Source organism: Streptomyces sp. NPDC048111 (assembly GCF_043202815.1).
Classification (GTDB): Bacteria; Actinomycetota; Actinomycetes; order Streptomycetales; family Streptomycetaceae; genus Streptomyces.
In genome coordinates, this window is sequence record NZ_JBIDBD010000021.1 from 1 (window position 1) to 55404 (window position 55404).

Here is a 55404-nt window from a genome sequence, read left to right on the forward strand (position 1 = left end):
TAACTGCTCGGTGCTGGGCAGCACCAGGCCACCTCAGCCCGTCCGGCGATTGAGGACGAGCGCCCTTAAGGCGCGAAAGGGGGGTGCAGGGGGCGAAGCCCCCGCCGGGGGCCGGGGCGGAGCCCCTCAGGGGGTCTGGGGCGCAGCCCCAGGGGCCGAACCATTCAACCCGCTGCACGGGCGGGTGGGTGGGCAAGCGCCCTGGGGGTCTGGGGCGGAGCCCCAGGGGCTCAGCCGGTACAACCCGCTGCACGGGCGGGCGGGTGGGCAAACCCGCAGGGGTCTGGGGCGGAGCCCCAGGGAGCCGGGGCCAGCCAGCACCCCGCACGGGCGGGTGGGCAAGCGACCCCAGGGGGTCACCCCTCACCCCGCTCGGGCTCGACCGCAGGCCCGGGGAGGCCGGACTGCATACGGCACTCCGGCACCGCCCCCCGCACCCCCCGCGCCCCCCGCACCCCCACCACCGCAACCACAGCCCCCACCACCAACGCCCCCGCACACAGCGGCACAGCCCGCCGAAACGTCCCCCCGAACTCCGCCGCGGAGCGGTACGCCTCCGGCCCCATCCCCGCCGCCAGCGGCAGCGCCGCCACCGCGAGCAGCCCCGCCGCCCGCGCCGCCGCGTTGTTGATGCCGCTGGCCAGCCCCGCCCGCCCCTCGTCCACCGAGCCCAGGACCGTCGCGGTGAGCGGCGCCACCAGGGTGACCATGCCGAGGCCCAGCACGACGAGCGCGGGCAGCACGTCCCGTACGTACGACGCGTGCTCACCGACGCGCAGCATCAGCAGCATCCCCGCCGCGCACAGCAGCGGCCCCACCGTGAGAGGGATCCGCGGCCCGATCCGCCGGCCGAGTTCGCCGGAGCGGGCCGAGAGCAGCAGCATCAGGACGGTGGTGGGCAGCAGGGCCGCGCCCGCGCCGAGCGCCGAGTACCCGGCGACGACCTGGAGCTGGAGCGCGGCCAGGAAGAAGAACCCGCCGAACGCGGCGTACACGCACACCGTCACCACGTTCACCACGGTGAAGACCCGGGACCGGAAGATGTCCGGCGGCAGCATGGGCTCGGGCAGCCGCCGCTCCCGCCGTACGAACGCGGCGCCCAGCGCGAGCCCGATCACCCCCGCCCCGACCACCAGACGCGAGGACCCCTGACCCGGCGCCTCGATCAGCGCGTACGTCACCATCGCCAGGGTCAGGGCGCCGAGCGCCGCGCCCATCACGTCGAAGCGTCCGGTGTGGGTGCGGGGATCGCGCGTCTCCGGTACGTGGCGCAGCGCGACGGCCACGCACAGCGCGGCCAGCGGCACGTTGATCAGGAACACCCAGCGCCAGCCGGGGCCGTCCACCAGCCAGCCGCCCAGGAACGGTCCGACGGCCGCCCCGACCCCGCCGAGCCCCGACCACACGCCCACCGCGCGGGCCCGGTCGTCGGGGTGGAAGCCGGACTGGATGATGGCGAGCGAGCCGGGGGTGAGCAGGGCGCCGCCGATGCCCTGGAGGGCGCGGGCGGCGATGAGGACACCGGCGCTCGGGGCGAGCCCGCACAGCAGCGACCCGGCGGCGAACCACACCACCCCGATCACGAACACCTTCCGCCGCCCGTACCGGTCGCCCAGGGCGCCGCCCAGCAGGATCAGCCCGGCCAGGGTGAGCATGTAGGCGTTGACGGTCCACTGCAGGACGGCCATGTCGGTGTCGAGGTCCGCGCCGATGTGGGGCAGGGCGACGTTGACGACCGTGGAGTCGAGGAGGGCCATGCCCGAGCCGAGCACGGTGGTGAGCAGCACCCAGCGGGCCGGGCGGGTGCCCATGCGTACGTTGTCCGCCACAGCACGACTGTCCCCCGCCCCGCCCCTCCCCGAAACCCGCCCGGGCACGTTCAGCCCCTGCCACCTCAGTCAGACCAGCCGGGTCAGGGCGCGCACCAGGGCCGACACCCCCGCCTCCGCCTTGCTCCGCGCACACCCCACGTTCAGACGGACGAACCCCCGCGCCCCGTAGACCCCGCCCGGCATGATCGCCACCCCCTCCCCCTCCACCAGCTCCCGCTGCAACGCGTCCTCGTCGACCCCAAGGCCCCGCAGGTCGATCCAGGCCAGGTACCCGGCCTGCGGCGGACTCCAACTCAGCTCGGGAAAGGCCGAGTTGAGGCGGTCGGCCACCAGGGACAGGTTGTCGGCGACATACGCCCGCACCGCGTCCAGCCACGGCGCCCCCTCCCGGTACGCAGCGATGTGCGCGGTCAGGGACAGGACCGCGGGCGAGGCGAGACCCTCGCCGGTCTCCATGCGGCGGACGAACTCCGCGTGGTCGTCCGCGTTGCCGACGATCCCGTACGACCCGGTCAGGGAAGGGAAGTTGAACGACTTCGTGCCGGAGGTGATCAGCGCCCAGCGGCCCCGCCCGAACCGCGTCCAGGGCAGATGGCGGCGGCCCTCGTGGACGAAGTCCGCGTGGATCTCGTCGCTGATCACCGCCACCCCGTACCGCTCGGCGAGCGTGGCGAACGACGTCAGCTCGGCCTCCGTCCACACCCGTCCCGTCGGGTTGTGCGGCGAGCACAGCAGCAGCACCCGGCAGCCGGGACCGGCCAGCGCCTCCTCCAGGGCGGCCGGGTCCCCGACGGGTACGCCGCGCAGCTCGCGGCCGAGCCCGGTGACGGCCTTGCGGAAGCCGTCGTACAGGGGGGTGTGGACCACGACCGCGTCCCCGGGCCCGGTCCACATCCGCAGGAGCTGGGAGAGCTGGTTGAGGACCGAGGGCGCGTAGACGAGCCGCGTGGTGTCGATGTCGGTGGCGTGCCGCGTCCGGTACCAGTGGCGCACCGCCGAGCGGAACTCCTCGTTCTGCCAGTCGGTGTAGCCGAACACCCCGTGCGCGACCCGCTCCTGGAGCGCCGCGATGACCGGCGGCGCCGAGGGGAAGTCCATGTCGGAGATGGTGAACGGGAGCAGGCCGTCCGCCCCGAACCGTCTGGCCGCCCCGTCCCACTGGATGCTCCAGGTGCCGCGCCGGTCCACGGGTATGTCGAAGTCGTACGGGGTCATGAAGCCTCCCTGGCTCGGAAAACGGCCGGGCCCGGCGCCCCCGCGAGGGGACACCGGGCCCGGACGGACATGGGCGCGCGAACGCGCGGCGCCTACTTCAGCTTCGTACCGGTCGAGCGCAGGTTCGCGCACGCCTCGGTCACACGCTTGGCCATGCCGGCCTCGGCCAGCTTGCCCCAGGTGCGCGGGTCGTAGGTCGACTTCTTGCCGACCTCGCCGTCGACCTTCAGAACACCGTCGTAGTTGCGGAACATGTGGTCCGCGACCGGGCGGGTGAAGGCGTACTGGGTGTCGGTGTCGAGGTTCATCTTGACGACGCCGTTCTCCAGCGCGGTCGCGATCTCCTCGGCCGTGGAGCCCGAGCCGCCGTGGAAGACGAAGTCGAACGGCGAGGCCTTGCCGTACTTCTCGCCGACGCCGGCCTGGAGGTCCTTGAGCAGCTCGGGACGGAGCACGACGTTGCCCGGCTTGTAGACGCCGTGGACGTTGCCGAAGGAGGCGGCCAGCAGGTAGCGGCCCTTCTCGCCCAGGCCCAGGGCCTCGGCGGTGCGCAGCGCGTCATCGACGGTGGTGTAGAGCTCGTCGTTGATCTCGTGGCTGACGCCGTCCTCCTCGCCACCGGTCGGGGTGATCTCGACCTCAAGGATGATCTTCGCGGCGGCGGCCTTGGCGAGCAGCTCCTGGCCGATGGCCAGGTTGTCCGCGAGGGTCTCGGCGGAGCCGTCCCACATGTGGGACTGGAACAGCGGGTCGAGGCCCTTGGCCACGCGCGCGGCGGACACCTCGATCAGCGGGCGGACGTAGCCGTCCAGCTTGTCCTTGGGGCAGTGGTCGGTGTGCAGCGCGACCGTGATGTCGTACTTGGCGGCGACGACGTGCGCGAACTCGGCCAGGGCGACCGCGCCGGTGACCATGTCCTTGTTGTACTGGCCACCCAGGAACTCCGCACCACCGGTGGAGATCTGGATGATGCCGTCGCTCTCGGCCTCCGCGAAGCCGCGCAGCGCAGCGTGCAGGGTCTGGGTCGAGGTCACATTGATGGCCGGGTAGGCGAACTTGCCTGCCTTCGCCCGGTCGAGCATCTCGTTGTAGACCTCGGGGGTTGCGATGGGCATCTGTCCGCTCCTTGTGATGTGCGGGGTGTGCGATATGTGCTGGCCCTGACCTGGGGGCGACGTCATCGTCGCGGCCCATCTTTCCAGACTCTGGCCCCGGCTCCACCCGGTGGACGCACCAGGGGCGGGCTGTTTCACGTGAAACAGCCCGCCCCTGGGAGAACGCGCAGGTCAGAAGAGCCGGCCGGGCCGGCCAGGACCTAGGTCACGAGTTTGCCGCGTTACGCGAGGCCCAGCTCCGTCGAGGAGAAGCCGCACTACGCGAGGCCCAGCTCCGTCGAGGAGAAGGCGAAGACGTACGGCACACCCGCGCCCTCGGTGATCTTCTCGGCGGCGCCGGTCGCCCGGTCCACGATGGTGGCGACGGCCACGACCTCGGCGCCGGCCGCGCGCACCGCCTCCACGGCGGTCAGCGGCGAGCCGCCGGTGGTCGAGGTGTCCTCGACGACCAGGACGCGGCGGCCCTTGATGTCCGGGCCCTCGACCTGGCGCTGCATGCCGTGCGCCTTGGCGGCCTTGCGGACGACGAAGGCGTCCAGGGTGCGTCCGCGCGCGGCGGCGGCGTGCAGCATCGCGCCGGCCACCGGGTCGGCGCCCATGGTCAGGCCGCCGACCGCGTCGAACTCGAAGTCGGCCGTGACGTCGAGCATCACCTGTCCGACCAGCGGCGCGGCGACGCCGTCGAGGGTGACCCGGCGCAGATCGACGTAGTAGTCGGCCTCGATACCCGAGGAGAGGGTCACCTTGCCGTGCACCACGGCCTTGTCCTTGATCTGCTGGAGCAGGTCAGCACGCACATCAGTCATACCCATGAGCTTAAGGGCCGCGCTCACGGGCGACGCCAGCTCCAGGTCGTCGCGAGCTCCAGCGGCTCGATGGGGGTGACCAGGCGGGGCAGGGTGTTGAGCCCGTTGGGCGGCCCCGACTGGGGCTCCACGCACACGGCCTCCTCCTGCTCGTCGTAGACGACGACCCACTCGGTGGGGCTGGTCACCTTCAGTACGAGGCGGCCGGGCCAGGTGAGGGTGACGTCCACGCCGTCCGGCATCCCGAAGCAGTCGTCCCAGGGGCCGGGCAGCGGGTCGATCCGCCGGCCGGTGGGCAGGTGGTCCTCGCCGCGCTCCTCCTGCCAGGCCGCGTCGAAGGCGAGCCCGACCCGGCTCCCCTCGATCTCGCGGACGAACCAGGGGTGCCAGCCGACCTGCGCCGGGAAGGAGTTCTCGTACGTCTCGACGCCCATGCGCACGGTCAGCGCGTCCGGCGTGAGCTCGAAGATCTGGGTCACCTTGCCGGAGAACGGCCAGGGCTCGGCCAGCTCGTAGGTGAACACGGCCTCGGTGTCCGACACCCGCGCGGTGCGCCACGCATGGTCGCGGGCGGTGCCGTGGATGGCGTGCGGCGGGGAGTTGAGCGGCAGCTGGTACTTCACCCCGCCGTCGCGGAACTGCCCGTTCTCGACCCGGCCGCACCACGGCACCATCGGGAAGCAGCCGTAGTGGTCGCCCTGGCGCAGTACCTCGGTGCCGTCGATCCGCAGGCTGCTGATCCGGCAGCCGTTGCCCGCGTCGACGGTCAATTCGGCTGCGCCGACGCTCAATTTGATCTCGTCACTGCTCACGTCCCCGACCCTAACCGGTGGGCCGCGGTTTCACCGGCCCTCAGCGGCGGCGGCGCAGCGCGCGGCCGACCACCACGGCGGAGGCGAGCGCGAGGGCCGCGGCGGGCGCGACCCAGCGCAGCGTGGCGCTCGCGGTGCTGCCCGAGGGCGCGGGCACCGGGGCGTACCGGCCGCGCGGCGGCGCGTGGTCGACCTCCTCGGCGCTGCGGCCGATCATCGTGCGGCGGGCGTGCGCGGCCTCGACGGGCACGGACTCGCCGATCTCGATGGCGAACTCGTCGTCGGCGAGCGGGTCGAGCGAGGGCGGCGGCACCTCGGCGTCGAAGACGGAGGCCAGTTCGTCACGGAGCGCGGGGTCGATGGCCGCGTCGAGGTCGGGGTCGAGACCGGGCACCCGGTCGGCGTCCGGTCCGAGCTCGCGCCCGGCCGGCGCAGCGGCGTCCCGCTCGGCGCTCCCCCGGTCCGCGTCCGCGTCCGCTTCCCGGTCCGCGTCGGTGTCCGCGCGGTCCGGGGCCGAAGGCCGGTCCCCGGAGCGGGCCGCGCCCGGGTCGGTGTCGAGGTCGGTGTTGAGGTCCGTGTCGGCGACCCGGGCGGCGGGGGCCTGCCCGTCGTCGGCCGCCTGGGCGAGGCCCGCCGCGGCCGACTGCTCCGTACGGGCGGGACGGGCCAGTTCCGCGGCGAACCGGTCGAGCAGCCGCACCGCCGAGGCGGTGGCCGCGTCGTGCGGGACGTCGGCCGCGCGGCCCTCGGCCAGCGCCGTGCCCGCGAAGGCGAGCGTGGTGCCGCCGTCGGCCGGTGCCAGCCGTACGGTCAGGGTGAGCTGGGCCGCGCCCGCGCCGCGCACCTCCACGCCCTCGCCCTCGAACGCGAACACGTCCGGCTCGGGCTCGGTGACGCGCAGCGCCCCGCGATAGGTGATGGTGTGCCCGCCGAGGCGGACCTTGAGCCGGCCCGCGATGGGCGGCTCGCCCGCGTCCTGCTGGAGCCCCGGCACGCAGCGCGCGACCCGCCCGGGATCGCGCAGCGTCTGCCGGAGTGTCTTGGCGGCAACCGGAACGAACACCTCATGCTCCATGTCCCCGAGCCTACTCAGCACCGGCCGTCCCGTCTGCGCCAACGCGGCCCCGATCCCGCGGGCCCCGCGCGCGCCACCCGTGCCGCCCCGCCCCGCGCGGCCCGTCTCAGTCCGCGTACCTCGGGTGCACCAGGGTGGAGGGCGGCACCGCGGCGGCGTCCGCGGGCGGGACCAGCGCCTGGCTCCCGGCGGGCAGCCGCGCCCCCAGCCGCACCGCGCCGGGGCCCACCCCGCTCGCGCCGCCGGGGCCCGGTCCGGGGCCAGGTCCGCCCGGGCTCCGGGCGAGGGGGCGCGGTCCTGGCCTCGCGGCCAGGACGAAGCCCCAGTCGTGCGGGGAGCGGATCGAGCCCGAGGCGCGGTCGGGGCCGGTGGTGAACCCGGTGCTGCGCCCGGTCGCGCGGTAGGCGAGGGTGCTGAGCCCGGCGGCGCGGACCGTCGAGGCCACCGTCCAGAACGTGCGGGGCCGGCCCGCCTCGGTCCCGGCGTGCACCACGAGCCGGCCCCCCGGCGCCAGGACGCGGGAGGCGAGCCCGTAGAACTCCTGCGAGTACAGCTTGGTGCTCGCGGTGATGCCGGGGTCGGGCAGATCGGACACGATGACGTCGTACGTCCCCGAGGCACGGCCGTCGCCGCGCAGCCAGCCGAAGGCGTCGCCGATCACCGTACGCACCCGGGGGTCGCTCAGCGCGTGCGCGTTCAGCGCCGCCAACTGCCGGTCGGCGCGCGCCAGTTGAACCAGTTCCGGGTCGAGCTCGACGACGGTCACCGAGCGGACGCCGGGTCTGCGCAGCACCTCGCGGGCGGCCAGGCCGTCACCGCCGCCCAGGATCAGGACGCGGCCGTGCGGGCCCGCGTCGAGCGCGGGCCCCACCAGGGCCGCGTGATAGCGGGACTCGTCCCGGCCGTTGATGCGCAGCCGCCCGTCGAGGAACAGGTCGAGCGGGGCGCCCTCGCGGCCGGTCAGGACGATCTCCTGGACGCGGGTCTGCACGGCGACCCGCACCTGACCGCCGTAGACGGCCCGGCGCGCGGCCTGTTCGAAGTCGCCGACCATCGCCGTGGTCAGGGCGAGCACGGCGAGGACGGCGGCGTTGGCACCGAGCAGCGTCCAACGGGCGCGCGGGGAGAGGTCGCGGCCGAAGAGCAGCAGGACGAGGGCGCCGCCGGCCACGGCGTTGACCGCGCCGGTGAGCAACGCGCTGGTGAGCTGGCCGAGTTGGGGGAGCAGCAGGAAGGGGAAGGCGAGTCCGCCGACGAGGGCGCCCACGTAGTCCGCGGCGAACAGGTCGGCCACCGTGCCGCTCACGTCGCCCGCGGCGCGCCGCGAGACGCGCTGGATGAGCGTCATCAAGAGAGGGATCTCGGCGCCGATCAGCATGCCGATCGCCAGCGAGAAGGCGACGAGCGCGTAGCGCGAGCCGCCGAACCAGGCGAACGTGGCGTACAGGGCGATCGCCGAGCAGCCGCCGACCAGGGCGAGCGCCGCCTCGATGAGGCCGAAGCCGACGGCGGCCCGGCAGCGCAGCCGTTTGGCGAGCAGCGATCCGACCCCCATGGCGAACACCATCACCGACAGGACCACGGAGGCCTGGGTGACCGAATCGCCGATCAAGTACGAGGCGAGGGCGACCAGTTCGAGCTCGTACACGAGGCCGCAGGCGGCGCAGACGAACACGACGGCCAGGACGAGGAACCGGCCCGACCGCGGCCTCCTCACGGGAGCGGGGAGCGGCTCGATCATGACGCGAACGCTACGTGACACTCCGTTCGCATCATGTCACCCACACGGGTTCAACTGGAGCCGGCCGCCCGCACATCGGCCGTCTCCCGCCCGCGCACCGGCCGTCCCCCACCCGCCCATCGGCCCTCTCAGAGCCCGGCGGGAGCCGCCACCCGTACGCCGACGCGGGTGCGGGTCACCACCAACTGGCCCTCCTGCGGATAGGCGTGCCAGGTCCGCCACCACACCTGCCCCTCGCCGCGCTGGGCGAGCATGGCGGTGAAGGCGTGCGGGGAGCCGGGAAACGTGCCCGCCAGTCCGTTGGGGTGGTCGGCGACGAGGGCGAGGAGTTCCTGGGCGCGGCCCGCGAACGAGCCGTCCGAGAGCGTCTCGACGCGGGCGGCGAACTCGTAGTCCCACTCCCCCAGACGTTTCGCCACCCCGAGCGGCAGCGGGGTGCTGCTGCCGGGCATGCAGGCGACGGTCTCCGAGCAGGTGCCGCGCTCCTCGTCGAGGAGCACCTGGTGCGAGGCGCCGAGGAGTCTCAACTGGAGTCTCGCGCCCGAGAGTTCGAGATCGAGTACGGCGAGGGCGGGCAGCGGCTCGCGGCCCAGCGCCCAGGCGAGGTCGGCGGCACGCGTGTCGGTGTAGGCGGTCTTCAGGGTCGTGAGCATGGGTGGGCTCCGCAAAACACACATGTGGCGGGTGGATGACCGAGGTCGCCTCGGGCGCACCGTAGGACGGGGGACCGCTTCCTGATCCCGGGGCCGAGGGGGCTGCGTCGTTTCTCATCTGCGAGGGAATCATGAAGTGCGCGGCGCTCAAAGCTTTTTTACCCAACTTGATGGGGTTTCCATCCCCTCGGGGGCCACTCGGTTCAAACGTTCAACTACAGGCGTGAAACAAGGCGCCCGGCCGGTGGCGCGCACCCGGGCGCACAACGGGCGGTGGGGGGGGGGGGGGGGGGGGGGGGGCGGGGGCCGCGCGCGCCCCCCCCCCCCCCCCCCCCCCCCCCCCCCCCCCCCCCGCCGCCGCCCGGCCGTCCACCGGGCCGGCCGGCCGCCGGTTCCGCACCCGATGGCCGTCGGCCGAACGGGTCCTCAGCTCGAACCGCAGCCTCCGCCGCCCCCGCACGACGAACCGCCGCCGCAGGACGAGCCGCCGCCGCACGAGGAGTGGCCGCCGCCGCAGGAGTGACCGTGGTGGCCGCCCCCGTGGTGCCCGCCGCCGTCCGACGAGCTTCCACCGTCCGACGAGCTTCCGCCGTCCGAACCGCCGCCCACCCACCAGCCGGCGCCGGCCGACGACGAGGCGGCGCCGGCCGATGCGCGTCCGCGCCGCCGCGTGGCCCCGCGCCGCCTGCGCGCTCCCGAACCCAGGACCAGGGCCAGCACCAACGCCAGGGCCAGAATTCCCATCCCGATCACGATCACCATCGGACACCGTCCTTCTCCGGCGCGGTCCCCCGTCGTCCCGCGTGGGGAGGGGATGCCCGGGGCCGTCCGGCGCCAAAGCACACTTGAGCAACTCCAGAGGTTGCCCGCAGGATGGCCGTCATGACCTCCAGCGCGCGCCCTCTCCTCAACCGCCGCCTCGCCGAGTTCGGGACGACGGTCTTCGCCGAGATGTCCGCCCTCGCCCAGCGGACCGGGTCCATCAACCTCGGCCAGGGCTTCCCCGACACCGACGGACCCGAGGCCGTGCGGGAGGCCGCGGTCCGCGCCCTGCGGGCGGGCCACGGCAACCAGTACCCGCCGGGCCCCGGCGTCCCCGAGCTGCGCTCCGCCATCACGGACCATCAGGAGCGCAGGTACGGCCTGGCGTACGACCCGGACAGCGAGGTACTGGTCACCGCCGGCGCCACCGAGGCGATCGCCGCGTCCCTGCTCGCGCTGGTCGAACCGGGCGACGAGGTCATCGCCCTGGAGCCGTACTACGACTCGTACGCCGCGTGCATCGCGATGGCGGGCGGCGTCCGGGTGCCCGTCACCCTGCGCCCCGACGGGGACCGCTTCGTCCTCGACCTGGACGAGCTGCGGGCCGCGGTCACCCCGCGCACCCGCCTCATCCTGCTCAACACCCCGCACAACCCCACCGGCACCGTGCTGACCCGCGCCGAACTGACCGCCGTCGCGGAGCTCGCCCGCGAGCGCGACCTCCTGGTGATCACCGACGAGGTGTACGAGCACCTGGTCTACGACGACGCCGAGCACATCCCGCTGGCATCCTTTCCCGGCATGCGCGAGCGCACGGTCACCATCGGCTCGGCGGGCAAGACGTTCTCGTTCACGGGGTGGAAGGTCGGCTGGATCACGGCGTCCCCCGGCCTGGTGGCGGCGGTCCGCTCGGCCAAGCAGTTCCTGACGTACGTGACGTCCGGCCCCTTCCAGTACGCGGTGGCCGAGGCGCTGCGGCTGCCGGAGAGCTACTTCGACGACTTCCGCGCCGACCACCGGGCCAAGCGGGACCTGCTGAGCTCGGGCCTGGCCGCGGCCGGGTTCGGGGTGTTCCGGCCGGCCGGTACGTACTTCGTGACCACCGACATCCGTCCGCTCGGCGAGAGCGACGCCGTCGCGTTCTGCCGCGCGCTGCCCGAGCGCTGCGGGGTCGTGGCGATCCCCAACGCGGTCTTCTACGATCACCGCGGGGAAGGTGCCCCGTTTGTCCGGTTCGCCTTCTGCAAGCGGATGGCGGTCCTCGAAGAGGCGGTCGCCCGCCTCAAGGCACTGGCCGGCTGACCGGCTCGTCCGCGGTCGCCGCGACACGTCCGCGCACCGCCGGGTGGGGCAAGGTGCACCCGGTCGGTGGCGTTGCGGTCGCGGGAATCGGGATACGCGCCGATGGTCGGTCTGACCGACCACGCGCGCCCGGAGGTGCCCCCTGTCCGCCGAGATCACCGCTCATGCCCGCGGCCACCGGGACGGCGGCATCACGAGCGCCCCGCCGTGGGCGGACGCCCTGCGCCGGGCGGCTCCCGCGCTCGGCCTGTTCGCCGCGGCGCGCCTGACCGGGCTCCTGGTGTTCGCGGTCGCGGCCTGGCACCGGGGGCTGTCGCCCCGGGCCCGGCTCGCCACCGCCTGGGACGCCGACTGGTACACCCGCATCGCCGCCCACGGCTACGGCCGCACCCTGTTCTGGCCGGACGGCGCGGTCCAGAGCGACCTGGCGTTCTTCCCGCTCTACCCAGGCCTGATCCGCGCCGTCACCACGGTGCTGCCGGTGACCGGCGGCACCGCGGGCCTGCTCCTGTCGTGGACGGCGGCTGCCGCCGCGGCCTGCGCGGTCCATCTGATCGGGGAGCGCCTGTACGGGCGCCGGGTGGGCACCGTGCTCGTACTGCTCTGGGGGCTGCTGCCGCACTCCATCGTCCTGACGATGGCGTACACCGAGCCGGTGATGACGGCGCTGTGCGCCTGGTCGCTGTGGGCGGTGCTGGAGCGGCGCTGGCTGTGGGCGGGCTCGCTGGCGCTGCTCGCCGGGCTCGCCCGGCCCAACGCCGTGGCGGTGGTCGCCGCCGTCCTGGTCGGCGCGGGGCAGGAGCTGTGGCGCGGCGACCGGCGTGCGTGGCGGGTGTGGGCGGGCGCGCTGCTCGCGCCGCTGGGCTGGTGCGGCTACGTCCTGTGGGTGGGGCTGCGCACGGGCGATGTGTTCGGCGGCTACTTCGACGTGCAGGCGGGCTGGACGTCGAAGTTCGACTTCGGCCTCGGCACGCTGCGGTTCCTCCGCCGGATCGCGACCGTCCCGCTCGACCTCGGCTTCCCGATGGCGGCCCTGCTGACCGGTGTGATGGCGGTGCTCTTCGCGCTGCTCGTCCTTGAACGGCCGCCGCTGCCGCTGCTCGTTTTCACCGGTGTCCTGGTGCTGATCGCGGTCGGCGGGGCGGGCTACTTCGAGTCGAAGCCGCGCTTCCTGCTGCCCGCCTTCCCGCTCCTGGTCCCGGTCGCGCTGGCCCTGACGAAAGCCCGGCGCAGGGCGGCGATCACGGTCATCGCCGCCCTGGCCGGGCTCTCGTTCTGCTACGGGGCCTATCTGCTGACCCTGGCCACCATGGCGCTGTGAAGCGGGGCGCTATCCGGCGTCCGGCGCGCCGGACTCCGTGCCCTCGCCGCCCGTCCCGCCGTCGACGTCCTTCTCCAGGCCGAGCTGCTCGACCAGCCACTTGTCGAACTCGATCGAGGCGCGCACCCAGCTGACCACCGAGGACACGAAGTGCTCCAGGGCGACGCCGGTGCCGATCAGCATCTGCGCCTCGCCGATGAGGCGGACGGTGCCGTCGTCGTGGGTGTGCGTGTAGACCTTGGGCCACAGGGTGCGGCGGTTCCAGTCGTCGATCGACTCCAGGATCTGGACCTTGTCGTCCAGGCTGTGCGGCCGGTCGTAGAACGTCCGCACCGAGAAGACCTGCTGGTCCTCCTCGCCGCGAAACATGAAGTACGTACGGAATTCCTCCCAGGGAGCGGCGAGGTCGCCCTCGTCGTCCACGACGTACTTGAGCTCCATCTGGTCCAGGAGCTGCTTCACCAGGTCCTGGTCGGGCACGACGGGCCCGGTCGGCGCGCCGCCGGGCTGCGGGCCCTGCTGAGCCCCGAAATTCGGAATCGAGGACGGGTCGATGCTCATCGTGAATCTTCCTTCGTACGGTTCCGGTCATCCTCCCCCATGCCGGGGCAGGGCTGGCAACCCCCGGCCCCGGGTGTCCGCTGCGGGCTGAGCGGATCGGGGCCGGGCGGCGGGATCACTCCTTGGCGGCGCCCACGATCAGCCCCTCCCCGAATCGGTCCACCCGAACCGTGTCGCCGTCGGTGACTTCGCCGGCCAGGATCTCCTTGGCCAGCCGGTCGCCGATCGCGGTCTGGATCAGCCGGCGCAGCGGGCGCGCGCCGTAGGCCGGGTCGTTGCCCTCATCGGCCAGCCATTCCAGGGCCTCGGGGGTGACGTCCAGGGTGAGGCGGCGGTCCGCGAGGCGCTTGGCGAGCCGGGCGATCTGGAGCCCGGCGATGTGGGACAGCTCGTCCTTGGTGAGCGCCGAGAAGACCACCAGGTCGTCGAGCCGGTTGAGGAACTCCGGCTTGAAGGAGGCCCGCACCACGTCCAGGACCCGCTGCTTCTTCTCGTCCGCCCCGATCGACGGGTCCACCAGGAACTGGCTGCCCAGGTTCGAGGTGAGGACCAGGATGGTGTTGCGGAAGTCGACCGTGCGGCCCTGGCCGTCGGTCAGGCGCCCGTCGTCGAGGACCTGGAGCAGGACGTCGAAGACCTCCGGGTGCGCCTTCTCGACCTCGTCCAGCAGCACCACCGAGTACGGGCGGCGGCGGACGGCCTCGGTGAGCTGGCCGCCCTCCTCGTAGCCGACGTAGCCGGGGGGCGCGCCGACCAGACGGGCCACGCTGTGCTTCTCGCCGTACTCCGACATGTCGATGCGGACCATGGCGCGCTCGTCGTCGAAGAGGAAGTCGGCGAGGGCCTTGGCGAGTTCCGTCTTGCCGACGCCGGTGGGGCCGAGGAAGAGGAACGAGCCGGTCGGCCGGTCGGGGTCGGCGATGCCGGCGCGGGTGCGGCGCACCGCGTCGGAGACCGCGCGCACCGCCTCGGCCTGGCCGATCAGACGCTTGCCGAGCTCGTCCTCCATGCGCAGCAGCTTCTGCGTCTCGCCTTCGAGCAGGCGGCCGGCCGGGATGCCGGTCCACGCGCCGACGACGTCCGCGATGTCGTCGGGGCCGACCTCCTCCTTGACCATGGTGTCCTTGGCGTCCTTGGACTTCTCCTGCTCGGCCTCCTCCTCGGCGGCCTCCTCCAACTCCCTTTCCAGGCCCGGGATTTCGCCGTACAGGAGCTTGGATGCGGTGTCGAAGTCGCCGTCGCGCTGGGCGCGTTCGGCCTGGCCGCGCAGGTCGTCGAGCTTCTCCTTCAGCTCACCGACCCGGTTGAGGCCCTGCTTCTCCTTCTCCCAGCGGGCGGTGAGCCCGCGCAACTCCTCCTCCTTGTCGGCGAGGTCTTTGCGGAGCTTGTCCAGGCGCTGGATCGAGCCGGCGTCGGTCTCGTTCTTCAGCGCCAGCTCCTCCATGCGCAACCGGTCGACGGAGCGCTGGAGTTCGTCGATCTCGACCGGCGAGGAGTCGATCTCCATGCGCAGCCGCGAGGCCGCCTCGTCGACGAGGTCGATGGCCTTGTCCGGCAGGAAGCGCGAGGTGATGTAGCGGTCGGAGAGGGTGGCGGCGGCCACCAGGGCGCCGTCGGCGATCTGCACCTTGTGGTGCGCCTCGTAGCGGCCCTTGAGCCCGCGCAGGATCGCGATGGTGTCCTCGACGGACGGCTCGGCGACCAGGACCTGCTGGAAGCGCCGCTCCAGCGCCGGGTCCTTCTCGATGCGCTCGCGGTACTCGTCGAGCGTGGTGGCGCCGACCATGCGCAGCTCGCCGCGCGCCAGCATCGGCTTGAGCATGTTGCCCGCGTCCATCGCCGAGTCGCCGCCGGCGCCCGCGCCGACGACGGTGTGCAGCTCGTCGATGAAGGTGATGATCTGGCCGTCGCTCTCCTTGATCTCGGACAGGACGGTCTTGAGGCGCTCCTCGAACTCACCGCGGTACTTGGCGCCGGCCACCATCGCACCCAGGTCGAGCGAGACCAGGCGCTTGTTCTTCAGGGACTCCGGCACGTCCCCCTTCACGATGCGCTGGGCCAGGCCCTCGACGACGGCGGTCTTGCCGACGCCGGGCTCGCCGATGAGCACCGGGTTGTTCTTGGTGCGGCGCGACAGCACCTGCACGACCCTGCGGATCTCCTGGTCCCGGCCGATGACCGGGTCGAGCTTGCCCTCGCGGGCGGCGGCCGTGAAGTCCGTACCGAACTTCTCCAGCGCCTTGTACTGACCCTCCGGGTCGGGTGTGGTCACCCGGCGCCCTCCCCTGCTCGTCTCGAACGCGGCAAGCAGCTTCTTCGCACTCGCCCCCTGCTCGACGAGGATCTCACCGGCCTGCCCGCCCTTGGCGGCGAGGGCGATCAGCAGGTGCTCGGTCGACAGGTACTCGTCGCCCAGTTCCTTGGCGCGCTGGGCCGCGTCGGCGATGACCGCCAGGAGTTCGCGGTTGGGCTGCGGCGGGGCGACGGTGGAGCCGGTCACGCTCGGCAGCGCGGCCAGCAGGCGCTCGGCCCCGGAGCGCACGGCGGCCTGGTCGGCCTCGACGGCGGACAGCAGGTCGGTGATGTTCTCGTTGTCCTCGCCCGTCAGGAGGGCGAGCAGCAGATGCGCCGGGGTCAGGTCCGGGTGGCCTCCGGCCACGGCCCGGCTGCTCGCCGCGTTGATCGCGTCCCGGCTCTTGTTGGTCAGCTCGGCATCCACGTGCGTTCGCTCCTCCTCGTCGTACGTTGCTGGGTACGGCAGACACTGCCTATGACCCTTCCAACGTACACAAAGTTGAGTCCATTCCGCTCAAGGCTCGGGCGCCCCGATGGGGAAGCAGGCAGGGCGGGCCGCTAGGTTTCTGGGTCATGGCCCACGACGTACACCTGCCCGACAGCGCCTATCTCAGCTTCTGGCGCGAGCGCCACATCTGCACGTTGACGACCCCACGGCCGGACGGCTCGCCGCACGTGGTGCCGGTGGGGGCGACGTACGACCCGGAGGCGGGCATCGCCCGGGTCATCACCAGCGGCCACAGCCGCAAGGCGCGCAACGTCCTCGCGGCGGCCGCGGCCGATCCCGAGGGGGCGCGGGTGGCGCTGTGCCAGCTGGAGGGGCGGCGCTGGGCGACGCTCGAAGGGCGCGCGTTCGTGCGCACGGAACCGGAGCTGATCGCGGACGCGGAACGGCGCTACGCCGAGCGCTATCAGCGGACCCCGCGGGTCAATCCGGACCGGGTGCTGATCGAGATCAGGCTGACCCGGGCGATGGGCAACGTCTGAGCCGTGCCGCCGCCCGTACCGGCGCTTTCCGGTCCGGGCAGCACAGCGGCGCCACCGTGTTCAGGTCCACGATGGCGCCGCTGTGTGGGGGAAGCACCTGCGCGATGTACAACGACGGGGGATCGCGTCAGGCACTGCGGGGGGTGGCGGTGGATGAATCGGGTTGGGTCTCCGACTCGAAGAGCTGGTGGTCACGTTGGTCGAGATTCACGAAGACCATGCCGTAGCGGACCACGCAGCGGATGGGCTGCGGCGCTCCGCGCGGCCGGCGCAGGCACCGGTAGGCACGTACGTCCTCGTCGTCCTCACGGGCGATCAGGATCGGCTCGCCGAGCAGAGTGACCATCAACGAATCGCCACGGTGCGGAACCGCGGTGGCGAGGTCGATGAAATGCCACCCCGAACGGTAGGCCGTGGCCATTTCGCGTCGGAAGGTGCGGTCATCGGGCGGGAAGCTCATGCGACAGCACCCGCAGGAGTCGACTCCCAGGAGATGTCTCCGTTGACGGCCTCGCCCTTGGGTGCGAACTCCCAGCTGATGTCCGACGCGGTGACGGCTCCGGACGTGGCGGGGTGGGTCTCCCAAGAGATGTCCCCAGGCGCCGAGAGAGCGCAGAGAGCAGCCGCCACAACGGCTGTCGTGCTTAGTGCTCGAACCATCCTGCTCATGGCCGATCTCCACCTCTTTTGATCATTACCTCCCCCCGCGGATACGACGATGGCTCACTCCGACCACTTGCACCAGCGCAGCCAGGCATCATGTTCCTGTAATTCAAAAGCATGAGGGGGGTGCAACTAGGTTGAAACAGGGGCATATAGGACACGATCACGGCCCGGTCGACCTGTGCGAGACAGGGGCGGCTCTGTACGCACTTGCCCTGCGTACCGGCGGGATTACCCGCTCCGAAGCCGACTCCGCCCCGTGCCTGGTCGACCTCACGCTGCTGCGCCCCGATCCCGATGACGCCCAGCTGCTGCGGCCGGTTCCGCCCACCGTGGTGCTCAACCTGCTGACCCAGCCGCTGGAACGCGAGATCCAGGAACGCAGGAACCTCTCGGTCGCCCTCGCCAGCACTTTCGAGCCGTTCATGTCGATCGCGACGCCCTCCACGAGCGGCACCCACGCGATCACCGTCCTCGAAGGCCTCGAACTGATCAACGCGACCCTGGACCGCGTGATCGACGAGTGCAGCCAGGAACTCCTCGTCATCCAGCCCGGCAGCGGCCGCAGGCCCGAGACCTTCGAAGCGGCCCTGCGCCGCATCGAGCCGCTGGTCGCCCGCGGTGTCGGGATGCGCACGCTCTACCAGCACACCGCCCGCCACCACTCGGCGACCATCGGATACGTGGAGCGGATCGCGCCGTACGGCCTGGAGGTGCGCACCCTCGAAGAGATCATCGACCGGCTCATCATCATGGACCGCAAGGTCGCCTTCATCCCGGCGCGCAGCGACCGCCAGGTCGCCCTCGAACTGCGCCACGAGGGCCTCGTGCAGTACCTGGTCGGCGTCTTCGACCAGTTCTGGCAGCACGCCGTCCCCTGGGACGACGAGGTGCCGTACCACCTGGAGACGGCCGGCATCACCGGTGTCCAGCGCTCCATCGCCAAGCTCCTGGTGGAGGGCCACGTCGACGAGGCCATAGCGCGCCGGCTCGGCATGAACGTCCGCACCTGCCGGGCGCACATCGCCAAGCTCGCGGCGGCCCTCGGCAGCGGCAGCCGGGCCCAGCTCGGCTACCTCATCGCCCAGTCCGGCATCCTCGACCAGGACGCCTGAGCCGCCCCCCGCGCCGCGCCGGGCCGGCACGCGCGAGGCCCGCCGCCCCCAACGGGACGGCGGGCCTGTGAAGCGCTCGCGGGGGCCGGGCCCAACAGGGCTACTCCGACGCCCTCTTGGGCCGCCAGACGACCAGCGCACCGGTTTGCTGGACGTCCTGGTACGGGACCAGGTCCCGCCGGTAGGAGGCGTGCACCTGGGCCTCGCGCTGCTGCATGGCGAGCGCCGCGCCCTCGACCGCGGAGGACAGCTCCGCGACCCGGGCCTGGAGCGCCGCGACCTGGTTCTCCAGCTCGATGATGCGCTTGATGCCGGCCAGGTTGATGCCCTCGGTCTGCGACAACTGCTGCACCGTACGCAGCAGTTCGATGTCGCGGGCCGAGTAGCGCCGGCCGCGCCCGGCCGTGCGGTCGGGCGAGACCAGGCCGAGGCGGTCGTACTGCCGCAGGGTCTGCGGATGCAGACCGGAGAGCTGCGCCGCCACCGAGATGACGTACACCGGCGTCTCGTCGGTCAGCTCGTAGGCGCGGCCACCGAACGGGGCCTGCCGGCGCTGGCGCGGGTCCATCTCATGCTCCCTTCGCGGCCTGGAACAGCTCGGCCCGCGGGTCCAGGCCCGCGGTCGCCTCGCGGTAGGTCTCCAAGGCCTCGCGGGCCTTGTCGTCCAGCTCCTTGGGCACGGCCACCTCGACCGTGACGAGCAGGTCGCCCCGGGTGCCGTCCTTGCGGACCGCACCCTTTCCGCGGGCCCGCATCGTACGGCCGTTGGGCGTGCCCGCGGGCAGTTTCAGGGTGACCGGCGGACCGCTGAGCGTGGGCACCTTGACCTCGGCGCCGAGCGCGGCCTCCGTGAAGGTGACCGGCACGGTGACCGTGAGGTTGTCGTCCTTGCGGCCGAACACCGGGTGCGCGTCGACGTGCACGACGACGTACAGGTCGCCCGCGGGGCCGCCCCGTTCACCGGGCGCGCCCTTGCCGCGCAGCCGGATGCGCTGGTTGTCGCTGACCCCGGCCGGGATGCGGACCTGCATGGTGCGCGAGGAACGGGCCCGGCCGCTGCCCTTGCAGACGTCGCACGGGTTCTCGGCGATCAGGCCGCGGCCCTTGCAGTCCACGCACGGGTCGGTCAGCGAGAACCCGCCGCCCGAGCCGCGCGACACCTGGCCGGTACCGACGCAGGTCGGGCACACGCGGGGCGTGCCGTTCTTGTCGCCGGTGCCCGAACAGGCCTTGCAGGGCGCCTGGCTGGAGAGCCGGATCGGCACCGTGGCGCCGTCGACCGCCTCGGTGAAGCTGAGCCTCACCTCGGACTCCAGGTCCTGGCCGCGGCGCGGCTGGGCGCGCTGGCCGGTGCCCGCGCCGCCCCGGTTGAACAGCCCGCCGAACACGTCGCCGAGCCCGCCGCCGAAGCCGCCGGCGCCCGCGCCGCCCCCGCCGGGCTGCTGCCCGCCGAAGAGGTCGCCCAGGTCGAAGTTGAAGCTGCCGCCGCCCGCGCCCGGCCCGGCACGGAAGCCACCGTTGCCGAACAGCGCGCGCGCCTCGTCGTACTCCTTGCGCTTCTTGGGGTCCCCGAGGATGTCGTTGGCCTCGGAGATCTCCTTGAAGCGCTCCTCCGCCTTGGTGTCGCCCTTGTTGGCGTCCGGGTGGTTCTCGCGCGCGAGCTTGCGGTACGCCTTCTTGATCTCCGCGTCCGTGGCGTCCTTGGGGACGCCGAGAACCTTGTAGTAGTCCTTCTCGACGAAGTCCTTCGTGTTCATCGACGTCCCTCCTTCCGGACGATCACGTGCGCCATGACCGCTGCGTCAGCCCTTGTCGGGGCCACCGCTCTCCTCGTCGTTCGACTTCTCTTCCTTGCCGGCCGCACCCGGCTGGGGCTCGGCCACCGCGACCCGCGCGGGGCGGATCGTGCGCTCGCCGATCCGGTAACCCGGCTGCAGGATCGCCACGCAGGTCGTCTCGGTGACGTCCGGCGCGTAGCTGTGCATCAGGGCCTCGTGGACCGTCGGGTCGAAGGGCTCGCCCTCCTTGCCGAACTGCTGGAGGCCCATCTTCGCGGCGACCGTCTCCAGGGATTCGGCCACCGACTTGAAGCCGCCGGTCAGCTCGCCGTGCTCACGGGCCCGGCCGATGTCGTCGAGCGTGGGCAGCAGCTCGGTCAGGAGGCCGGCGACGGCGACCTCCTTGACCGTGACGCGGTCCCGCTCCACACGGCGGCGGTAGTTCTGGTACTCGGCCTGGAGGCGCTGGAGGTCCGTGGTGCGCTCGGCGAGCGCCGTCTGGGCCTGGTCCAGCTGGGCCTGCAGGGCGATGTCCTTGGCAGCGTCCCCGGCCGGGGCCGCCTTCTCCTCCTCGGAGGAGTCGGCGGCCTGCGGCTCGGCGTCTTCCTGAGCGCCGGAGGGGACGTCGGGCTTCTCCTCGAAGCCCGGGGTCTCCTCCGTCATCAGGCGGCGCCGCCCTTCGTGTCGTGCGGCTTCTCGTCGTCGACGATCTCGGCGTCGACCACGTCGTCGTCACCGGCCGGGTGCGCCTGCTCGGCACCCTCGCCGGCGCCGGCGGCGCCCTGAGCGGCCTGGGCGTCGGCGTACATGGCCTGGCCCAGCTTCTGCGAGACGGCGGCGACCTTCTCGGTGGCGGTGCGGATCTCCGCCGAGTCCTCGCCCTTGAGCTTCTCCTTCAGCTCGGCGACGGCGGCCTCGACCTCGGTCTTGACGTCACCGGGGACCTTGTCCTCGTTGTCCTTGAGGAACTTCTCGGTCTGGTAGACGAGCTGCTCGCCCTGGTTGCGGCTCTCGGCGGCCTCGCGGCGGCGGTGGTCCTCCTCCGCGTACTGCTCGGCCTCCTCGCGCATGCGGTTGACCTCGTCCTTCGGCAGCGAGGAGCCGCCGGTGACGGTCATCTTCTGCTCCTTGCCCGTGCCGAGGTCCTTCGCGGTCACGTGCATGATGCCGTTGGCGTCGATGTCGAAGGCGACCTCGATCTGCGGGACACCGCGCGGGGCCGGCGGCAGACCGGTCAGCTCGAACATCCCGAGCTTCTTGTTGTACGCCGCGATCTCGCGCTCGCCCTGGTAGACCTGGATCTGCACGGACGGCTGGTTGTCCTCGGCCGTCGTGAAGATCTCGGACCGCTTGGTCGGGATCGTGGTGTTGCGCTCGATGAGCTTGGTCATGATCCCTCCCTTGGTCTCGATGCCGAGGGACAGCGGGGTGACGTCGAGGAGCAGGACGTCCTTGACCTCGCCCTTGAGGACACCGGCCTGCAGGGCGGCGCCGATGGCGACGACCTCGTCCGGGTTGACGCCCTTGTTGGCCTCGTTGCCGCCGGTCAGCTCCTTGACGAGCTCGGCGACGGCCGGCATGCGGGTGGAGCCGCCGACGAGGACGACGTGGTCGATCTCGGAGAGCTGGATGCCCGCGTCCTTGATGACGTTGTGGAACGGCGTCTTGCAGCGCTCCAGGAGGTCGGACGTGAGCTGCTGGAACTGGGCGCGGGTGAGCTTCTCGTCCAGGTGCAGCGGGCCCTCGGCGGACGCCGTGATGTAGGGCAGGTTGATCGAGGTCTCGGTGGACGAGGACAGCTCGATCTTGGCCTTCTCGGCGGCCTCGCGCAGGCGCTGGAGGGCCATCTTGTCCTTGGACAGGTCCACGCCGTGGCCGGACTGGAACTGCTTGACCAGGTAGTCGACGACGCGCTGGTCCCAGTCGTCACCACCGAGGTGGTTGTCACCGTTGGTGGCCTTCACCTCGACGACGCCGTCGCCGATCTCCAGGAGGGACACGTCGAAGGTGCCGCCACCGAGGTCGAAGACGAGGATCGTCTGGTCGTCCTTGTCGAGGCCGTACGCAAGCGCGGCGGCCGTCGGCTCGTTGACGATGCGCAGAACGTTGAGGCCCGCGATCTCGCCGGCCTCCTTGGTGGCCTGGCGCTCGGAGTCGTTGAAGTACGCCGGCACGGTGATGACCGCGTCGGTGACCTTCTCGCCGAGGTAGGCCTCCGCGTCGCGCTTCAGCTTCTGCAGGATGAAGGCGCTCATCTGCTGCGGGTTGAAGCTCTTGCCGTCGAGCTCGATCTTCCAGTCGGTGCCCATGTGGCGCTTGACCGACCGGATGGTCCTGTCGACGTTGGTGACCGCCTGGCGCTTGGCGACCTCGCCGACCAGAACCTCGCCGTTCTTCGCGAAGGCGACGACGGACGGCGTGGTCCTGGCGCCCTCTGCGTTGGTGATGACGGTGGGCTCGCCGCCTTCAAGAACGCTGACGACGGAGTTAGTCGTGCCCAGGTCGATGCCGACCGCACGTGCCATTTCGATGCCTCCAACTGACTACTTGAGTGGAACTGGCTCAAGGATGCATCACCAGTTCCGGCTCGTCAACAGAGCTGAGTCACCGGGGCTCAAGTTTTATCCTGGGCTTATCCGCAAGCGCAGCCATAAGCCCAGGTCACCGCAGATGTCGGCGGATCACCGGGGCCCTGCGGAACACGTCCCAGAAGTGGTCCGGAGCCGCTCCTACCCCACCGCCGCCGCCTGCGCGGGCACCTGCTCGCCGGGCACCGGGGCGTCCTCGCGCAGCAGCACCAGGTCGCAGCGGAGCATCCGGCCCTCGCGCGGGTCGGTCAGGCCCGGCTCCAGGGACATCAGGGTCAGGCCCAGCTCCTCGCGGGTGAGCGCGAGCAGGTCGTCGAAGAGCCGGCCGCCCTCGAAGAGCGGCACCAGCGGCGTCCCGATCCGCACCCCGCAGATCTCGTCCGCGAACCGCCCCGCGCCGCCCAGGACTTGGGCCTCGTAGCCCTGCACGTCGAGCTGCACGAAAACCCGCTCGCCCGGCGCGGTCACCTGCTCCCACACCTCGTCGAGGCGCCGCGTCTCCACGATGACGTCGCCGGTGTACGCGCTGCGCGGGGCCGCCGCGCGATGGCGGGGCAGCATCGGGAGCAGGGAGCTGGCGGGGCCGTCGGTGCCGGAGATGTTGAGGGTGGCGGTGCCGCTGTGGTCGCCGAGCGCGTACGGCAGCACGCTCCAGTTGTCGTCGAGGGCGGCGCGGTGGCGCAGTTCGGCGCGGGGGCGGCGCAGCGGTTCGAAGGAGACGATGCGGCCCCGGTAGCCGGCCTCGCGCAGCCGGGCGCCGAAGTCGCCGCGGTGCGCGCCGACGTCGAGGACCAGGTCGATCTCGTACCGCGCGAGCAGCCGGACCAGGTCGTGGCCGCCGGGGCGGTGGCGGACCACGTCGATGCCGAGGCGGCGCAGGCCGCGGTGCACAAGGCGCGGGAGGGTGGTCGTCACGTGCGTACTGCTCCCTGCTGGAAGGGGGTTGGTCGGCGGCCGGTTCGTCCCCGGCCCCGGGCGAGGTCGGCGGGCGCGGAGTTCATCCCCGGCCCCCGGCGAAATCGGCGGGCGCGGCGGCGCTCTCGGGGGTGCGGGCGTGGGGGGTGCGCCGGCGCGAGGCGGGTCCGTACACGGGCACCCGCAGGAGCAGCACCACGGCGAGGGGCACGAGCAGGGCCAGCGGCAGGACCGCGACGGGGGCGACGCGTCCGTCGTGGACCTGGAGCGCGACCAGGGTCGCGGCGAGCGCCGCGCCGCCGAGCACGACGGCCGAACCCTGGGTGGTGAGGCCGAGTTTGCGCAGCCGGTGGGCGATGTGGTCGCCGCCGCCGCGCAGCAGCGGACGGCCCGCCCGGCGCCGCGAGAGCAGGACCAGAACGGTGTCGGTCAGCACCAGGAGGGTCAGCGCGAAGAGTTCGGCGGTGGTGCGCGCGCCGGGCGCCCCGGCGTGCACGGTGACCGCGCAGGAGGCGAGCAGGAAACCGGTGAACAGGGAGCCGCAGTGGCCGAGGTGGATGCGGGCCGGGTGCCAGTTGTGCACCAGGAATCCGGTGAGGGCCGCGGCCAGCACGCTCAGGAGCAGCCCGTGCCCCGGGCGCCCGTCCGCGATGGCGCACACGGCGAGGCCGAGCGCGGTGACGGCGGCGACCGCGCCCATCGCGCCGTCGGAGTTGTCCAGGAGCCGGAAGGCGTTGGTGACGAACACGATCCACACCACCGCCAGCACGCCCGCGCCCGGCGAGAGCCCGGCGAGCGTGACCACCGCCGTGGCGGCGGCGGCCTCCACCCCGAGCCTGACCCGTACGCCCAGCGGCCTCAGGTCCCCGATCAGGCCGAGCAGCGCGACCGCACCGGCCGCGGCGAGCAGCGGGGCCACGCCGTCGCCGAGGGCCGCGACGCCGAGCAGCGGGCCGGCCACGGCGACCCCGAGGGTGGCGAGCGCGACGGCGATGCCGCCCAGGTGCGGGGTGGTGTCACGGCCGGCGCGGCCGAACCGCAGCATCAGGGTGCGGATCAGGGCAGCGAGCAGGGCGGTCAGTACGAGGGCCGCCGTCGCGGCCGCGAGTCCGTGCAGCATGTCGGCCGCCCCCTCAGCCGAGGTGCTGCCCGGCCGGGGAGGCGGCGGGCGCTCGCAGACCGGGCAGGACGACGGGGGCCTCGCCGCGGGCCCGGGCGATCGCCGCGTCCAGGACCTCGTCGAGGCCGCGGGCCGGGTGCCATCCGGTGAGGTCGCGCAGCGGCGCCGGGTCCAGGGCGCGGGCGGCGGCCCTGCGGTACGCCTCGTGCGGCACCCGGTCGACGACATGGGGGAAGTGGCGGACGGGCGAGGCGGAGCCGCTGCGGGCCAGCACGCGTTCGGCCAGGTCGAGCACCGCGATCTCCTCGGTGCCCGCGATGTCGAACTCGGCGCCGCCCGCGCCGGGGTGGGCGAGCAGCGCGATCAGCGCCGTGACGGCGTCGGCCACGTCGAGGAAGCGGCAGGTCCTGCCGCCGTCGCCGTGCACCGCGAGCGGCTCGCCCGCGACGGCCCGGCGCACCAGGCGGGTCAGCAGGGTGGCGTGCACCGGGGACTGGCGGGGCCCGACGGTGTCGCCGTGGCGGACGACGGTGGCGCCCACGGCCGTCTCGCCGCGGCCGTCCGCCGCCGCGGTCAGCAGCTTCCTGCCGTGGAGCAGCGCGGCGGCGCCGACCGCGCCGGTGACGGGCGCGAGGTGGACCACGCTGTCGCAGCGCCCGACGAGCTCACCGGCGAGCCGCTCGTCGAGGACCGAGCCGCGGACGAAGCGCAACCGCGGATCGGACCAGGCGGCGGCGAGGTTGGCGCGGGCGCCGGTGGACAGGTCGTCGAGGACGACCACGGTGTGGCCCTGGCCGAGCAGCGCATCGGCGAGGTGCGAGCCGATGAATCCGGCACCACCGGTGACGAGGTACGTGGCGGGAGCTGGCATGGGGACGCCCATTCGGTTCGAGTGCGGTCCGATCGTCGTGGCCGACAACAAGTTAGTTTGTTATGTCCCCATATGTGGTGAATAACACGATGGATATCCGGCGGCGAACCGGCACCGACCAAGGGCACGCTGAGCGACACAGATCACCGCCTGCGCGGCTACAGTGCGGCGTCAGAAGTGGGTACGCTCAGGTGGACTGGGTAAGTTACTGCTTAGTAATTCCGGTAGTCCCCGGTCATCCCGTACGAGCCCGTCCCCGAAACCCACCTCGCAGGCCCGAGGAGCCCCCTCATGCAACTCGCCGCGATCATCGTGTCGCTGGTCCTTATCGCGGTCGGCGTAGCGCTGTTCGGCCGTGCCGTCGTGCAGATCTACCGCTTCGTGCGGCTCGGCCAGAACGTTCCGGCCGGCACGCGCACGAACGACCCCACCCGGCGCACGATCACCGTGGTCAAGGAGTTCCTCGGCCATACGCGCATGAACAAGTGGGGCATCGTCGGCTTCGCGCACTGGTTCGTGGCGGTGGGCTTCTTCTCGCTGCTCCTGACGATCGTCAACGCCATCGGCCAGCTCTTCCAGGCCGACTGGATCCTGCCGGTCATCGGCGACTGGCCGCCGTACAACATGTTCGTCGAGTTCCTCGGCACCATGACGACGCTCGGCATCCTGACCCTGATCGTCATCCGCCAGCTGAACCGGCCGGGCCGCCCGGGCCGCAAGTCCCGCTTCGCGGGCTCGAACACGGGCCAGGCGTACTTCGTCGAGGCCGTCATCCTCATCGTCGGCGTCTGCATCTTCACGCTGCACGCCCTCGAAGGCGCCCAGCACCACGTCGACTCCTACGAGGCCTCGTTCTTCGTCTCATACCCGGTCGTCGCCTGGTTCCGCGGCATGGACCTCTCCACGCTGCAGAACCTCACCTACTTCTTCGCCGGCCTGAAGATCGCCACGTCCTTCATCTGGATGATCACGGTCGCGCTGAAGACCGACATGGGCGTGGCCTGGCACCGCTTCCTGGCCTTCCCCAACATCTTCTTCAAGCGCGAGGCCGAGGGCGGCGTCGCGCTCGGCGCGCTCCAGCCGATGGCCTCCAACGGCGAGCTGGTCGACTTCGAGGACCCGGGCGAGGACGACGTCTACGGCGTCTCGCAGATCGAGCACTTCTCCTGGAAGGGCATCCTCGACTTCTCCACCTGCACCGAGTGCGGCCGCTGCCAGTCGCAGTGCCCCGCCTGGAACACGGGCAAGCCGCTCTCGCCCAAGCTGCTCATCATGTCCCTGCGCGACCACGCGCACGCCAAGGCCCCGTACCTGCTGGCCGGCGGCGGCAAGGACATGGAGGGGAATGAAAAGGCGACCGAGGAGCAGCTGAAGGACGTCCCGGCGGCGGCCCTCGCCGAGGCCGAGCGCCCGCTCATCGGCACCGTCGAAGAGAACGGCGTCATCGACCCGGACGTCCTGTGGTCCTGCACCACCTGCGGCGCCTGCGTCGAGCAGTGCCCGGTCGACATCGAGCACATCGACCACATCGTCGACATGCGCCGCTACCAGGTGATGATCGAGTCCGCGTTCCCGTCCGAGGCGGGCACGATGCTCAAGAACCTGGAGAAGAAGGGCAACCCCTGGGGTCTCGCCAAGAAGCAGCGCGTCGAGTGGACCAAGGAGGTCGACTTCGAGGTCCCGATCGTCGGCAAGGACATCGAGGACCTCACCGAGGTCGACTACCTGTACTGGGTCGGCTGCGCGGGCGCCCTGGAGGACCGGGCGAAGAAGACCACCAAGGCCTTCGCGGAGCTGCTGCACATGGCGGGCGTCAAGTTCGCCATCATGGGCGGCGACGAGAAGTGCACCGGCGACTCGGCCCGCCGCCTCGGCAACGAGCCGCTGTTCCAGCAGCTCGGCCAGGAGAACGTGGCCATGCTGAACATGGCGTACGGCGAGGACGATGAGGACGAGTCGACCAAGAAGCCGAAGTCGGCGAAGAAGATCGTCGCGACCTGCCCGCACTGCTTCAACACCATCGCCAACGAATACCCGCAGCTGGGCGGCGAGTTCGAGGTCATCCACCACACGCAGCTGCTCCAGCACCTCATCGACGAGGGCAAGCTGGTCCCCGTCACCCCGGTCGACGGTCTGATCACGTACCACGACCCGTGCTACCTGGGCCGCCACAACAAGGTCTACACGCCTCCGCGCGAGATCATGTCGGCCGTCCCGGGCCTGCGCCAGCAGGAGATGCACCGCCACAAGGAGCGCGGCTTCTGCTGCGGCGCCGGTGGTGCGCGGATGTGGATGGAGGAGCGGATCGGCAAGCGCATCAACAACGAGCGCGTCGACGAGGCCCTGTCCCTCAACCCGGACATCGTCTCGACCGCCTGCCCGTTCTGCCTCGTCATGCTGACCGACTCGGTCAACGGCAAGAAGAACGACGGCAAGGCGAACGAGAACCTCCAGGTGGTGGACGTGGCCCAGCTGCTCCTCGACTCGGTGAAGACCCCGGCCGACCCGGCGGGCACCGCCGAGGCGGAGGCGGAGCCGGAGCCCGAGCCGGCGAAGTAGCCGCACCCCTCGGCCCGCAGGAACAAGGAAGCGGCCGGCCCTGCCCCTCAAGGCAGAGCCGGCCGCTTCTGGCGTACGGGGGTACGGGGGTGCCTGGTGCGGCACGGCTCCGGTCGTACGGGGGTACGGGGGTGCCTGGTGCCGCACGGCTCCGGCGGTGCGAGGGAGGGGCTGGGTCAGCCCTGCTCCCCGCGGCGGCGCAGCATCGCGAAGCCGAGGCCGGCCGCGCCCGCGGCGGCGAGTCCGCCCCCGGCCGCGAGCAGGGGCGCCTGGTCCGAGGACGCGCCCTCGACGCCCTCGGCACCGGCCTTGACGCCGCCCTTGGGCACGACCCCGGTCACCGCGCGGTCCGCGGTGGGCAGCTCGCGCTGCGCCTGCTGGGTCCGCTGCGACTGCTGCTTCTTGCCGTCCTTCTGGTCCGTCTGCTGCTTCTGGTCCTTCTGGTCCTTCTGAACGGTGTACTTCTCGATCAGCCGGCCGCCGAAGTCGTAGACCCAACTGTTCCCGCCGTTGCGGCCGTCGATGACGACGAACTTGTAGAAGCCCTTGCCGGCGTCGACGATCTTGTACGTCCAGCCGTCGTGGAACACCGACGGGTGTGACAGGTCGAGCGTGCTGAGAGCGTTGCCATTGGTCTGGGCGATCTCGACGCGGGGCCCGTGCGAGGTCTTGAGGAGCTGGGCGGCGCGTCCGTCGGGCATCGTGATCCGCACCGAGGAGACGACGCCGGACTTCGTGCGCTCGTCCTTCGTGTCGTCGCCCTTCCTCTCCTCCTCCTTCTTCTTCTCGCCGTCCTTCTTGTCGTCCTTCTTGCCGCCGTCGATCCAGGAGGTGACCGTGCCGTCCGGGTTCAGGACGACGTGCAGGCCGTTGTTCTGTCCCGTGGCGGAGGCGCCCTTGGCGACGAGGGTGTCGAGCTTGGCGCCGTCGGCCCAGATCTCGGCCTCGTAGTGGTTCTGGCCGAGCCGGTAGACCTTGGCGACGGACCCGTCCGCGAGCTTGACGGACGTGACGAAGGAACGGACGTCCTTGTCACCGTCGCCCTTGGCGTTCTGCCCGTCCTTCTTGGCGTCGTCCTTCTTGGCGTCGTCCTTCTTGGCGTCGTCCGTGCCGGGCGGCACCTGCTCCTTGTGGCGGGCGGCATCGGCGTCGGGCCGATCGCTCGGCCGGGTCTGCCCGTCGGACGGAGCGGCGGGCGAGTCGGCGAAGGCGGCGCCGGCCGGGAGGGCCAGGGCGGCGACGGCCCCGGTGGCGATGGCGGCGGCTCGGAGGGTACGGCGGGTGGCGCGCATGGGTGCTCTTCCTCGTGACGTGGAGGGATGAAGTGTGCCCGTCATGCCGCATTCACCCTTGTTGAAGTGCTTTGCGGCGGTGACATCGCCCAAGTTACGAGTGCCGTATTTGCGTCATGCGTAGGCCGTGTAACGACTGCCTCCAGCTTGGACGGCAGGCGTGTAAATCGGTCGCAATTCAACCAAAACGCACCCACCCCATCCGTCTCCCGGTGTCCCTTAGGGGATGTCACAGGTCAGCCGCAAAGGCGCCCGGTTCCGGCCGCCCCCGGTTGGCGTCCCGGCGGAACAGGTACGTTCGATTCGTGGCTGGATTCAGGATCGGACGCGGCGGCGACAACAACCGCCCCCCGCGGCAACCGCAACAGCAAGGGCAGCAGCAGGCACCGGCACAGCAGTGGCCCGGTGGCCGGCCGCAGCCGCAGTACGGGAACGGGCAGGGGCACGCACAACAGCGACCTCAGGGTTACGGGCAGGGGCAGCAGCCCCCGCGGTACGCGCAGCCGCCGCACGGGAGCGGACAGCCGCCGTACGGCGACGGGCAGCCGCAGTACCGGCAGCAGCCCTACCCGCAGCAGGACGAGCCGGAGTACTTCGGCGACCCGTACTACCAGGGCCAGGGCCAGCCGCAGGGCTACGCCCCCGCCCAGGACCCGTACGCGAACAACCCGGGCCACACCCAGGCGTTCAACATCGGCGAGGACCCGTACGGCGACGGCGCGACCTACCGCGCGGGCGCGGCACCGGCCCAGCCGAGCGGCCCGCGGCTGCCGTGGAAGGAACTCGTGTCCGGCATGGTGATGCGGCCGGGTCCGACGTTCTGGCAGATGCGGGACTATCCGGTGTGGGGCCCGGCGCTGATCATCACGTTCCTCTACGGAATGCTGGCGATCTTCGGCTTCGACCAGGCGCGTGAGGACGTCATCTCCACCACGCTGTCCAAGGCGGTGCCGGTGGTCCTCGTCACCGGTGTGGTGTTCGTGGTCGGCGGCCTGATCCTCGGTGCGGTGACGCACACGATGGCCCGTCAGCTCGGCGGCGACGGCGCGTGGCAGCCGACGGTGGGCCTCTCCATGCTGATCATGTCCCTGACGGACGCCCCGCGTCTGCTCCTGGCCCTGTTCCTCGGCGGCGACAACGGCCTGGTCCAGGTGATCGGCTGGGCGACCTGGCTGGCGGCGGGCGCGCTGTTCACGTCGATGGTGAGCAAGTCCCACGACCTGCCGTGGCCGAAGGCGCTGGGCGCCTCGGCGATCCAGCTGGTGGCGCTGCTCTCGCTGATCAAGCTGGGCACGTTCTAGCCGCAGGCCGCACGCGGGCCGCCCGCAGACGCGGGGCGCTGCCCGGTGGGCACGCGGACCGACCGTACGCACCACACGAAGGGGCCCCGCCGTTCACCCGGCGGGGCCCCTTCGCGCATGCGTCACGCGGGAGCGGTCAGGCGTCCAGCACCTGGCCCTCGCGGCGGACCACCGGGGGCTCGACGCTCCACGGGAAGTTGATCCAGTCGTCCGTGCGCTTCCAGACGTACTCGCACTTCACCAGCGAGTGGGACTTCTCGTAGATGACGGCGCTGCGGACCTCGGCGACGTGGTCGAGGCAGAAGTCGTGCACGAGCTTCAGCGTCTTGCCGGTGTCGGCCACGTCGTCCGTGATGAGGACCTTCTTGCCGGAGAAGTCGATGGCGTTGGGCACCGGGGCCAGCATGACCGGCATTTCGAGCGTGGTGCCCACACCGGTGTAGAACTCGACGTTCACCAGGTGGATGTTCTTGCAGTCGAGCGCGTAGGCGAGACCGCCGGCGACGAAGACGCCGCCGCGCGCGATGGACACCACGATGTCGGGCTCGTAGCCGTCGTCGGCGATGGTCTGCGCGAGCTCGCGGACGGCCCCGCCGAACTTCTCGTAGGTGAGGTTCTCGCGCACGTCGTTCTGGTCGTTCATGCTCACACCTGGGTCCGATGGAAATTGAGGAAGGACCGCGAGGCGGTGGGCCCACGCTGGCCTTGGTAACGCGAGCCGTACCGCTGGGACCCGTAGGGCTCCTCGGCGGACGACGTCAGCCGGAACAGACACAGCTGCCCGATCTTCATCCCCGGCCACAGCTTGATGGGCAGCGTGGCGACGTTGGAGAGTTCAAGGGTCACGTGTCCGGAGAAGCCGGGGTCGATGAACCCGGCGGTGGAGTGCGTGACGAGCCCGAGCCGCCCGAGCGAGCTCTTGCCCTCCAGCCGGCTGGCCAGGTCGTCGGGGAGCGTGATGACCTCGTACGTCGAGGCGAGCACGAACTCCCCGGGGTGCAGGATGAACGCCTCGTCACCCTCGGGCTCGACGAGCCGGGTCAGGTCGGCCTGCTCGACGGCGGGGTCGATGTGCGGGTAGCGGTGGTTCTCGAACACCCGGAAGAAGCGGTCGAGGCGCACGTCGATGCTGGACGGCTGCACCATGGATTCGTCGTAGGGATCGATCCGTACCCGCCCGGCGTCGATCTCGGCCCGGATGTCCTTGTCTGAGAGAAGCACGCCCCGAGGATACGCAAGGCGCGCGGCCCCGCCCCAATCGGACGACCCCGCGCGCCTGCACTGCACCGCCGCTGCGGCTCCCGCGCTACCGCAGCCCTACCGCCGCGTCAGCGCTGCTCGACCAGAACCGGCACAGCGTGCCGCAATCGCGCACAACGCGGACACCGGATGAGTCGGCCCGGTCCGATGCGCCCGGAGCCGAGCTGCTGCATCGGAAACGAATCGGTGGCGAAGACATGCCCTTCGGCGCAGCGGACGACGGTGCGCTCCAACGAGTCCATCAAGTCGCTCAAGTCCCTTCCCCAACAAGCGTGGACGGAGAAAACACCACATTAGGGGATGAACGGGACGGCATCGCACGCGGCACTCCGACCACGCACCCGCCCTCCACCGTACGCCCCAACTCCCGGCCCCCACACGGCGATCCCACCCGGACCCCGAGCCCGCCGGTCCCCGCCGGCACCCCGCCCGATCCGCGCCGGCACCCTGCGAAGACCCCGTGACAGCACGAAGGCCCTCGGTGAAACCACCGGGGGCCGGGCATGGGGTAGAGTGAGCGACGACCGCTCCCGCATCGGGAACGATCATGCGAGTGTAGTTTAATGGTAGAACATAAGCTTCCCAAGCTTAGAGCGCGGGTTCGATTCCCGTCACTCGCTCCATAACGAAGGCCCTGGTCAGTGACCGGGGCCTTGTTTGTCATCTAGACCAAATTCGGGCACTTTTGGGGACGCCGTGCCTTCGTCGTGCCAGGTGACATCGGAGGGCCAACCGAAGGGACGCCGACGGGCTCTGCTGGCTGGACCGGCGTCCGGTCGTCGCCGGGCCTCGCGGTCGGCCACCTGCGCACCGCCCCTGGACGCGAGCAACCCCAGCACCTGCCGGGCCGCCAACGGTCGGGGCAGGGGTGGCTACGGGCGTCACTGAGGGGCCGCAGGGAGCTCCGGAGTAAGCAACTCCAACGCCTCCTCCCAGTGGAAGCGGTCGGCACCGCCGCCGGCCTTCGGACGGTGCGGCTCGTACGAGCCGATCAGGACGCCCATCTCGCGCAGCCGGTCCAGGCTCTGGCTGTATGCGGGGTGGGCGGCCTGCGCCGAGTTCAGGTACGGCAGCACAGCCGTCGGGATGCCGAAGCCGTGCGCCTCGCACAGGATGCCCAGCGCCAAGGTGTCGGAGATCCCCGCCGCCCACTTGTTGATCGTGTTGAAGGTGGCTGGGGCCACCGCGATGGCGTCCGCGGGCGGCAGAGGTCGCGGATCGCCGGGCGAGCGCCAGGCCGAACGGATCGGGTACCCGGTCTGCGCCTCGACCGCCTCGGCGTCTATGAAGCCGAGGCCCTGCGGAGTGGCCACCACACCCACGTCCCAGTTGGCCTCCTGAGCCGCGGTGATCAGCTTCCCGACGTCACCGGCGATTCCGGCCGCGCACACGACGACGTACAAGAAGGGCTTCTTGATCTGCTGGTCGGGCTGATCGCTCACGCGGGGGCTCCCAGTTGACGGCTGAAGTGATGCAGTTCCGGCAGGGTACGGCGGCGGTCACGGGCTGCCATGTCGGCAACCAGTTCCCGGACGGCGGGGCGGCGGACGTCCTGAGCCGCGCAGTTCTCGGCGATGCGCAGGGCCTGGTAGCCGTCGGCGAGGCGGCCCCGCTGGCTGTAGGCGCGGGCGGCCTCCACCCAGAGGGCTGCCCGCCGCTCGGGAGCAGGAATGTGGCGCCGCATGAGGGGGCCGGCGGTCTCCAGGGCGACGCCCGCGTCACCGAAAGCGTTGGCCGCGCTGACGGCGTGCAGGGCGACATTGGTGGGGCTGAAGTTGGCCCATGCGTCAGGGCGGTCGAGGGCTACGTAGCGGGCAACGTCCGTCGCCTCGGTCAGGAAGTCCTTGGCGGCAGAGCGGTCGCCGCCGCTGCTGGCCGCGGTGACGCCGCGCAGGAGCAGCAGGCCCAGGGCCGCGAGATAGCGCGGGGAGCGCTGGTCGTAGCCGCCGGTCCCGGCTGCAGCCTGTGCGGCATGGCGTGCCTTGCGGGAGGCCGGATCATCGGGCGGAGCGTCCGGGCCGTCAGCGGCGGCGAGGCTCTCCTGGGCCAGGTCGGGGTGGAGCTGCACCTCGCACCGGTCGACCGTCCACTCGGCCAGCAGCTCGGACCGCTCCAGCAACTCTCCCACCACCGAACGGACCGCCTCCTCGGCGAACTCCAATGCCGGAGCGTCCACGAATATCCTCAGCAACGCCCCACCCGGATAGACCGCCACGATCGTCTCGTGAAGGTCGGCCTCCATCCCGTCCGGGCCTTCGATGCCCTCCACCGAGTCGAGCCCGGATTCAAGGATCGCCACCGCGCCTGCGCGTTGCAGGGGGTCCATCTCCGGAGCACCCTCCGGGATGTGGGTTTCCACGCTCACCACGTATGTCACGACGATCAGCGTGGCAGGCCGGGACCATGCCGTGGGGAAAACGGCCCATTCCGGAGCGCCCTTGCTCTCGCAACCCGACTCGCCCATCACACGAACTCGCGCACGTCACGAGTGGATCCGAGAGGCCATCGCGCCTCCCCCGACCGCCTCGGCCACCACGTGCCCCAACCGTGCCCTCCAGACCGGAAAAACCCGGTCAACAACGGTGCAGCTCAGTCCGCTCCAGGGGACCATCAAAGCCACGTTTTCGCAGGTCAGGCAGCCCACCAGCCCGGCAGAACCCGTTGATTCCCAAGCTTAGAGCGCGGGTTCGATTACCCCGTCACTCGCTCCAACACCAAGGCCCAGGTCACCGACCCGGGCCTTTTTGCTGTGCTGCCGCCAGCGGGGCCCGGCGGCGAGACCCGGGCGCCCGGCACTATGGGTGTCATGACAGCGGTGCGGGAGTGGGGTTACGGCGGTACGGAGCTGGCCTGGCTGAAGGCCGGGCTCGCGGGGTGCGCGGGCGAGGGGCATGTGGTTGCCGAACTCGTGCCGAGCGGGTTCGAGGCGTACCTGCGGGTCTTCCACCGGTTCGAGGCGTCGGACGGCTCCGGGCGGACCCGGTCGTGGCGAGCGTGGGCGGAGGCCGGCGGGGTGCGGTTCCACGCCGAGTTGTCGCACTGGTCGCTGCCGGACGACGGCCGGGGACCGGGCGGCACCCCACACTGGTACGCGGGGACGGGACAGCCGGACGAACGGACCCGGCGAGCCCTGGTCCGCGTGCTCGCCGAGGCGACCGGCGCACAGCCCGTCTTCTTCGCCTACGACCTGGCAGCCGTGCTGTCGGGCTCGGACGAGCCGATGGTCCGGCGCTCCTCGCTCGATCAGCTGGAGGCGGTACGTGAGGAGATGACCGCCGAGCTGGGAGGCGCGGAGGGCCCTGAGTTCTGGTGGCCCGAGGATCGCAGCTGGGTGGTCACCAGCGACTACGACCTGCTCTCCACGTATGTCGGATGCTCGGCTACGGTCGCCGAGCGAATATTGGGCAGCGACGAGATCGAGGCACTGCCTGTGACGCTGCGGACCCGCGTCGACGGGGATGCGGACCGGCTCAATTCGCGGGCCTGAAGGGCCACAGGGGAGGTGCTCAACCCGCGGGTTCGATTCCCGTCACTCGCTCCAACACCAAGGCCCAGGTCACCGACCCGGGCCTTTTTGCTGTGCTGCCGCCAGCGGGGCCCGGTGGGGGTGACCGTCGACGAGGCGACCTCGCTGGTTGTGGGCGCGGGCGCCTCCACCCGGAACGCTGCCGCCGCTGCGGCGCGGGGATGTGGCGCCGCACCACGGGGGCTTCGATCGGTTGATCGCCTGTACGTCCTCAGAGTGCTGGGCCCTGCGAACTCGTACAGGGGACCCGTTGCCTAGCGCCGGCCGAGGGTGACGTGCGCGATGGGCCACCGTCCGGGGAGACTGGCGGACGGGACAACGCGCCGGCGTGCCGCTTGAGGGAGGGGCGAGATGGCAGACAAGAACAGTCGGTGGAATCACCCGCACTGGCACCTGTTGATCGTGATACCGCTTCTGATCTTCCTGGTCACTGAAGACAACACGATCACGCGGTGCCTCCTGGCTTCAGCGCTCACGCTGGCGGCCGTCCGCTACGGGCGCGACTCGGCAGCGTGGGCCCGCGCCAAGGCCGCACCCGACCATGCGATCAGCGGCTGGCAACCCACAGGCGCGGACGGCAGCGGTCGGGGCAGAGCCTCAGCGACCGACCGGCCAAGTTGCGGCGGACGCTGACCGCCGTCGACAGGGCCTCCCGCGTCGTCCCGTCCCTGCACGAACCCCTCCCGGGGCGTCAACAACCCCCAGGGGAGGCCGCCCCGATGGAAGCGGGGGCCGGGGGTGTGCAGCAGCCGGGGGTTGGGTGGGTGGGGGCGGTGAGGGTGTCGAAGAGGCCTGCTCCGCCGCACACTCCGGTCTCCGGCAGGGTCAACTCCACGCGTCCGGCCGCCTCTTGGTCACCCGCGAGGGCCGCGGCGATGGAGCGGACCTGTTCGTACCCGGTCATGGCGAGGAAGGTGGGGGCGCGGCCGTAGGACTTCATGCCGACCAGGTAGGCGCCCTGTTCGGGGTGGGCGAGCTCTGCCGCGCCGTGGGGCTGGACGGTGCCGCAGGAGTGGACGTTGGGGTCGATCAGCGGGGCCAGTCCGGCCGGGGCCTGGAGGCGTTCGTCGAGGGAGAGGCGGAGTTCCTCGACGTACGAGAGGTCGGGGCGGAAGCCGGTGAGGCCGATGACCTCATCGACCGGGTCGAGGCGGCGGCCGTCCTCGCCGACCAGGACGAGCCGGTCTCCGTCCCGTTCGACGGAGGTGGTGCGGAAGCCGGTCACCGCGTCCGCGTGCCCGTTGTCGACGGCGGCCCTGGCGGCCAGGCCGAGGGCGCCGCGCGCGGGCAGTTGGTCGGCGCTGCCACCGCCGAAGGTGGAGCCGCTGATGCCGCGCCGCAGGATCCACACCGCGTGCGTCCCGGGGGCCTCATCGGCCAGCTCCGCCAATTGGGCCAGGGCCGTGAAGGCGGAGGCGCCCGAGCCGACGACGGCGGTGCGCCTGCCCGCGTAACGGGCCCGTACGGCCGGGTCCTTGAGGTCGGGGACGCGGTAGGAGACCCGGTCGGCCACCGCGCGCTCGCCGAGTGCCGGGAGTCCGTCGCCGCCCAGCGGGCCGGGGGCCGACCACGTACCGGAGGCGTCGATCACGGCCCGGGCCAGGAGGCGCTGCTCACTGCCGTCGGCGTGCCGGACGTGGACGGTGAACGGCTGGGCCGCACGGTCGGCGTCGACCACGCGGTCGCGGCCGGTGCGCGAGACGCCGGTGACGCGGGCGCCGTAGCGGACCCGGTCGCCCAGGGCGTCGGCGAGCGGCTGGAGGTACTGGACCGCCCAGTCGCCGCCGGTCGGGTAGGCGGCGGGGTCGGGCCTGACCCAGCCGGTGGGGGCGAGCAGCTTCTCGGCTGCGGGGTCGACGAGTTCGGCCCAGCTGGAGAAGAGGCGTACGTGCGCCCACTCGCGTACGGCGGCTCCGGCTACCGCGCCCGCCTCCAGGACGACCGGCTCGATGTCGCGCTCGGCGAGCCGCGCGGCGGCGGCAAGACCGATCGGGCCGGCGCCGATGACGATGACGATGACGGTGCCCGTCCCGGTGCTGGTGCCGGTGCCGGTGCTGGTGCCGGACCCGGTGGTGCTGGGGGGTGGTGGGGTGAGGGCGGGGGCGTCCTCGATGCTCTGGGCCCCCGCGGCGGCCCCGGACTGCTCGGACGCCCCGGGCTTCGCCCCGCTCACGGGCCGCGCGGGGCCCTCTCCCCCGGGCTGCACCGCGCCCACGGACCGCGCGGCGTTCACGGACTGCTCAGCGTTCTCACTCATCGGGTGCTCCACGGCTGCATGACATGGCTGGACACAACCCCCGCCGATCTTCTGATTCGACGTTTGTCGATGTCCTTGACACCCCGAGCTTGGCTCACGCATCGACGGGTGTCAATATTGACGTATGTCGAATCCACAACGGACGGAGCTTCCGGTCCTCAACGGAACTGGCAAGCCTGGCCGGCCCCGCCGGCCCGACCAGCCCGCGGCGCCCTGCTGCCCACCCCTGAACGAGCGCCCCTTGACGGCGGACGAGGCCGAGCCGGCCGCGAAGATGTTCAAGGCGCTCGGCGATCCCATCCGGCTGCGGCTGTTCTCCGCGGTCGCCTCGCACGAGGGCGGCGAGGCGTGCGTGTGCGACATCTCCGATGTCGGGGTCTCCCAGCCGACGGTCTCCCACCACTTGAAGAAGCTCAAGGACGCCGGGCTGCTCAGCTCCGAGCGGCGCGGGACATGGGTCTACTACCGTGTCGAGCCCGGCGTGCTGGCCGCGATGGGCCGGCTCCTGACCACCGCCGCACGCTGATCCAGCCCCCGCGCCCGCGCACCCGTCCAGCGCCACGGGCCTCCGCCCACACCCACGTCCAGGCCCAGGGCCAGGGCCCACGCCCACACCCGCACCCACGTCCAGGCCCAGGGCCAGGGCCCACGCCCACACCCGGGCCCACGTCCAGGCCCAGGGCCTCCGCCCACACCCGGGCCCGCGTTCAGGCCCACGCCCACCGCGCCCGCGCCCGCGCCCCCGCCCCCGCCCCCGCCCCCGCCCACACAGGATCCGTACCGTGTCCGCTCACACCGCCCCGGCGCCCTTCACCGTCGTACCGCTCCGGGCCGCGCACGCCGACGAAGTGCTCGCGATCTACCAGGCCGGGATCGACGAGGGCAACGCGACGTTCGAGACCACCGCGCCCACCTGGGGCGCCTTCGACGCGGCGAAGCCCGCCGGGCACCGGTTCGCCGCGCTCGACACCGGCGGTGCGGTCGTGGGGTGGATCGCCGCGACGGCGGTCTCCGACCGCTGCGCGTACGCCGGGGTCGTCGAGTACTCGGTGTACGTCCACCCCGGGGCCCGGGGCCGCGGGGTCGCCTCCGCTCTGCTGGAGGCGCTGATCGCCTCGACGGAGGCGGCGGGGATCTGGACCATCCAGTCCGGCATCTTCCCCGAGAACACCGCCAGCCTCGCCGTGCACGAGCGGGCGGGCTTCCGCGTCATCGGCACCCGCGAACGCATCGGCCGCCACCACGGCGTCTGGCGCGACGTCGTCCTGGTGGAGCGCCGCAGCCCGGCCATCTCCTGACCCACCCGGGCCCGGGCCCGCCCCCGAATGCCCTGGCGCAACCCGACCCCGCACGCCCCGACCCCGTACGCCCCGAAGCGACCCGGCCCCGTACGGCCAACCCCGCCGGGCCCAACGCGACCCGCAACGCCCCGCCCCGCCCCGCCCGCAGCGACCCCAACTCGCCTACCGCGCCCCGAACTTCGCGCGCCACGCCAGTGATACGTACACGAGCGCCACCAGCACCGGCACCTCGATCAGCGGGCCGACCACGCCGGACAGGGCCTCGCCGCTGGTGACGCCGAAGGTGGCGATGGCGACCGCGATGGCCAGCTCGAAGTTGTTGCCGGCCGCCGTGAAGGCGAGGGTCGCGGTGCGCTCGTACGGCAGGCCGATGGCCCTGCCCAGCGCGAAGGTGCCGAACCACATGAGGGCGAAGTAGGCGAGCAGCGGCAGGGCGATCCGGGCGACGTCCACCGGCCGTGACGTGATCGTGCCGCCCTGGAGGGCGAAGAGGACGACGATCGTGAAGAGCAACCCGTAGAGGGCCCAAGGGCCGATCCTGGGAAGGAAGTTGGACTCGTACTTCGCGCGGCCCAGCCTGTTCTCGCCGATGCGCCGGGTGAGGAATCCGGCGGCGAGCGGGACGCCGAGGAAGATGACGACGTTCAGCGCGATCTTCCACAGCGGGATGTCGAGGTGCCGGCCGTCCCCGAGGCCCAGCCAGTTCGGCAGCAGGTCGAGGTAGAGCCAGCCCAGCAGGCCGAACGCCACTACCTGGAACACGGAGTTGAGGGCGACGAGGACGGCGGCGGCCTCGCGGTCACCGCAGGCGAGGTCGTTCCAGATGATGACCATGGCGATGCAGCGGGCGAGCCCGACGATGATCAACCCGGTGCGGTACTCGGGCAGGTCCGCCAGGAAGATCCAGGCCAGCGCGAACATCACGGCCGGGCCGATCAGCCAGTTGACGACGAGCGAGGAGACCATCAGCCCGCGGTCGCCGGTCACGGCGTCGAGCCTGTCGTAGCGCACCTTGGCCAGGACCGGATACATCATGACCAGCAGGCCGATGGCGATCGGGAGCGAGACGCCGCCGATCTCGACCTCGGCGAGGGCGTCGTCGAGGCCCGGGACCAGGCGTCCGAGCCCCAGGCCCACGGCCATGGCGAGCAGGATCCACACCGCCAGGAACCGGTCGAGCGTGGAGAGCCTGGCGACGATCGAGGCGTCCTGATCGCCACCGGGCGCAGAGGCGGCGCCGCCCGGCGCGGAGGCGCTGCCGGGTGGGGAGGCGGAGGCTGAACCGGGTTCCGACGCGGTCATCAGCAGGCCCGCCTTCGGTCCGTCTCGACGGTGGTACGAGCGGTGGCGGCCAGCTCGCCGAACGCGCCGGACAGCGTCTCCAGGATCTCCGGGCGCAGCTTGTAGTAGGTGAAGCGGCCGCAGGGCTCGGTCTCCACCACGCCCGCCTCGCGCAGCACGCGCAGGTGGTTGGAGAGGTTCGTCTGCCGCGCTCCCGTCTCCGCCACGAGGTGGGTCGTGCAGAGGGTCTCGTGGGCGAGGAGGGTCACGATCCGGAGCCGGAGCGGGTCGGCAAGGATGCGGACCAGATCAGTGGTGGCTGATGTCAGCATGTGCTGATACTTTCACATCGGTGGTCGACGGTGCCACCAGGCGCCGATCTGCCTGCCGCCCCAACCCTGCGAGCCCCCCGAAACAGGTGACCCCGCCCATGCCGTCCGAGAAACCCGCCGTGCTGTTCGTCTGCGTCCACAACGCCGGCCGCTCCCAGATGGCCGCCGCCTGGCTGGCGCACCTGGCCGGGGACCGCGTCGAGGTCCGCTCCGCGGGCTCGAACCCGGGCGCCGCCGTGAACCCGGCCGCCGTCGCGGCGATGGCGGAGGTGGGCATCGACATCTCCGCCGAGGTCCCCAAGGTCCTGACCGTGGACGCGGTCGAGGAGGCGGACGTCTGCATCACCATGGGCTGCGGCGACACCTGCCCGGTCTTCCCCGGCAAGCGGTACCTGGACTGGAAGGTGGACGATCCGGCCGGCCAGGGAGTCGAGGCCGTCCGCCCGATCCGCGACGAGATCAGAGCACTGGTCGAGCACCTCATCACGGAGCTCGCCCCCCACTGACCGGCCCCGCTGACCGCACCGGGCCGGACGCCCTGCGGAGCCGCCCCGGCGCGGGCGCCGGCCGGGAGGGCCGGGCTACGCCGCGGAGCGGCTCCGACGGCAGGGGTCAGTCCCGCGTCGACCGGGTCGACCGGTCGTAGCGCGCCCGCCCCACCCCCGCCGCGATCGTCAGCGGGATCGTCAGGAGGGCGGCCGTCAGGAACAGGCCCCGGTACGCGTGGTGTTCCGCGGGGCCCGCGGCGATGGCGCTCGCCAGGGCGCTGCCGACGTACAGGGCCAAACCGAACATCGCGACGCCGGTGGCCCGGGCCGCCGGGGACAGGCCGGTCGCCCAGGACTGGATCGTGGAGTGCATGAACGACCAGCCGCCGCCGAGCAGCAGCGTGCACACCACCAGCGCGGGCACCGACCGGCTGGCCGCCGCGAGGCCGAAGGCCAGGGCCATCTGCGCCCCGCCGACCACCATCAGCCGCACCGGCGTCCAGCGCCCCACAAGCCGCTTCACCGTCTGGGCCGCGGCCATCGAGCCCACCCCGTACAGCGCGGACACCGCACCGGCCAGCGTCGCCGACGCCCCCTGGGCCTCCAGGGCGGGCGCGATGTACGTCAAGAAGCCCAGCAGGACCGCGCCTTCGAGCATGGCCACCGCCATCACGTACCACTGCCAGCGCGAGCGCAGGACGACCTTGAACGGGGCGAGCAGCGCTCCCGGCGCCGCCCGCGGGGGCTCCGGCAGGCGGCGCAGGGCGAAGGCCAGGTAGGCGGCGATCACGCCGGGCAGCGCGAAGACGAGACGCCAGCTCACGTAGTGCGCCAGGGCGCCGGCGACGACGGTCGCCACGGCCGTGCCCAGGGCGAACGCCGTCATCAGCTCGCTCAGCGGGCGCTGGCGGACCGCCGCCGGCACGGTGTCACCGATGTAGGTGATGGACGCGGCGATGGAGGCGGCGAAGAACGCGCCGGCCGCGGCCCGCGCCACGATCAGCACCGTCGCGTCGGGCGCGAGCACCGAGCAGAACGCGGCGACCGCCGCGCCGGCCAGGGAGATCCGCATGACGCGCACCCGGCCGAGCCGGTCGCTGGCCAGTCCCCACACCGGCTGCATCAGGCCGTAGGCGAGGAAGTAGCCGCTGGCCGCGAGCATCACCGTCGGCAGCGGAACGCCCAGTTGGGTGCCGATGAGCAGCAGCATCGGGGTGATGCAGAAGCGGTCGAAGTTGCTGACGAACCCGGCGGCCCGCAGCAGCCGTAACGAGGCGGCGGGCAGGGCGGGCAGCGCGGGCGGCACCGGCAGGGCGGGCTGCGCGGGCCGCGCCCGGTCGGCGGGCCCCGCCGAGTCGGTGGTGTCCGTAGGGGTGTCCATGACGGCTCTCCTTGTGGCATCGCTGCCGGTCTTCTCGTGGCATCACGGCCCGTGTTCTCGTTGCATCACGGCCCGTGTTCTCGTGACAGCACGGCCCGTGTTCTCGTGGCATCACGGCCGGTCTTCGTCCGGTCCCGCACCAGACTCGGCCGCGCCCGGCCGGACCGGGTGGGGCCGGTCCGGCCGGGCCGGGGCCGAGGGCCCGGCCGGGCTGCTGGTTCCAGCTCATCACCGCCGGTGAGCAGCGCGGACCCGTAGCCGATTACCCTTGCTCACACCCTGGGAACGCGGGGCGAGGGGGGACCATGAGCGGCGGCGCGGGCAGCGTCCGGGACCGGGAACTGGGCGCGTTCCTGCGCTCGCGGCGCGAGCGGCTGACGCCCGCCGAGGTGGGGCTGCCCGGGTCCGCGCGGCGGCGCACGCCGGGGCTGCGGCGCGAGGAGGTCGCGGAACTCGCCGGGATCAGCGGGTCCTGGTACGCGTGGCTGGAGCAGGGCCGGGTGCGCACCTCGGAGCAGGTGCTCCGGTCGGTGGCGCGGGCGCTGCGCCTGGACGCGGACGAGACCGCGCACGTGCTGTCGTTCCTGGAGCACGCGGCGCGGGACGAACACCCGCCGGGCTGGGTCTCGCGCAACCTGCTGACCCTGGTGGAGGCGCTGGCGCCCAACCCCGCCGTGGTGCTCGACCCGCACTGGGACCTGCTGGCCTGGAACTCGGGGTACGCGGCCCTGCTCACCGATCCGGCCAGGCTCGCGCCCAAGCAGCGCAACCTGCTGTGGCTGGTGTTCCGCTGGGCGCCCGCCCGTACGCTGCTGGCCAGTTGGGAACCCGAGGCGCGCAGCCTGCTGGGCCAGTTCCGGGCGAAGGCCGCGCGGCACCCCGAGGACGGCCGGTACGCCGAGATCACCGCGGAACTGCTCGCCGACCCGGACGCGGCGCGCTGGTACGGCCGCCGGGAGACCTCGGCGTTCCATCCCGCCGTACGCCACTTCCGGCATCCGGCCGCCGGCGATCTGCGGCTGCGCTACGTCAAGCTCGCCGCCGTGGACGAGCCGGGCCATCATCTGCTCGCCTATCTGCCCGACGACCCGGCGACGCAGCAGGCCCTGGGAGCGCTGGGGGCGCCGGGAACGCCGGGCCCCTGAGCGGGCTGCTCAGCACGCCCCGCCCACTGCCGCCCCGCGCAGCACCCCCCACTCACCGACGTCCCGCCCCGCGCACCGCCGCCCCGCCTGCCGGGGGCACGCGGGGCGGCGGGAGCGCGGGGCGGCGGTGCGCGGGACCGCTCAGGAGGTGAGCACCGCCTTCATCACCGACCCGTCCGCGACCGCCCCGAGCGCCTCCGCGTGCCGCTCCAGCGGGAACGGCGTGACCAGGCTCGCCAGGTCGAAGCGGGCGGTGAGGGCGGGCAACAGGCGTACGTACTCCACGAGATGGGCCCCGGTGAAGGCCCAGGAGCCGATGACGTCCAGCTGCCGGTGCACGATCTGGTGCGGGTTGATCAGGGTGTCGCCCGCGTCCGTGTACTGGCCGATGATCAGGTAGCTGCCGCCCCGGCGGGGCAGGCTCAGCCCCTGGCCGACCGCGGCCGGCACCCCGGCGCACTCGATGACCAGGTCCGCCCCGTCTCCCCCGGTGGCGTCCTTGACCTGGCGCAGGACGTCCGCGGGGTCGTCCGCCCCGGCGATGTCCAGGTGGACGTCACCGATGCCGGCCGCCGCCGCCCGTTCGAGCCGCGAGGCCGGGCCGCCCACGACAACCACCTTGGCGGCACCGGCCAGTTGGGCGAACGCCGCCGCCGCGAGTCCGACCGGGCCACTGCCCTGCACCACCACGGTCTCGCCGAGCCGCACCGGCCGCCGCTCGTACAGGGCGTGCGCCACCGTGGGCCCGGCGCAGGCCAGCGACATGGCGGCGAGCGGATCGATGCCCTCGGGCACCTTGATGACGGCGGTGCCGGGCTGCAGCACGATGTGGTCGGCCCAGGCGCCGGAGAGCTCGGGGCCGCTGTCCAGGGCGCGGTTGACGCCGTAGGTGCGGCGCTGCTCGCACAGCGTCGGCTCCCGGTGCAGCCGGCAGGGCGGGCAGACGCCGCAGGCGATGGAGGAGGCCCACATCACCGTGTCACCGGCCGCGAGCGGCGCCCCGGTGGCGTCGCGGTGCGTCCCGGCACCCAACTCCCGTACCGTGCCCAGGCCTTCGTGGCCGAGGACCAGCGGGACGGGGATGTCGAGGTGTCCCTGCCCCAGGTGCAGATCGGTGCCGCAGACGCCGCCGTATCCACAGGCGACGATCATGCCGCCGTCGGGTGCCGGCGGGATCGCGAACTCCCGCAGCGCCAAAGGCGAGTTGAACTCCTCCAGGACGACGGCGCGTCCGGTGCGGGGCGTCACGACGCCACCGTACGCAGCGCGAGCGCCTCGGAGAAGGGCGCGTCCAGGGGGCGCAGCGGCTCGGTGTCGCGGCACACCACGTAGTCCGGCCGCGGCTCGCCCGCCGGCCGCGGCAGGTTGGCCGTGTCGTTGTAGGTGGCGATCAGCAGGCGGCGGGCGAACGGCGACATGTTGGGGGCCGAGCCGTGCACGATCTCCGGCGAGAACAGCACCACGGAGCCGGCCGGCCCCTTGGGGCTGGTCATGCCGTGCCGGTCGACGAGCGTGGCGAGCTGCTCCGGGGTGAGCGAGATGTCGTCGGGGTCGAGATGCTGCTCGGACTTGGCGGTGGCCGCACGGCCCTCGCGGACGAGCCCCTCGCGGTGCGAGCCCGGCAGGAAGATGACGGGTCCGTTGAACTCGGTGACGTCGTCGAGGAAGACGCCGATGCTGATCTGGCGCGGCGCGGGCAGCCCGTCGGCCAGCCGCCAGGCGAGGTAGTCCTGGTGCCAGGCCCACTTGTCGCCGCCGAAGGCCGGCTTGGCGTTGATCTTGAACTGGTAGATGTACACGTCGTCGGTGAGCAGCTGCTGCACCGCCGGCAGGATGCGCGGGTCGCGGACCAGGCCGGCGTACTCGGGCTGGCGCTGGTGCGAGGAGTAGACCGCGCGCACCTCGGTGCCGCCGTCCTCGGTCACCAGCTGCGGTCCGGGAACCTTGGTGTCGCGGTCGAGGGCCGCCCGCAGCGTGTCCACCTCCCGGGGGTCGAGGAGGGCTTCCAGCGTCAGGAATCCCTGGTCGTGGTACTGGTCGACCTGGTGCCGGGTCAGTCGCATGGGTGTGTTCTCCTGAGTGTGGGGTGTGTCGGTGCGTGTGGGGTGGAGCGGGACTGGCTCATCCCATGAAGTGGCCGCCGTCCACGACGAGTTGCTGCCCGGTGAGGTAGGCGCTGCGGGTGGTCACCAGGTACTCCAGGGCGTCGGCCATGTCGTCCGTCGTGCCGAGCCTGCGGGCGGGGATGGTGCCGAGGACGGTGGCCAGCCGCTCCGGGTCGTCGAGGCCGTAGCGCTCGGTGACCTCCTCGGTGTCGGTGAAGCCGGGCAGCAGCGCGTTCACCCGGACGTGCGGGGCCAGTTCGAGGGCCAGGCACTTGGTGAGCTGGATCAGACCGGCTTTGCTGGCGCAGTAGTTGGCGCCGTTGCTGCGGGGGCGGATCGCCGTGGTGGAGGCGATGTTGACGATGCTGCCGCCACCCGCCTCCACCATCGCCGGCGCCAGGGCCCGGCTCAGGTGGAAGGGGCCGGACAGGTTGGTGGCCAGCACCGCGTCCCAGTCCTCGGCGGTCATGGACAGGAAGGGCCCGTCGCGGTTGACCCCGGCGTTGTTGACCAGCACGGCGGGCGCGCCGTACTCGGCGGTGATCCGGGCGCAGACCGCGTGGATCTCCTCGGGCCGGGTGAGGTCGCAGCGCAGTGCCGTGATCCGGCCGTCCCCGGCCTTCTCGGTCTGCTCGGCGGACCGGGCGTCACCGCGGTAGAGGGCGATCACCTCGTGCCCGAGTGCGGCGAGCCGCAGGCTCAGTGCGCGCCCGATGCCGCGGGTGCCCCCGCTGACCACGGAAACCGTCATGCCGACTCCCTGAACTGGCGTGTGAGCATGGTCAGTTGGCGACGAGGTCGCCGCGCATCAGACCGGAGCCCTCGGGCACCGCGGCCGGGTCGCCGCCGAGGTCGACGATGGTGTTCCGCTCGTCGACGAAGACCACGTGCGGCACGAAGCGGGCGGTCTCCTCGTCCGTCATGGCGGCGTACGCGATGATGATCACCCGGTCTCCGGGGCTGATGAGACGGGCGGCGGCGCCGTTGATGCCGATGACGCCGGAGCCGGCCGGGCCCTCGATGACGTAGGTGGACAGCCGGGAGCCGTTCTCGATGTCGACGATGTCGACCTTCTCGCCGGGCAGCAGGTCCGCGGCCTTCATCAGGTCGGAGTCGATGGTCAGCGAGCCGACGTAGTGCAGGTCGGCCTGGGTGACGGTGGCGCGGTGGATCTTGGACTTCATCAGGGTGCGGTACATGCGTCTTCCTCGGGTTCGGGTGTGACGTGGGCGGGGGGTGGGACGGGAGCCGGATCGAAGCGGCCGGATCAGGCGGCCGGATCGACACGGCGGGGCCGACGTGGCCGGGTCAGGCGGCCGGCCAGGTGGCGTAGCGGCGCATGCCGTACAGAAGTGGCGTCGCGTCGCTCGCGGGTACGTGGGTCTCGGTGTCCAGCACCTCGCCGATGACCAGCGTGTGGTCGTCGGCCGGGACGAGCCGGGCCACCCGGCACTCGGCGCTGGCGTGGGCGTCCTCGGCGAGGACGGGGAGGCCGGTGACCGGCCCGGGCCGCCAGGCGACCGAGCGGAAGCGCTCGGAGGCCGGCCCCGCGAACACCTCGGCCGCGCGGCGTCCCGCACCGTGCAGGAAGTTGACGGTGAAGGCGCCGCGGGCGGCGAGGATCGGCAGGGTGCTGCCGGTGTTGGCCACCGACACCAGGAGCTGCGGCGGGTCGAGGGAGAGGGAGCACAGGGCGGTGCAGGTGAAGCCGTACGGCGTGCCCTGCGCGTCGGCGGTGGTGATGACGGCGACGCCGCTGGGGTGCGAGCCCATCAGGGCCCGGAAGGCGTCGCGGGTGACGGCGGGCGCGTCCTGGACCGGGCTCACCACGCGAAGGCCCGGGCGTCGTAGAGGTTGACCCCGACGGCGGCCTTGCCCAGGTACTCCAGGCAGTCCTGCGGCTTGGCCGGCATCACGTGCGCGAAGGACGCCTCGCGGATCAGCCGCTCCAGGGGGTGGCTGCGGCTGACCGCGGCCGAGCCGCACAGCCGCAGCGCGTCCTGCGCGAGCTGCGGGCCGACCTCACCGACGACGTACTTGGCCGCGTGCACCATGGCGTTGGCCTCCAGGCTGCCGCGCTCGGCGGTGACCAGGTCACCGGCCTCGTGCACCAGCGCGCGGGCGGCCCGCAGCCGGGCCGACATGCGCCCCACCTCCTGCTGCACCACGGGCGATTGGGCCCGCTCGGCAGAGGCGGTGACATGGTCGACGGTGTGCCGGAAGAGAGCTTCGGCGATGCCGAGGTAGGCACCGGTGTATCCGGCGATCATCCAGTGCGGCTCGCGCACGACCTTGAACAGCGACATGCCCTCGACGCCCATGTAGAGCCGGGAGCGCGGCACCGGGACCTGGTCCAGGGTCATGGGGGCGGTGCTGGTGCCGTACATCGCGGACATGCGGTGGACGCTGCCGAAGCTGACGCCCGGGTCGTCCGCGGCGACGACGAAGTGCGAGACCTCGGCGGTGTCGTCGGCGGTGTCCTCGGCCACGGCCGCCACGACGTAGTAGTCGGCGGCGCCCGCCAGCGAGACGAACGACTTGTGCCCGGTCAGGATGTAGTGGGCGCCGTCGTCGGAGAGGCGGTAGCGGGTCCGCAGGCCGCGGAGCTTGGCGCCCCGGCCGGTCTCCGAGGTGGCGGAGGCGAACAGTTTGCGGCCGTGCACCACCTCGTCCAGCATCCAGGCGCGGAACGCGTCGGCGGCCGGGGAGAGACGGGTGCCGGCGGAGTCGGCGAGCGCGCCCATCACCACGTGGTGCATGTTCACGCCGAGGGCCGCGGCCCCGTTGTGCGCGCCGAGTTCGGCGAGCACGCGCCAGTAGTCGCCGAAGCCGAGTCCCGCGCCGCCCGCCTCCGCGGGGACGAGCAGGGCCAGCAGTCCGGATTCGCGCAGGATGCGGTAGGTCTCGTGGCCGTCGGCGTGCCCGGCGTCCACGTCGGCGGCGAGGGGGGCGAGCCGGGCGCCGGTCTCCGCGGCGAGTTTGAGCAGATCCTCGAGTTGGGTCGGCAGCGTCATCGATGTCCTTCGGTTCGGGTCTCGATCGGTCAGTTCTCGACCGGTAGGCCGAGTTGCCGTGCGACGCCCACGCGCAGCAGGTCGTTGGGGCCGGCGTAGGTGAGGGCCGCCATCGGGCTCGCCAGGTCGGCGGCCAGGTCGAAGTCGGGCAGGAAGGCCCGTACGCCGGACAGCGCGGTGGCGTGTTCGGTCAGCCGGACGTAGTCCTCGGCGACGGAGATCTTGGTGAGGGCGGCCTCGGCGGCGAGCTTGCGGGCCGGGATCCCGGCGTCGAGCCGGGCGGCCATCGCGTAGAGCTGGACGCGGGAGCGGTGCAGGGCCATGGCCATGTCGCTGACCCGGGCGGCGACCTGGTGGCTCGCGCCCATGCGGCGGCCGAAGTGCTCCCGCTGTGCGGCCCACTCGACGGTACGGGCCAGGGTGCGGCGCATCGGGCCGAGCGCGTAGCCGAGGATGACGGACCGCTCCCAGGCGGTGGTGGACGCCATCACCGCGAGACCGGACCCCTCCTCCCCCAGCAGCGCCCCCGGCCCCAACCGCACTCCCTCGAAGAGGAGTTCACCCATCGGCACGCTCGGCAGCGCGGTCTTGGTGAAGGACTCGCCGCGCCGGACGCCGGGCAGGTCGAGCGGGAACAGGAACGCGGAGAGCGCGAAGGGGGAGCGCCCTTCCGCGGTGCGGGCGAAGACGATCGCCCGGTCGGCGACGGGCGCGGCGGTGATGAAGGTCTTGGCGCCGTCCAGGACGAAGCCGTCGCCCTCCCGCCGGGCCCGCGTCGCCATGGAGAACGGGTCGCTGCCGCCGCCGCGCTCGGTCAGCGCGTGGCACAGCAGCACCTCACCGTCCTGGACGTCGGCGACCGCGCCCCAGGCGTCCGCGCCGAGGACGGCCCGCAGCGGGAACTGCATGCCGAAGATCTGCGAGGCCAGCGCGTAGCACAGCCCCGGATCGGCGCCCGCGAGCCCGAGGCCCTCGATCATGGCGAGCGAGCGGGTGACGGGGCCGGGCCCGGACGCGTCCGGGTCGGCGAGCCGCAGGACGCCGAGGCCGGCCATGGCCCGCCACTGGGCGAGGAAGTCGTCGCCCGCGGTCTTCTCCAGGACCGGCGCCGCCAGGTCCCGGTAGGTGTCGACGAGCCGCTCCGTCTCGGGCGGGCCGGAGCGCAGCGCCGCCAGGGCCGCCGCGGTCACTTGCCGCCCTCGGCTTCGAGACGCTCGATGGCGACCCAAAGGGCCTTGGGGCTGCGGAAGTTGGCGGCGACGATCTCGGTGTCGGGCAGGCTGATGCCGGCCTCGGCGTCGAGCGCCGAGACGATCTCCATGATCGCCAGCGAGTCGACCAGACCCATCTCCAGGAGCGGGGTGTCCGGGGTCAGGGACTGCGGGTCCTCGCCCCGTCCCCAGCTGATCCGGCGGGCGATGAGGGTGCAGAGGTCTTCGACGCTGTTCATGCGGGGATCTCCTCGATGAGTACGGGGCCGGTGGGGGTGGCGCCGGTGGGGGCGGCGCCGGGGTGTTCGGTGCCGGTGAGGACGGGGTCGCCGTCGTCACTCAGGGCACGGCGGTCGACCTTGCCGCTGGTGGTGGTGGGCAAGGTGGCGACCGGGACGATCCGGTCGGGCAGCATGCGCTTGGGCAGGACGTCGCGCAGCGCGGCCATGACCTCGCGCTCGGCCGCGCCGGTCTGCGCGTAGGCCCAGATCTGCCCCGCGTACGGGCCGTTCTTGGCGACGACCGCGGCGGTGGCGACCTGCGGCAGGTCGAGGACGGCGCTCTCCACGTCCATCAGGTCGATGCGGTGGCCGCGCCGCTTGACCTGGGAGTCGCGCCGGCCGCGCAGGAAGACGCGGCCGTCGGCGGTGATCCGCCCGATGTCGCCGCTGGCGTAGGCGCGGCGTGCCACGCCGTCGCGGAAGGTGACGGTGCGGGTGGGGTCGCTCGGCTCGCCGCCGCGCAGATAGCCCTGGAAGACGGTGGGTCCGGCGATGTGGATCTCACCCTCGCCGTCGGTGGGCCGGCCGTCCTCGTCGAGCACCTCGATGTGGACGCCGCCGATGCCGCGGCCGATGGTCAGCTCCTGGTCGGCGGTCCAGTCGGCGGGCACCCGGTAGTAGGTGCAGGCGTTCGTCTCGGTGGGCCCGTACAGGTTGTAGAAGGGGACGCCGTCGAGCAACTCCAGGTAGCGGGCCAGGAGTTCGGGTGCGAAGGCCTCGCCGCCGAAGGCCGCGACGCGCAGGTGCGCGGGCGGGTTGTCGGCGATGCCGCCCTGCTGGAGCATGCCGTGGTAGAGCGACGGCACGGCCACGAAGTGCGTGATGCGCTGTTCGGTCAGCCAGCCGACGACGTCGCGCGGGAAGGCGCGCAGCAGGTCCGGCATCAAGACCGTGCAGGCGCCCGCGGCGGCGGCGCTGAACAGGTCGAAGGTGGTCAGGTCGAAGGTGAGCGCGGCCTGGGAGCCGATCCGGTCGTCGGGGGTGAGCCCGAACTCGCGGGCGGCCCACAGGGCGTAGTGGGCGACGTTCTCGTGCGAGAGCAGGACGCCCTTGGGCCAGCCGGTGCTGCCCGAGGTGAACAGGATGTAGCCGCCGCGGTCGGTGGGGGCGGGCAGGGGTGCGGGCCGCTCCTCGGGGGCGAGCACGCTCAACCGGTGCAGGCCGTGGTCCAGGGCGCTTTCGTCGGCCGGTGCGCCGTCGCGGGCCCGGGCGGCGGCACGGTGGGCCCCGGCCAGGGCGCGGTCCGTGGTGAGCAGCAGGGAGAGCCCGGCGTTGCGGATCATGCGGGCCGTGCGCTCCGGCGGGTCGGCCACGTCCAGGGGCGCGGCCACCGCACCGGCCCGCAGGGCCGCGTACAGGGCGATGACGGTGGCGGGGGCCTTGGGCGCGTAGACCCCGACCCGGTCCCCGGGAGCCAGCCCGTCGGCGGTGAGCCGGTCGGCCAACTCCGTTACGGCGGAGTCCAGTTGGGCGTACGTCCAGCTCTGTCCCGCGCCTTCGACTGCGGTGCGCGCGGGGTGCAGGCGGGCGGACCGGGCCAGGAGGGCGTCCAGACGTACGGGGTGCTCCTCGGACGCCGGGGTGGCCGCGGGCGTGGCGGTGGGGGCGGTCATCGGGCGGCCTCCGCGGCGGGGACGCCGGTCGGGGCGGCGGCGGACGCGGGGGTGGAAGCAGCGGCGGATGCGGGGGCCGTGTGCTCGGCGAGGAAGTCGCATACGTTCTCGACGACGAGGTCGGGGCAGACCAGGTAGGGGTAGTGGTCGCAGCCCTCGGGCACCAGGCGCCGGAACGGGCCGCGCACCGCGCGTTCGACCGCGTCGACCTGGCCGAGCGAGCCGTACTCGTCCGCGTCGCCCTGGATCATCAGTACCGGCGCGGTCACATCGAGGTCGTTCTCGATGTTCCAGTCGCGGAACCCGGGTGAGAGCCAGACGCCGGACCAGCGGTCGAAGACCCCCCGGGGATCGTCGTGCACCAGGGCCAGCTTCTTGGCGAGCGGACCGGCCTCGTAGGAGGCTCGGGCGGCCTCGATGCCGAGACGGTTCTCCTCCTCGAAGTACATGTGCGGCCCCATCCCGACGACGGCCTCCACCGGGCGCACCGAGGCGTGCAGCAGGGCGATCGAGGCGCCGTCGCTGTGGCCGACCAGGACGGGACGCTCCACACCGAGGGCGTCGAGCAGGCCCGGCAGCACGTCCTGGGCGTGCTCGTGCATGTAGCGCGGGGTGCGCGGCAGCGGGTCGGGGCCGCTGCCTCCGTTGCCGTGCCGGGAGTAGACCAGGGCGCGGCGTCCGGTGGCGGCGGCGAGCCTGGCGGGAAAGCGTCCCCACGCGGCGACGCAGCCGAGTCCGCCGTGCAGGAAGACCAGCGGTGCCAGGTCCGGATCGCCGTCGAAGATGACGTGTTCCACCGGACCGTTGTATGTATCAATTACCGGCACATCAATATCTTTCTCGGTGATTACGGCAGCGGAACAGACATTCCGGAAGGGGTCGGCCGGAATTACGCCACGCCGAAGTACCGCGCGGCGCGGAGTTGAAATCCGCGTGGCCCGGACGGAAAGGTGGCGCAAATAGTTGAGAAGAGAACTTCCACAGGTGACGGAGGTCACCGCCGAAGAAGAGACGCGAGGCCGACACCTCGCCGGGGATCACGGCGCCCGGACGTCCGCCGACGCGGACGGCACGGGGCCGTTGTCCTAGCGACGACCCCTGGGGCGCCCGGGGATCCGGGCCGCAACGGTGCCCGGAGCACACGTCCGCGGCACAGAGCTGTCCCCCGTGGATTCTTTTGCTTTCGTTTTAACCGGTTTTGGCGCCAGCCCGGTTGACGGCGCGCACCAGTATTCACTCATGACGTACCCCCGTTTGAGTGCATGGCAGCACACCAGCAGTTCGCGAATGCCGGCCCTGCCGGTCATCCCGTCCGCTCGGTGACATCAAGCAGCCTATGCATACGATCGAGCCTTGAGAAATGACAGTGCGGAGCCACCTATAGGGTTGCCGAATGAATATAGATCTGCGTCACCTGAGATGCTTTCTGGCCGTCGCCGAGGAGGGTGGCTTCACCGCCGCCGGCCGCCGTCTGCACCTGGCCCAGCCCACCCTGACCCGCAACATCCGCACGCTGGAGGAGTCGTTGGGCGTGCGGCTCTTCGAACGCACCACGCGCCGCACGGAGTTGACCGACAAAGGGGCCGCCCTGCGCAGGAAGGTCACCCCCCTGCTGCGCCAGCTCGACGCGGCGCTGCGGGAGGTGCAGGAGGGGGAGACGCTGCGCATCGGGTTCAGCTGGGGACTGCCCGAGGGCTTATCGCGGATCGCCGCGCGGTTCGGCGAAGAGGCGGGCGTCACCGTCGAGTTCATCCGCTGCGACACCCCGCAGGCCGGGCTCGACACCGGGCAGGTGCACCTGGGCCTGCTGCGCTGTGCGGAGCTGCCGCCGGGGCTGCGCGGTGTGCTGCTGTGCGAGGAGCCCCGCATCGCGGCGGTGCCCGCGAGCTGGCGGCTGGCCGAGCGCACCGAACTCGACTGGTCGGAACTGGCCGAACTGCCCCTGATCATCAACACCGTGAGCGGCACCACGTTCCCCGACATGTGGCCGGACGGGAACCGGCCCGAGGTCGGGGCCGAGTGCCGCAACTTCGACGAGTGGCTGGAGCAGGTGGCGGTCGGCCTCGGCGTGGGCACGGCGCCCGTCTCCGCGGCCCGCCGCTACACCCACCCCTTCGTGCGGCTGGTCCCGCTCACGGGCGCGCCCAAGGTCCCCGCCTACCTCGCCCACCCCTCGCACGGCGCCCACCCCCAGGCCGCGCGCTTCGCCGACCACGCCTGGCGGGCGGCCGACGAACTGCAGCTCTAGTACGGCCATGACGAAGCCCGCCGCGGTCGCCCCGAGGCGCCCGCGGCGGGCCCGTCCCGTCACTGCCCGCCCGGGCCGCTACTCGGCGGTGTGGGTCGGGTAGACCTGGACGTCGGTGTACGCGCCCTTGATCGCGCCCGCGCCCGCCGGCCACTTCAGGCTGACCGTGTGGGTCTCGTTGGGCGGCGTCACCAGGAGGTTGGTCGGGTGCGCGAGGCTCTTGCCGCTCGGGTCGACGGTGTAGGCGAGGTCGAAGACCGCGGACTCGCCGGGCTTCAGGCTGGTGACGCGCGGCTGCGCGGGGCCGCGCTCGATGGGGTTCGAGGTGTGGTCGGCGTCCTTGATGTCGACCCCGGCGAAGCCCGTGGCCGAGCAGGTGGTCGAACCCCGGTTCACCATGGTCACGTTGATCCGGCCCTCGGTCGGGCCGGCCGCCGCGTAGCGGGCGTCGATGGCGAGGTCCTGCGTCGTGCAGGACCCGGACTTGCCACCGCCCGCGGACCCGCCCGATGCGCCGGTACCGGCGGCGGTGTTCTTGCCCGCGCTCGAACCGCCTTTGTCGCCACCGGACTTGCCGCCGCCACCCGACGTCGCACCGCCCCCGTCCGTGGTGGCGGCATCGCTCGACGGCGTGGCGGGCGCGGCCGTGGAGGCGGGGCTCTTGGCGGACGCGCCCGCGGCGGAGTCGTCGTTGCCGCCGCACGCGGTGAGCGAGAGGGTGGCGGCGAGGCCGAGGGCGGCGAGAGCGGCGGTGCGGGTGTACTTCACGGTGTTCCCCCAGGAGTGGCGGCGCGGTCCATGCGGTCTGAACCATTTGTAGTTCGCACCGAGTTACGAGCGGCTCCCCGGGAGGTCTTCGTTCTGTCACAGCCGCATCCGGCGCGCCGGACCTGCCCGGCCCCGCCGCGCAGGCCCGCCGCGACCAGCTCCGGCTCCGCGCCCTGCGTCCCCCGTACCGCTTCCTTCGGCATCAGCGCCGTCAGGGCCGGGGAGGTGACGGCCGTGGCGGTCAGGGCCATCAGGATCAGCATCGCGTACAGCTGGGGTCCTATCAGGCGCAGGTCAGGGCCAGGGTGCCCACGCGGGTGTGGGCCAGGTCGCGGTCGGTCAGGATGCGCGCGAGGACCGGGGGCGAGGGCGGGCGGGAAGAGGGTGGCCGCCCCCGTGGGCCACACACGGCCGAGCAGCGTCGGGCCGAGCAGGATGCCCGCGGCCATCTCCCCGATGACGGGGGGCTGGCCCAGCCGCCGGCACAGCGCTCCCCCCGCCCAGCATGCGAGGA

The 55404-nt window shown here is 72.3% G+C and carries 52 protein-coding genes and 1 tRNA gene; 14 read left to right on the forward strand and 39 right to left on the reverse strand.

The window, feature by feature from the left end; all coding sequences use genetic code 11:
* Nucleotides 1-356 precede the first annotated feature (356 nt).
* From ACGF3I_RS26200 to ACGF3I_RS26240, 9 genes are all read right to left on the reverse strand, one after another.
* A complete protein-coding gene (locus ACGF3I_RS26200) occupies nucleotides 357-1811 on the reverse strand; it encodes a DHA2 family efflux MFS transporter permease subunit (RefSeq protein ID WP_393136208.1) in 1455 nt (484 codons plus the stop codon).
* Between the two features lie 87 nt (nucleotides 1812-1898).
* A complete protein-coding gene (locus tag ACGF3I_RS26205) occupies nucleotides 1899-3047 on the reverse strand; it encodes a MalY/PatB family protein (RefSeq protein WP_393136053.1) in 1149 nt (382 codons plus the stop codon).
* Between the two features lie 92 nt (nucleotides 3048-3139).
* The gene (fbaA, locus tag ACGF3I_RS26210; protein ID WP_393136055.1) at nucleotides 3140-4162 is read right to left on the reverse strand and encodes a class II fructose-bisphosphate aldolase; all 1023 of its coding nucleotides are present in this window, start codon (nucleotides 4160-4162) and stop codon (nucleotides 3140-3142) included.
* Nucleotides 4163-4419: 257 nt separating this feature from the next.
* The gene (gene pyrE / locus ACGF3I_RS26215; protein ID WP_393136057.1) at nucleotides 4420-4968 is read right to left on the reverse strand and encodes an orotate phosphoribosyltransferase; all 549 of its coding nucleotides are present in this window, start codon (nucleotides 4966-4968) and stop codon (nucleotides 4420-4422) included.
* A gap of 23 nt (nucleotides 4969-4991) precedes the next feature.
* The gene (locus tag ACGF3I_RS26220; protein WP_393136059.1) at nucleotides 4992-5780 is read right to left on the reverse strand and encodes an aldose 1-epimerase; all 789 of its coding nucleotides are present in this window, start codon (nucleotides 5778-5780) and stop codon (nucleotides 4992-4994) included.
* Nucleotides 5781-5820: 40 nt separating this feature from the next.
* On the reverse strand, nucleotides 5821-6855 hold the full coding sequence (locus ACGF3I_RS26225) for a carbon monoxide dehydrogenase (RefSeq protein WP_393136060.1): 1035 nt from the start codon (nucleotides 6853-6855) through the stop codon (nucleotides 5821-5823).
* A gap of 106 nt (nucleotides 6856-6961) precedes the next feature.
* Complete coding sequence (locus ACGF3I_RS26230; RefSeq protein ID WP_393136062.1) at nucleotides 6962-8596, reverse strand: polyamine aminopropyltransferase; 1635 nt, start codon at nucleotides 8594-8596, stop codon at nucleotides 6962-6964.
* 128 nt (nucleotides 8597-8724) lie between these two features.
* Nucleotides 8725-9249, reverse strand: coding sequence for a DUF2617 family protein (locus tag ACGF3I_RS26235; protein ID WP_393136064.1), 525 nt, complete (start codon nucleotides 9247-9249; stop codon nucleotides 8725-8727).
* A gap of 426 nt (nucleotides 9250-9675) precedes the next feature.
* A complete protein-coding gene (locus ACGF3I_RS26240; RefSeq protein ID WP_393136066.1) occupies nucleotides 9676-10011 on the reverse strand; it encodes a hypothetical protein in 336 nt (111 codons plus the stop codon).
* A 111-nt stretch (nucleotides 10012-10122) separates the two neighbouring features.
* Between ACGF3I_RS26240 and ACGF3I_RS26245 the strand changes: the two genes are divergently transcribed.
* Nucleotides 10123-11313 (forward strand): pyridoxal phosphate-dependent aminotransferase, encoded by a 1191-nt coding sequence (locus ACGF3I_RS26245; RefSeq protein WP_393136068.1) that lies wholly within the window; start codon nucleotides 10123-10125, stop codon nucleotides 11311-11313.
* A gap of 190 nt (nucleotides 11314-11503) precedes the next feature.
* Nucleotides 11504-12634 carry a hypothetical protein gene (locus ACGF3I_RS26250; RefSeq protein WP_393136210.1) on the forward strand — a complete coding sequence of 377 codons (1131 nt, stop codon included), beginning with the start codon at nucleotides 11504-11506 and terminating at the stop codon, nucleotides 12632-12634.
* Between the two features lie 9 nt (nucleotides 12635-12643).
* Here the strand turns inward: ACGF3I_RS26250 and ACGF3I_RS26255 are convergent, their stop codons facing one another.
* Together ACGF3I_RS26255 and clpB are read right to left on the reverse strand one after the other, a co-directional pair.
* On the reverse strand, nucleotides 12644-13195 hold the full coding sequence (locus ACGF3I_RS26255) for a YbjN domain-containing protein (RefSeq protein ID WP_393136070.1): 552 nt from the start codon (nucleotides 13193-13195) through the stop codon (nucleotides 12644-12646).
* A gap of 115 nt (nucleotides 13196-13310) precedes the next feature.
* A complete protein-coding gene (gene clpB / locus ACGF3I_RS26260; protein ID WP_393136071.1) occupies nucleotides 13311-15914 on the reverse strand; it encodes an ATP-dependent chaperone ClpB in 2604 nt (867 codons plus the stop codon).
* A gap of 149 nt (nucleotides 15915-16063) precedes the next feature.
* Between clpB and ACGF3I_RS26265 the strand changes: the two genes are divergently transcribed.
* Nucleotides 16064-16477 carry a pyridoxamine 5'-phosphate oxidase family protein gene (locus ACGF3I_RS26265; protein WP_393136072.1) on the forward strand — a complete coding sequence of 138 codons (414 nt, stop codon included), beginning with the start codon at nucleotides 16064-16066 and terminating at the stop codon, nucleotides 16475-16477.
* Between the two features lie 127 nt (nucleotides 16478-16604).
* On the opposite strand, the gene ACGF3I_RS26270 is transcribed toward ACGF3I_RS26265, so the two are convergent.
* Nucleotides 16605-16937: a (2Fe-2S)-binding protein gene (locus tag ACGF3I_RS26270; protein WP_329464345.1), complete on the reverse strand. Its 333-nt coding sequence runs from the start codon at nucleotides 16935-16937 to the stop codon at nucleotides 16605-16607.
* A gap of 340 nt (nucleotides 16938-17277) precedes the next feature.
* Here ACGF3I_RS26270 and ACGF3I_RS26275 point away from each other — a divergent pair, with 340 nt between their 5' ends.
* Nucleotides 17278-18255, forward strand: coding sequence for a helix-turn-helix transcriptional regulator (locus ACGF3I_RS26275; RefSeq protein WP_393136074.1), 978 nt, complete (start codon nucleotides 17278-17280; stop codon nucleotides 18253-18255).
* 100 nt (nucleotides 18256-18355) lie between these two features.
* Here the strand turns inward: ACGF3I_RS26275 and ACGF3I_RS26280 are convergent, their stop codons facing one another.
* The 7 genes from ACGF3I_RS26280 to ACGF3I_RS26310 all read right to left on the reverse strand — a co-directional run bounded on the left by ACGF3I_RS26280 (nucleotide 18356) and on the right by ACGF3I_RS26310 (nucleotide 25527).
* On the reverse strand, nucleotides 18356-18823 hold the full coding sequence (locus ACGF3I_RS26280) for a heat shock protein transcriptional repressor HspR (RefSeq protein ID WP_393136076.1): 468 nt from the start codon (nucleotides 18821-18823) through the stop codon (nucleotides 18356-18358).
* A gap of 1 nt (nucleotide 18824) precedes the next feature.
* On the reverse strand, nucleotides 18825-20012 hold the full coding sequence (gene dnaJ, locus ACGF3I_RS26285; RefSeq protein WP_393136078.1) for a molecular chaperone DnaJ: 1188 nt from the start codon (nucleotides 20010-20012) through the stop codon (nucleotides 18825-18827).
* A 45-nt stretch (nucleotides 20013-20057) separates the two neighbouring features.
* Entirely contained in the window at nucleotides 20058-20696 is a 639-nt protein-coding gene (gene grpE / locus ACGF3I_RS26290) for a nucleotide exchange factor GrpE (protein WP_393136080.1), read from the reverse strand.
* Entirely contained in the window at nucleotides 20696-22558 is a 1863-nt protein-coding gene (dnaK, locus tag ACGF3I_RS26295; protein WP_393136082.1) for a molecular chaperone DnaK, read from the reverse strand. The genes grpE and dnaK overlap by 1 nt, the downstream gene beginning before the upstream one ends.
* Before the next feature lie 204 nt (nucleotides 22559-22762).
* Entirely contained in the window at nucleotides 22763-23536 is a 774-nt protein-coding gene (locus ACGF3I_RS26300) for an FkbM family methyltransferase (RefSeq protein WP_393136084.1), read from the reverse strand.
* Between the two features lie 82 nt (nucleotides 23537-23618).
* Nucleotides 23619-24656, reverse strand: a complete 1038-nt coding sequence (locus ACGF3I_RS26305) for an MraY family glycosyltransferase (protein WP_393136086.1) — start codon at nucleotides 24654-24656, stop codon at nucleotides 23619-23621.
* 13 nt (nucleotides 24657-24669) lie between these two features.
* Entirely contained in the window at nucleotides 24670-25527 is an 858-nt protein-coding gene (locus tag ACGF3I_RS26310) for an NAD-dependent epimerase/dehydratase family protein (RefSeq protein ID WP_393136088.1), read from the reverse strand.
* A 291-nt stretch (nucleotides 25528-25818) separates the two neighbouring features.
* Between ACGF3I_RS26310 and ACGF3I_RS26315 the strand changes: the two genes are divergently transcribed.
* The gene (locus tag ACGF3I_RS26315; RefSeq protein WP_393136090.1) at nucleotides 25819-28086 is read left to right on the forward strand and encodes a (Fe-S)-binding protein; all 2268 of its coding nucleotides are present in this window, start codon (nucleotides 25819-25821) and stop codon (nucleotides 28084-28086) included.
* 176 nt (nucleotides 28087-28262) lie between these two features.
* Here the strand turns inward: ACGF3I_RS26315 and ACGF3I_RS26320 are convergent, their stop codons facing one another.
* On the reverse strand, nucleotides 28263-29378 hold the full coding sequence (locus ACGF3I_RS26320; protein ID WP_393136092.1) for a hypothetical protein: 1116 nt from the start codon (nucleotides 29376-29378) through the stop codon (nucleotides 28263-28265).
* Nucleotides 29379-29683: 305 nt separating this feature from the next.
* Between ACGF3I_RS26320 and ACGF3I_RS26325 the strand changes: the two genes are divergently transcribed.
* Entirely contained in the window at nucleotides 29684-30679 is a 996-nt protein-coding gene (locus ACGF3I_RS26325; RefSeq protein ID WP_393136093.1) for a Yip1 family protein, read from the forward strand.
* 136 nt (nucleotides 30680-30815) lie between these two features.
* Here ACGF3I_RS26325 and ACGF3I_RS26330 read toward each other — a convergent pair whose 3' ends face one another.
* Together ACGF3I_RS26330 and dcd are read right to left on the reverse strand one after the other, a co-directional pair.
* Nucleotides 30816-31322, reverse strand: coding sequence for a phosphoribosyltransferase (locus ACGF3I_RS26330; RefSeq protein ID WP_393136095.1), 507 nt, complete (start codon nucleotides 31320-31322; stop codon nucleotides 30816-30818).
* A gap of 2 nt (nucleotides 31323-31324) precedes the next feature.
* The gene (gene dcd / locus ACGF3I_RS26335) at nucleotides 31325-31900 is read right to left on the reverse strand and encodes a dCTP deaminase (RefSeq protein ID WP_120722610.1); all 576 of its coding nucleotides are present in this window, start codon (nucleotides 31898-31900) and stop codon (nucleotides 31325-31327) included.
* 588 nt (nucleotides 31901-32488) lie between these two features.
* Between dcd and ACGF3I_RS26340 the strand changes: the two genes are divergently transcribed.
* Nucleotides 32489-32562: transfer RNA gene (locus tag ACGF3I_RS26340), tRNA-Gly, on the forward strand.
* 258 nt (nucleotides 32563-32820) lie between these two features.
* Here the strand turns inward: ACGF3I_RS26340 and ACGF3I_RS26345 are convergent.
* Nucleotides 32821-33381, reverse strand: coding sequence for a flavoprotein (locus tag ACGF3I_RS26345; protein WP_393136097.1), 561 nt, complete (start codon nucleotides 33379-33381; stop codon nucleotides 32821-32823).
* The gene (locus tag ACGF3I_RS26350) at nucleotides 33378-34316 is read right to left on the reverse strand and encodes a hypothetical protein (protein WP_393136099.1); all 939 of its coding nucleotides are present in this window, start codon (nucleotides 34314-34316) and stop codon (nucleotides 33378-33380) included. Before ACGF3I_RS26350 ends, ACGF3I_RS26345 begins: the two co-directional genes overlap by 4 nt.
* A gap of 429 nt (nucleotides 34317-34745) precedes the next feature.
* Between ACGF3I_RS26350 and ACGF3I_RS26355 the strand changes: the two genes are divergently transcribed.
* Together ACGF3I_RS26355 and ACGF3I_RS26360 are read left to right on the forward strand one after the other, a co-directional pair.
* Nucleotides 34746-35426, forward strand: a complete 681-nt coding sequence (locus ACGF3I_RS26355) for a hypothetical protein (protein WP_393136101.1) — start codon at nucleotides 34746-34748, stop codon at nucleotides 35424-35426.
* A gap of 390 nt (nucleotides 35427-35816) precedes the next feature.
* Nucleotides 35817-36098: a hypothetical protein gene (locus ACGF3I_RS26360; protein WP_393136102.1), complete on the forward strand. Its 282-nt coding sequence runs from the start codon at nucleotides 35817-35819 to the stop codon at nucleotides 36096-36098.
* A 58-nt stretch (nucleotides 36099-36156) separates the two neighbouring features.
* On the opposite strand, the gene ACGF3I_RS26365 is transcribed toward ACGF3I_RS26360, so the two are convergent.
* Nucleotides 36157-37722, reverse strand: a complete 1566-nt coding sequence (locus ACGF3I_RS26365; RefSeq protein ID WP_393136104.1) for an NAD(P)-binding domain-containing protein — start codon at nucleotides 37720-37722, stop codon at nucleotides 36157-36159.
* 124 nt (nucleotides 37723-37846) lie between these two features.
* Here ACGF3I_RS26365 and ACGF3I_RS26370 point away from each other — a divergent pair, with 124 nt between their 5' ends.
* Nucleotides 37847-38248: an ArsR/SmtB family transcription factor gene (locus ACGF3I_RS26370; protein WP_393136106.1), complete on the forward strand. Its 402-nt coding sequence runs from the start codon at nucleotides 37847-37849 to the stop codon at nucleotides 38246-38248.
* Between the two features lie 256 nt (nucleotides 38249-38504).
* Nucleotides 38505-39020 (forward strand): GNAT family N-acetyltransferase, encoded by a 516-nt coding sequence (locus ACGF3I_RS26375; RefSeq protein WP_393136107.1) that lies wholly within the window; start codon nucleotides 38505-38507, stop codon nucleotides 39018-39020.
* Nucleotides 39021-39185: 165 nt separating this feature from the next.
* Here the strand turns inward: ACGF3I_RS26375 and arsB are convergent, their stop codons facing one another.
* A complete protein-coding gene (arsB, locus tag ACGF3I_RS26380; protein WP_393136109.1) occupies nucleotides 39186-40325 on the reverse strand; it encodes an ACR3 family arsenite efflux transporter in 1140 nt (379 codons plus the stop codon).
* A complete protein-coding gene (locus ACGF3I_RS26385) occupies nucleotides 40325-40636 on the reverse strand; it encodes an ArsR/SmtB family transcription factor (RefSeq protein WP_393136111.1) in 312 nt (103 codons plus the stop codon). The genes arsB and ACGF3I_RS26385 overlap by 1 nt, the downstream gene beginning before the upstream one ends.
* A 98-nt stretch (nucleotides 40637-40734) precedes the next feature.
* Here ACGF3I_RS26385 and ACGF3I_RS26390 point away from each other — a divergent pair, with 98 nt between their 5' ends.
* Nucleotides 40735-41142 (forward strand): arsenate reductase ArsC, encoded by a 408-nt coding sequence (locus ACGF3I_RS26390; protein ID WP_393136113.1) that lies wholly within the window; start codon nucleotides 40735-40737, stop codon nucleotides 41140-41142.
* 106 nt (nucleotides 41143-41248) lie between these two features.
* Here ACGF3I_RS26390 and ACGF3I_RS26395 read toward each other — a convergent pair whose 3' ends face one another.
* A complete protein-coding gene (locus tag ACGF3I_RS26395) occupies nucleotides 41249-42505 on the reverse strand; it encodes an MFS transporter (protein WP_393136115.1) in 1257 nt (418 codons plus the stop codon).
* 305 nt (nucleotides 42506-42810) lie between these two features.
* On the opposite strand from ACGF3I_RS26395, the gene ACGF3I_RS26400 reads away from it, so the two are divergent.
* Entirely contained in the window at nucleotides 42811-43650 is an 840-nt protein-coding gene (locus ACGF3I_RS26400; RefSeq protein WP_393136117.1) for a helix-turn-helix domain-containing protein, read from the forward strand.
* A 141-nt stretch (nucleotides 43651-43791) separates the two neighbouring features.
* Here the strand turns inward: ACGF3I_RS26400 and ACGF3I_RS26405 are convergent, their stop codons facing one another.
* From ACGF3I_RS26405 to ACGF3I_RS26450, 10 genes are all read right to left on the reverse strand, one after another.
* Nucleotides 43792-44898, reverse strand: coding sequence for a zinc-binding dehydrogenase (locus tag ACGF3I_RS26405; protein WP_393136119.1), 1107 nt, complete (start codon nucleotides 44896-44898; stop codon nucleotides 43792-43794).
* Entirely contained in the window at nucleotides 44895-45713 is an 819-nt protein-coding gene (locus ACGF3I_RS26410) for a phytanoyl-CoA dioxygenase family protein (RefSeq protein WP_393136121.1), read from the reverse strand. The genes ACGF3I_RS26405 and ACGF3I_RS26410 overlap by 4 nt, the downstream gene beginning before the upstream one ends.
* A 58-nt stretch (nucleotides 45714-45771) precedes the next feature.
* A complete protein-coding gene (locus tag ACGF3I_RS26415; protein WP_393136123.1) occupies nucleotides 45772-46506 on the reverse strand; it encodes an SDR family NAD(P)-dependent oxidoreductase in 735 nt (244 codons plus the stop codon).
* Nucleotides 46507-46537: 31 nt separating this feature from the next.
* Complete coding sequence (gene panD, locus ACGF3I_RS26420; RefSeq protein WP_393136125.1) at nucleotides 46538-46954, reverse strand: aspartate 1-decarboxylase; 417 nt, start codon at nucleotides 46952-46954, stop codon at nucleotides 46538-46540.
* Between the two features lie 109 nt (nucleotides 46955-47063).
* Nucleotides 47064-47582 carry a flavin reductase family protein gene (locus ACGF3I_RS26425; protein ID WP_393136127.1) on the reverse strand — a complete coding sequence of 173 codons (519 nt, stop codon included), beginning with the start codon at nucleotides 47580-47582 and terminating at the stop codon, nucleotides 47064-47066.
* Nucleotides 47579-48769, reverse strand: a complete 1191-nt coding sequence (locus tag ACGF3I_RS26430; RefSeq protein WP_393136129.1) for an acyl-CoA dehydrogenase family protein — start codon at nucleotides 48767-48769, stop codon at nucleotides 47579-47581. Before ACGF3I_RS26430 ends, ACGF3I_RS26425 begins: the two co-directional genes overlap by 4 nt.
* A 29-nt stretch (nucleotides 48770-48798) precedes the next feature.
* Nucleotides 48799-49959 (reverse strand): acyl-CoA dehydrogenase family protein, encoded by a 1161-nt coding sequence (locus tag ACGF3I_RS26435; RefSeq protein ID WP_393136131.1) that lies wholly within the window; start codon nucleotides 49957-49959, stop codon nucleotides 48799-48801.
* A complete protein-coding gene (locus ACGF3I_RS26440; RefSeq protein ID WP_393136133.1) occupies nucleotides 49956-50219 on the reverse strand; it encodes an acyl carrier protein in 264 nt (87 codons plus the stop codon). The genes ACGF3I_RS26435 and ACGF3I_RS26440 overlap by 4 nt, the downstream gene beginning before the upstream one ends.
* Nucleotides 50216-51874: an amino acid adenylation domain-containing protein gene (locus ACGF3I_RS26445; protein WP_393136135.1), complete on the reverse strand. Its 1659-nt coding sequence runs from the start codon at nucleotides 51872-51874 to the stop codon at nucleotides 50216-50218. Before ACGF3I_RS26445 ends, ACGF3I_RS26440 begins: the two co-directional genes overlap by 4 nt.
* On the reverse strand, nucleotides 51871-52671 hold the full coding sequence (locus ACGF3I_RS26450) for an alpha/beta fold hydrolase (RefSeq protein WP_393136137.1): 801 nt from the start codon (nucleotides 52669-52671) through the stop codon (nucleotides 51871-51873). Before ACGF3I_RS26450 ends, ACGF3I_RS26445 begins: the two co-directional genes overlap by 4 nt.
* Nucleotides 52672-53267: 596 nt before the next feature.
* On the opposite strand from ACGF3I_RS26450, the gene ACGF3I_RS26455 reads away from it, so the two are divergent.
* Nucleotides 53268-54122, forward strand: coding sequence for a LysR family transcriptional regulator (locus ACGF3I_RS26455; protein ID WP_393136139.1), 855 nt, complete (start codon nucleotides 53268-53270; stop codon nucleotides 54120-54122).
* Nucleotides 54123-54200: 78 nt separating this feature from the next.
* Here the strand turns inward: ACGF3I_RS26455 and ACGF3I_RS26460 are convergent, their stop codons facing one another.
* The gene (locus tag ACGF3I_RS26460; RefSeq protein WP_393136141.1) at nucleotides 54201-54890 is read right to left on the reverse strand and encodes a DUF4232 domain-containing protein; all 690 of its coding nucleotides are present in this window, start codon (nucleotides 54888-54890) and stop codon (nucleotides 54201-54203) included.
* Between the last annotated feature and the right edge of the window lie 514 nt (nucleotides 54891-55404).

What these genes read in the sequence shown, in the direction of transcription:
- ACGF3I_RS26200 (WP_393136208.1), bottom strand. Translation starts at nt 1,811, where the DNA reads ATGGGCACCCGCCCGGCCCGCTGGGTGCTGCTCACCACCGTGCTCGGC.
- ACGF3I_RS26205 (WP_393136053.1), bottom strand. Translation starts at nt 3,047, where the DNA reads ATGACCCCGTACGACTTCGACATACCCGTGGACCGGCGCGGCACCTGG.
- fbaA (WP_393136055.1), bottom strand. Translation starts at nt 4,162, where the DNA reads ATGCCCATCGCAACCCCCGAGGTCTACAACGAGATGCTCGACCGGGCG.
- pyrE (WP_393136057.1), bottom strand. Translation starts at nt 4,968, where the DNA reads ATGACTGATGTGCGTGCTGACCTGCTCCAGCAGATCAAGGACAAGGCC.
- ACGF3I_RS26225 (WP_393136060.1), bottom strand. Translation starts at nt 6,855, where the DNA reads ATGGAGCATGAGGTGTTCGTTCCGGTTGCCGCCAAGACACTCCGGCAG.
- ACGF3I_RS26230 (WP_393136062.1), bottom strand. Translation starts at nt 8,596, where the DNA reads ATGATCGAGCCGCTCCCCGCTCCCGTGAGGAGGCCGCGGTCGGGCCGG.
- ACGF3I_RS26235 (WP_393136064.1), bottom strand. Translation starts at nt 9,249, where the DNA reads ATGCTCACGACCCTGAAGACCGCCTACACCGACACGCGTGCCGCCGAC.
- ACGF3I_RS26240 (WP_393136066.1), bottom strand. Translation starts at nt 10,011, where the DNA reads ATGGTGATCGTGATCGGGATGGGAATTCTGGCCCTGGCGTTGGTGCTG.
- ACGF3I_RS26245 (WP_393136068.1), top strand. Translation starts at nt 10,123, where the DNA reads ATGGCCGTCATGACCTCCAGCGCGCGCCCTCTCCTCAACCGCCGCCTC.
- ACGF3I_RS26255 (WP_393136070.1), bottom strand. Translation starts at nt 13,195, where the DNA reads ATGAGCATCGACCCGTCCTCGATTCCGAATTTCGGGGCTCAGCAGGGC.
- ACGF3I_RS26265 (WP_393136072.1), top strand. Translation starts at nt 16,064, where the DNA reads ATGGCCCACGACGTACACCTGCCCGACAGCGCCTATCTCAGCTTCTGG.
- ACGF3I_RS26270 (WP_329464345.1), bottom strand. Translation starts at nt 16,937, where the DNA reads ATGAGCTTCCCGCCCGATGACCGCACCTTCCGACGCGAAATGGCCACG.
- ACGF3I_RS26280 (WP_393136076.1), bottom strand. Translation starts at nt 18,823, where the DNA reads ATGGACCCGCGCCAGCGCCGGCAGGCCCCGTTCGGTGGCCGCGCCTAC.
- dnaJ (WP_393136078.1), bottom strand. Translation starts at nt 20,012, where the DNA reads ATGAACACGAAGGACTTCGTCGAGAAGGACTACTACAAGGTTCTCGGC.
- grpE (WP_393136080.1), bottom strand. Translation starts at nt 20,696, where the DNA reads ATGACGGAGGAGACCCCGGGCTTCGAGGAGAAGCCCGACGTCCCCTCC.
- dnaK (WP_393136082.1), bottom strand. Translation starts at nt 22,558, where the DNA reads ATGGCACGTGCGGTCGGCATCGACCTGGGCACGACTAACTCCGTCGTC.
- ACGF3I_RS26305 (WP_393136086.1), bottom strand. Translation starts at nt 24,656, where the DNA reads ATGCTGCACGGACTCGCGGCCGCGACGGCGGCCCTCGTACTGACCGCC.
- ACGF3I_RS26310 (WP_393136088.1), bottom strand. Translation starts at nt 25,527, where the DNA reads ATGCCAGCTCCCGCCACGTACCTCGTCACCGGTGGTGCCGGATTCATC.
- ACGF3I_RS26315 (WP_393136090.1), top strand. Translation starts at nt 25,819, where the DNA reads ATGCAACTCGCCGCGATCATCGTGTCGCTGGTCCTTATCGCGGTCGGC.
- ACGF3I_RS26320 (WP_393136092.1), bottom strand. Translation starts at nt 29,378, where the DNA reads ATGCGCGCCACCCGCCGTACCCTCCGAGCCGCCGCCATCGCCACCGGG.
- ACGF3I_RS26330 (WP_393136095.1), bottom strand. Translation starts at nt 31,322, where the DNA reads ATGAACGACCAGAACGACGTGCGCGAGAACCTCACCTACGAGAAGTTC.
- ACGF3I_RS26355 (WP_393136101.1), top strand. Translation starts at nt 34,746, where the DNA reads ATGACAGCGGTGCGGGAGTGGGGTTACGGCGGTACGGAGCTGGCCTGG.
- ACGF3I_RS26360 (WP_393136102.1), top strand. Translation starts at nt 35,817, where the DNA reads ATGGCAGACAAGAACAGTCGGTGGAATCACCCGCACTGGCACCTGTTG.
- ACGF3I_RS26365 (WP_393136104.1), bottom strand. Translation starts at nt 37,722, where the DNA reads ATGAGTGAGAACGCTGAGCAGTCCGTGAACGCCGCGCGGTCCGTGGGC.
- ACGF3I_RS26370 (WP_393136106.1), top strand. Translation starts at nt 37,847, where the DNA reads ATGTCGAATCCACAACGGACGGAGCTTCCGGTCCTCAACGGAACTGGC.
- arsB (WP_393136109.1), bottom strand. Translation starts at nt 40,325, where the DNA reads ATGACCGCGTCGGAACCCGGTTCAGCCTCCGCCTCCCCACCCGGCAGC.
- ACGF3I_RS26385 (WP_393136111.1), bottom strand. Translation starts at nt 40,636, where the DNA reads ATGCTGACATCAGCCACCACTGATCTGGTCCGCATCCTTGCCGACCCG.
- ACGF3I_RS26390 (WP_393136113.1), top strand. Translation starts at nt 40,735, where the DNA reads ATGCCGTCCGAGAAACCCGCCGTGCTGTTCGTCTGCGTCCACAACGCC.
- ACGF3I_RS26395 (WP_393136115.1), bottom strand. Translation starts at nt 42,505, where the DNA reads ATGGACACCCCTACGGACACCACCGACTCGGCGGGGCCCGCCGACCGG.
- ACGF3I_RS26400 (WP_393136117.1), top strand. Translation starts at nt 42,811, where the DNA reads ATGAGCGGCGGCGCGGGCAGCGTCCGGGACCGGGAACTGGGCGCGTTC.
- ACGF3I_RS26410 (WP_393136121.1), bottom strand. Translation starts at nt 45,713, where the DNA reads ATGCGACTGACCCGGCACCAGGTCGACCAGTACCACGACCAGGGATTC.
- ACGF3I_RS26415 (WP_393136123.1), bottom strand. Translation starts at nt 46,506, where the DNA reads ATGACGGTTTCCGTGGTCAGCGGGGGCACCCGCGGCATCGGGCGCGCA.
- panD (WP_393136125.1), bottom strand. Translation starts at nt 46,954, where the DNA reads ATGTACCGCACCCTGATGAAGTCCAAGATCCACCGCGCCACCGTCACC.
- ACGF3I_RS26430 (WP_393136129.1), bottom strand. Translation starts at nt 48,769, where the DNA reads ATGACGCTGCCGACCCAACTCGAGGATCTGCTCAAACTCGCCGCGGAG.
- ACGF3I_RS26440 (WP_393136133.1), bottom strand. Translation starts at nt 50,219, where the DNA reads ATGAACAGCGTCGAAGACCTCTGCACCCTCATCGCCCGCCGGATCAGC.
- ACGF3I_RS26445 (WP_393136135.1), bottom strand. Translation starts at nt 51,874, where the DNA reads ATGACCGCCCCCACCGCCACGCCCGCGGCCACCCCGGCGTCCGAGGAG.
- ACGF3I_RS26455 (WP_393136139.1), top strand. Translation starts at nt 53,268, where the DNA reads ATGAATATAGATCTGCGTCACCTGAGATGCTTTCTGGCCGTCGCCGAG.